The 41,896-nt window shown below is 72.1% G+C and carries 37 protein-coding genes; 15 read left to right on the top strand and 22 right to left on the bottom strand.

The window, feature by feature from the left end; genetic code table 11:
* Positions 1–106 (top strand): MBL fold metallo-hydrolase (locus tag VFC33_19210; GenBank protein HZR15374.1); only part of this gene is annotated, 106 nt, incomplete at its 5' end.
* An 18-nt stretch (positions 107–124) separates the two neighbouring features.
* Here the strand turns inward: VFC33_19210 and VFC33_19205 are convergent.
* Positions 125–1,555: a glucosaminidase domain-containing protein gene (locus VFC33_19205; GenBank protein HZR15373.1), complete on the bottom strand. Its 1,431-nt coding sequence runs from the start codon at positions 1,553–1,555 to the stop codon at positions 125–127.
* Between the two features lie 213 nt (positions 1,556–1,768).
* Here VFC33_19205 and VFC33_19200 point away from each other — a divergent pair, with 213 nt between their 5' ends.
* On the top strand, positions 1,769–2,101 hold the full coding sequence (locus tag VFC33_19200) for a hypothetical protein (GenBank protein HZR15372.1): 333 nt from the start codon (positions 1,769–1,771) through the stop codon (positions 2,099–2,101).
* A gap of 109 nt (positions 2,102–2,210) precedes the next feature.
* Entirely contained in the window at positions 2,211–3,026 is an 816-nt protein-coding gene (locus VFC33_19195) for a tape measure protein (GenBank protein ID HZR15371.1), read from the top strand.
* A 69-nt stretch (positions 3,027–3,095) separates the two neighbouring features.
* Here VFC33_19195 and VFC33_19190 read toward each other — a convergent pair whose 3' ends face one another.
* The 4 genes from VFC33_19190 to VFC33_19175 all read right to left on the bottom strand — a co-directional run bounded on the left by VFC33_19190 (position 3,096) and on the right by VFC33_19175 (position 8,622).
* Complete coding sequence (locus VFC33_19190; GenBank protein ID HZR15370.1) at positions 3,096–4,730, bottom strand: hypothetical protein; 1,635 nt, start codon at positions 4,728–4,730, stop codon at positions 3,096–3,098.
* A 56-nt stretch (positions 4,731–4,786) separates the two neighbouring features.
* Positions 4,787–6,031 (bottom strand): Ig-like domain-containing protein, encoded by a 1,245-nt coding sequence (locus VFC33_19185; protein HZR15369.1) that lies wholly within the window; start codon positions 6,029–6,031, stop codon positions 4,787–4,789.
* Positions 6,032–6,157: 126 nt separating this feature from the next.
* Positions 6,158–7,030 carry a C40 family peptidase gene (locus tag VFC33_19180; GenBank protein ID HZR15368.1) on the bottom strand — a complete coding sequence of 291 codons (873 nt, stop codon included), beginning with the start codon at positions 7,028–7,030 and terminating at the stop codon, positions 6,158–6,160.
* 62 nt (positions 7,031–7,092) lie between these two features.
* The gene (locus VFC33_19175) at positions 7,093–8,622 is read right to left on the bottom strand and encodes a sulfatase-like hydrolase/transferase (protein HZR15367.1); all 1,530 of its coding nucleotides are present in this window, start codon (positions 8,620–8,622) and stop codon (positions 7,093–7,095) included.
* 77 nt (positions 8,623–8,699) lie between these two features.
* Here VFC33_19175 and VFC33_19170 point away from each other — a divergent pair, with 77 nt between their 5' ends.
* On the top strand, positions 8,700–9,305 hold the full coding sequence (locus VFC33_19170) for a TetR/AcrR family transcriptional regulator (protein ID HZR15366.1): 606 nt from the start codon (positions 8,700–8,702) through the stop codon (positions 9,303–9,305).
* Positions 9,305–10,225 carry a haloalkane dehalogenase gene (locus tag VFC33_19165; protein ID HZR15365.1) on the top strand — a complete coding sequence of 307 codons (921 nt, stop codon included), beginning with the start codon at positions 9,305–9,307 and terminating at the stop codon, positions 10,223–10,225. The genes VFC33_19170 and VFC33_19165 overlap by 1 nt, the downstream gene beginning before the upstream one ends.
* Before the next feature lie 102 nt (positions 10,226–10,327).
* Here the strand turns inward: VFC33_19165 and VFC33_19160 are convergent, their stop codons facing one another.
* The gene (locus tag VFC33_19160; protein ID HZR15364.1) at positions 10,328–11,419 is read right to left on the bottom strand and encodes a ferritin-like domain-containing protein; all 1,092 of its coding nucleotides are present in this window, start codon (positions 11,417–11,419) and stop codon (positions 10,328–10,330) included.
* A gap of 85 nt (positions 11,420–11,504) precedes the next feature.
* Between VFC33_19160 and pyk the strand changes: the two genes are divergently transcribed.
* The gene (gene pyk / locus VFC33_19155; GenBank protein HZR15363.1) at positions 11,505–12,914 is read left to right on the top strand and encodes a pyruvate kinase; all 1,410 of its coding nucleotides are present in this window, start codon (positions 11,505–11,507) and stop codon (positions 12,912–12,914) included.
* A gap of 70 nt (positions 12,915–12,984) precedes the next feature.
* Here the strand turns inward: pyk and VFC33_19150 are convergent, their stop codons facing one another.
* The 7 genes from VFC33_19150 to VFC33_19120 all read right to left on the bottom strand — a co-directional run bounded on the left by VFC33_19150 (position 12,985) and on the right by VFC33_19120 (position 21,893).
* Positions 12,985–14,010, bottom strand: coding sequence for a M24 family metallopeptidase (locus VFC33_19150; GenBank protein HZR15362.1), 1,026 nt, complete (start codon positions 14,008–14,010; stop codon positions 12,985–12,987).
* Positions 14,007–15,209: a Xaa-Pro peptidase family protein gene (locus VFC33_19145; protein HZR15361.1), complete on the bottom strand. Its 1,203-nt coding sequence runs from the start codon at positions 15,207–15,209 to the stop codon at positions 14,007–14,009. The genes VFC33_19150 and VFC33_19145 overlap by 4 nt, the downstream gene beginning before the upstream one ends.
* Complete coding sequence (locus VFC33_19140; protein ID HZR15360.1) at positions 15,206–16,411, bottom strand: amidohydrolase family protein; 1,206 nt, start codon at positions 16,409–16,411, stop codon at positions 15,206–15,208. The genes VFC33_19145 and VFC33_19140 overlap by 4 nt, the downstream gene beginning before the upstream one ends.
* 142 nt (positions 16,412–16,553) lie before the next feature.
* Entirely contained in the window at positions 16,554–18,044 is a 1,491-nt protein-coding gene (gene lysS, locus VFC33_19135) for a lysine--tRNA ligase (GenBank protein ID HZR15359.1), read from the bottom strand.
* A gap of 69 nt (positions 18,045–18,113) precedes the next feature.
* A complete protein-coding gene (locus tag VFC33_19130; GenBank protein ID HZR15358.1) occupies positions 18,114–20,051 on the bottom strand; it encodes a primary-amine oxidase in 1,938 nt (645 codons plus the stop codon).
* Between the two features lie 40 nt (positions 20,052–20,091).
* The gene (locus VFC33_19125; GenBank protein ID HZR15357.1) at positions 20,092–20,331 is read right to left on the bottom strand and encodes a hypothetical protein; all 240 of its coding nucleotides are present in this window, start codon (positions 20,329–20,331) and stop codon (positions 20,092–20,094) included.
* A 14-nt stretch (positions 20,332–20,345) separates the two neighbouring features.
* On the bottom strand, positions 20,346–21,893 hold the full coding sequence (locus tag VFC33_19120) for a glycosyltransferase family 39 protein (GenBank protein HZR15356.1): 1,548 nt from the start codon (positions 21,891–21,893) through the stop codon (positions 20,346–20,348).
* Between the two features lie 152 nt (positions 21,894–22,045).
* Between VFC33_19120 and VFC33_19115 the strand changes: the two genes are divergently transcribed.
* A complete protein-coding gene (locus VFC33_19115) occupies positions 22,046–24,283 on the top strand; it encodes a hypothetical protein (GenBank protein ID HZR15355.1) in 2,238 nt (745 codons plus the stop codon).
* A gap of 30 nt (positions 24,284–24,313) precedes the next feature.
* On the top strand, positions 24,314–25,267 hold the full coding sequence (locus VFC33_19110; GenBank protein HZR15354.1) for a type IV toxin-antitoxin system AbiEi family antitoxin domain-containing protein: 954 nt from the start codon (positions 24,314–24,316) through the stop codon (positions 25,265–25,267).
* Positions 25,268–25,280: 13 nt separating this feature from the next.
* On the opposite strand, the gene VFC33_19105 is transcribed toward VFC33_19110, so the two are convergent.
* Entirely contained in the window at positions 25,281–26,162 is an 882-nt protein-coding gene (locus VFC33_19105) for a sterol desaturase family protein (GenBank protein ID HZR15353.1), read from the bottom strand.
* 168 nt (positions 26,163–26,330) lie between these two features.
* Here VFC33_19105 and VFC33_19100 point away from each other — a divergent pair, with 168 nt between their 5' ends.
* On the top strand, positions 26,331–26,960 hold the full coding sequence (locus tag VFC33_19100; protein ID HZR15352.1) for a hypothetical protein: 630 nt from the start codon (positions 26,331–26,333) through the stop codon (positions 26,958–26,960).
* 20 nt (positions 26,961–26,980) lie between these two features.
* Here VFC33_19100 and VFC33_19095 read toward each other — a convergent pair whose 3' ends face one another.
* From VFC33_19095 to VFC33_19085, 3 genes are all read right to left on the bottom strand, one after another.
* Positions 26,981–27,979 carry a GAF domain-containing protein gene (locus tag VFC33_19095; GenBank protein HZR15351.1) on the bottom strand — a complete coding sequence of 333 codons (999 nt, stop codon included), beginning with the start codon at positions 27,977–27,979 and terminating at the stop codon, positions 26,981–26,983.
* An 85-nt stretch (positions 27,980–28,064) separates the two neighbouring features.
* Positions 28,065–29,303 (bottom strand): glucosaminidase domain-containing protein, encoded by a 1,239-nt coding sequence (locus tag VFC33_19090; protein ID HZR15350.1) that lies wholly within the window; start codon positions 29,301–29,303, stop codon positions 28,065–28,067.
* Positions 29,304–29,380: 77 nt separating this feature from the next.
* Complete coding sequence (locus VFC33_19085) at positions 29,381–30,559, bottom strand: hypothetical protein (GenBank protein HZR15349.1); 1,179 nt, start codon at positions 30,557–30,559, stop codon at positions 29,381–29,383.
* A 92-nt stretch (positions 30,560–30,651) separates the two neighbouring features.
* Between VFC33_19085 and VFC33_19080 the strand changes: the two genes are divergently transcribed.
* Complete coding sequence (locus VFC33_19080) at positions 30,652–31,104, top strand: VOC family protein (protein HZR15348.1); 453 nt, start codon at positions 30,652–30,654, stop codon at positions 31,102–31,104.
* Positions 31,105–31,111: 7 nt separating this feature from the next.
* On the opposite strand, the gene VFC33_19075 is transcribed toward VFC33_19080, so the two are convergent.
* From VFC33_19075 to VFC33_19065, 3 genes are all read right to left on the bottom strand, one after another.
* Entirely contained in the window at positions 31,112–32,098 is a 987-nt protein-coding gene (locus tag VFC33_19075) for a hypothetical protein (GenBank protein HZR15347.1), read from the bottom strand.
* A 38-nt stretch (positions 32,099–32,136) separates the two neighbouring features.
* Positions 32,137–33,093 (bottom strand): sigma-70 family RNA polymerase sigma factor, encoded by a 957-nt coding sequence (locus VFC33_19070; GenBank protein HZR15346.1) that lies wholly within the window; start codon positions 33,091–33,093, stop codon positions 32,137–32,139.
* A 270-nt stretch (positions 33,094–33,363) separates the two neighbouring features.
* The gene (locus VFC33_19065) at positions 33,364–33,528 is read right to left on the bottom strand and encodes a hypothetical protein (protein HZR15345.1); all 165 of its coding nucleotides are present in this window, start codon (positions 33,526–33,528) and stop codon (positions 33,364–33,366) included.
* Between the two features lie 113 nt (positions 33,529–33,641).
* Here VFC33_19065 and VFC33_19060 point away from each other — a divergent pair, with 113 nt between their 5' ends.
* The 5 genes from VFC33_19060 (at position 33,642) to VFC33_19040 (ending at position 37,410) form a co-directional block, all read left to right on the top strand.
* Positions 33,642–34,436: an SDR family oxidoreductase gene (locus VFC33_19060; protein ID HZR15344.1), complete on the top strand. Its 795-nt coding sequence runs from the start codon at positions 33,642–33,644 to the stop codon at positions 34,434–34,436.
* Between the two features lie 144 nt (positions 34,437–34,580).
* Positions 34,581–35,168, top strand: coding sequence for an HhH-GPD-type base excision DNA repair protein (locus VFC33_19055; protein ID HZR15343.1), 588 nt, complete (start codon positions 34,581–34,583; stop codon positions 35,166–35,168).
* A gap of 2 nt (positions 35,169–35,170) precedes the next feature.
* Positions 35,171–35,908, top strand: coding sequence for a hypothetical protein (locus VFC33_19050; protein ID HZR15342.1), 738 nt, complete (start codon positions 35,171–35,173; stop codon positions 35,906–35,908).
* A 30-nt stretch (positions 35,909–35,938) separates the two neighbouring features.
* Complete coding sequence (locus VFC33_19045) at positions 35,939–36,592, top strand: GDSL-type esterase/lipase family protein (GenBank protein ID HZR15341.1); 654 nt, start codon at positions 35,939–35,941, stop codon at positions 36,590–36,592.
* A 41-nt stretch (positions 36,593–36,633) separates the two neighbouring features.
* Positions 36,634–37,410, top strand: coding sequence for an enoyl-CoA hydratase-related protein (locus tag VFC33_19040; GenBank protein HZR15340.1), 777 nt, complete (start codon positions 36,634–36,636; stop codon positions 37,408–37,410).
* Between the two features lie 4 nt (positions 37,411–37,414).
* Here the strand turns inward: VFC33_19040 and VFC33_19035 are convergent, their stop codons facing one another.
* Positions 37,415–40,087, bottom strand: a complete 2,673-nt coding sequence (locus VFC33_19035; protein ID HZR15339.1) for an EAL domain-containing protein — start codon at positions 40,085–40,087, stop codon at positions 37,415–37,417.
* 379 nt (positions 40,088–40,466) lie between these two features.
* The gene (locus VFC33_19030; protein ID HZR15338.1) at positions 40,467–41,648 is read right to left on the bottom strand and encodes a beta-ketoacyl synthase N-terminal-like domain-containing protein; all 1,182 of its coding nucleotides are present in this window, start codon (positions 41,646–41,648) and stop codon (positions 40,467–40,469) included.
* Positions 41,649–41,896: the final 248 nt, after the last annotated feature.

Genomic DNA, 41,896 nt, shown 5'->3' with positions numbered 1-41,896 from the left:
GCTCACGCTCCCGGACGAGACCGTCGTGCACACCGGCCACGGTGACGACACGACGATCGGCGCCGAGGCACCCCACCTCGACGAGTGGATCGCGCGCGGCAACTGACGCCGTGTGCGCGCGCCGTCACTCCGTGGCCGCGTACCCGTCGCTGCGGAGCGAGACGTAGCCGACGCCCTGGACCACGGTCAGCCCGCGCCAGCGGTCGGCCCTGACGTACCCGCTCGCCATCGCGATCCGCAGCGACCCGGTCGCGTGGACACCGCCCCAGCCGTCCAGGACCGCGAGGCCGGAACCGTCCGCCTGGACGAATAGCGACCGAGCGATGTCCCACCCGTGCCAGTACGGCAACGCGAACGGGCGCGCCGTCCCGGAGACGTGGAGGCCGCCCCACCCGTCGAGCACGTACACGCCGGTGGAGTGGATGCCGTCGGCGGACGACAGCGCGACCACACGGCCGATGTCCCATCCGGGCCAGTACGTCGACGGCGCGGGGAGCGAAGCTGCCGTCCCGGACGTGTGGAGCCCGCCCCACGCATCCAGCACGACGATCCCGCGACCGTCGCGGGTGATCGCGACCGAACGCGCGATGTCCCAGTTCGGCCAGTACGCGTTCGGGACGGGGATCGACACCGCGTCACCGAACTCGTGCACGGCGCCGAACCCGTCGAGCACCACGTACCCGCCGCCGTCGGGCGTCACGGCGATGTCGCGCGCGATCTCGAAGCTGAACGCCGGCGATCCGTAGTCCGGTGCACCGCCGAACGCGCTCACGTGACCGTCGCCGTTCAGCACGTAGTAGCCGCCGCGCGGGTTCGCCGCCACCGCACGGCCGGGCTGGCGCAGCGCGAGCGGGCAGCCGACCGCGAAGAACGGGCTGCCGACGCCGAGCGCGTCAGGCGGACAGGCGCTCGGCAGACCGGCGAAGAGCAGCATCCGGTTGTAGAGCCCGAGCACCTTCGTCGCGTACGTCGGGTCCATCGCCCAGTTGCCGTTGCCCATCTGGCTCCACGTGGGCGCGACGCCGCGCTTGAAGAACGTGTTGTAACCGGTGGGGCCGAGCGGGTCGACGAGCGGGAAGTGGAGCTGCTGCCACGTCACGGTCGGGTCCGCGTAGAGCCGCAAGTGCTGGATCTGCGCGCGCACGCCGAGCTGCGCCGTCGGCGCCTGGAACACGGTGCACCCGCCGCACGCGTTCATGCCGGCGAAGTTGTTGTACCAGGGCCGGACCATCCCGTAGTCCGGGAAGTCGAACCAGCCCGTCTCGACGATCGACTGCGCGAACGCGACGTCGCCGCGCACGTTCTCCGCGTTCCCCTCGTCGACGTAGTACTGCGCGAGGACGTCGATCGGCACCGTCGCGCGATACGCGGAGCTCGTGTTCGCGCGGAAGAACGCGGCGAGCTGCGCGGCGGTCAGTCTCGACGTTCCCATCACCGGCTGGCCGCTCGTGTCGACCGCTCCCGCGGGCGTGCTGCCCGCGACGACGGGGACGACGAGCGCGGCGGCGAGCGCGAGAGCAGCGACGAGCGACGGGAGGCAGCGGCGCAGACGCATGATCAGCCGGGGATATCGACCCGTTCGCGAGGTGCCTTGAGCGGGCCGCGACGAGCGCGCGGACGCTACTCAGCAGGCGACATCGGAACAATGGTGCATTCTTCCAGCGCGCACCGGGACCCGTCTGCGCCGCGGTGTGGCGGGCCATCGACGAAACGTGTCGGGCGCTCGGGTACGCTGACATGCGCACGCCAGGAAGTGGAGGGGCCGGCGATGAAGGTCGCGATCAAGCACGCCCGTTGGATGGTGGCGGTGGCCGCCGCGCTGTTCGTGCTCGCGCTGCCAACGGTCGCGTGGGCCGCGAGCGCGACGCAGACGACTTGCTACCCGAACTGCCAGCCGCCCGCGAGCGTGCTCGGCGAGACGACCACGCCGACGACGGCTGGCGCGACGACGGCCGTCGAGGGCGCGCAGGCCTCGAACGGCTCGTCGCTGCCGTTCACCGGTGCCGACATCGCCGGTCTCACGGCGATCGGCGTCGTCGCGATCGGCGTGGGCTACGCGATGCACCGCCGGGCCCGCACCCGCACCCGCATCCAGGGCTGACGGCCGCGCGGGCGCCGGCCGGCCTGGCCGACTCCTCGCCCGCACTTCACACGGTCCTCACAAGGGTGCCGTTGACTGAGCGTCGACACGCCCCCTTCAGGAGGACACGATGAAGAAGACCCTCGTCGCACTCGTCGTCGCAGCCGTCGTGCTCGGCGGCGTCGGGGTGGCCTGGTCGGCGACCTCGGGCGGCGGCACGTCGTCCGGGCCGGCCGCGACCCCCGACGCTGTGACCGCGGCCGCCGCGACCGCCACCGGCGCGCACCCCGCCCTGCGGCGCATGCTCGCCGCGCTCGCCGTCAAGACCGCGGCGGACACGATCCACGTCGACCGCAAGACCCTCGTGCAGGAGCTTCGCTCCGGGAAGTCGATCGCGGACGTCGCGAACGAGCACAACGTCTCGCCCGACACCGTGAGCAAGGCCATCGTCGACGCCGCGACCAACCGGCTCTCGAGCCTCCAGTCGAGCGGCAAGCTCACCGCCGACCAGGTCCAGAAGATCGAGCAGCGACTCCCCCAGGCCGTCGACAAGCTCGTCAACCACAAGGGCACGGCGAAGGGCACGGCGCGCGCACGGTTGCGCCAGCAGGTGCTGAAGGGCGCGCTGCAGACCGCGGCGGACACGATCCACATCGACCGCGCGACCCTCGTGCAGGAGCTGCGGTCCGGGAAGTCGATCGCGGACGTCGCGAACGAGCACAACGTCTCGCCCGACACGGTGAGCAAGGCCATCGTCGACGCCGCGACGAAGCAGCTCTCGAGCCTCCAGTCGAGCGGCAAGCTCACCGCGGACCAGGTCCAGAAGATCGAGCAGCGACTCCCCCAGGCCGTCGACAAGCTCGTCAACCGGACACGCGGTCAGCACGCGCCCGCGACGACGAACGGCACCGGCGGCGACGCGCAGCAGTCGAGCATCGCAGCCTGAACCGGACGCGCCACCCCTGGCGCGCGGAGACGAAGGAGCGGCCGGTACCCCCGCCGGCCGCTCCTTCTGTCAGTCGTCGTGAACGTGCCGATGGTGCGACGGGTGGTCGTTCCCGTGACACCAGGAACCCGACGGCACGTCGTCGCAGACGTCGTCCATCGTCCGCTCGCGCGGCAACGGCATCAGCTGCACGACCGTCTGGCGCGGGTAGTGCATCCCCGGCGTGTCGGCACAGGGCCCGAACACCTGCGTGTCGCAGATGACCTGCGCGGCGAGCGGGCTCGACAGGTCGGCGCCCTGGTTCGCGACGCCGCACGTCGCGTGGGTCGTCTGCAGGTTCGCCGGCGCGCTCGACACGACCCCCGAACGATCGCGGTTGTCGTGCCAGCAGTTGCCCGGGGTGTGGAGCCCGCTCACGTCCCCGAGGTCACCGTTGGTCACGTTGCCGAAACCGCCGTTGCTCGCGAAGTCGTTGTGGGCGACCTCGTTGCCCCAGTCGTCGAAGTAGCAGAGCCCCGGCGACTGCTGCGTCCCGCCCTGGCAGTGCGCGATCGGAGGCGGCGTCTCCGTGTCGGGATACGGGACGAGCAGCACGCCCCACGCGCCGTTGCGCTCGATGCGGTTGCCCGTGATCGTGTCGAAGCGGCCGCCGGCGACGACGATCCCCGTGCCGACGGGTCCGAGCTCCGCGGTCCCCGAGCCGGGGACGTTCGGGTTGTCGTTGTCGTGGATCCAGTTGTCGCGGAAGAACGTGCACGAGCGCGCGCCGGACGTTCCCGGGCACGAGCCGTCCTGCGGCGGCGGCGCGTCGTCGTTGTTCTGGCTGTTCGTCGAGATGCCGGTCTTGTTGTGGTCCCACTCCGAGTCCTCGAGCACGAGGTGACCGCCGGAGTTCGTCCCCGAGTACCCGAGCGCCGAGTTCTGTGCGTGCGCGTCGGTGACGACCGCGTTGCAGTCGGGACAGGCGCCGATGTAGTAGCTCGCGTCGGCCATGTTGCTCGCGTACGTGTGCGCGATGAGGCCCGGCCCGCGTGAGTTGCTCGCGAAGATCCCGTACTCGCCCGCGGGCGCGTTGGCGCCGCCGTAGTAGGTGCTCGTCGCGGACAGGTACGCGCCGCGGTACGAGCCGAGGTGCACCGAGCCGCTGCCGTCTCCGCCGTTGAACCACACCTGGTTGCCGCCGCCGCCCGCGCCGGTCAGGAAGTTGCACACGGTCATGTTCTCGACGGTCACGCCGTCGGCCTCGTAGACCTCGACGCCGTTGCGCCCGAGCGGCCGGCTGTCGGGTCCCGGCGGCCCCGGGTCCTGCGCGGCCGGTGAGGCGTCGCACGGCGCCGAGCCGGGCTTCGTACCGTCGACGATCACGCGGTTGCGATCGAGGCCGCGCAGGTGGATGTCGGGTGTGCGGATCATCACGCCCGCGCCCGACACGTCGGGCGCGACGAGATGGCCGGTGTAGTCGCCCCGCTCGTGGTAGTCGCCGGGCGCGACGAGGATCCAGTCTCCCGGCCGGGCGGCGTCGACCGCGGCCTGGATCGACGTGTACTGCCCTTGCCTGCGGTGCCACGTACCGACCTGGAGCGTGCGCGGTTTTGCGTCGTGCGCGTTCGCGTTCGCGTCGTGTGCCGACGCGACGCTCGCGGGAACGACCGCCGTCGCGAGCGCGCCGAGCGCAACGAGCACCGCGCGCATCCATCTCGTCATGCGTGCCTCCCCCCGGCCGCGCCCGGACCGGCGCAGCGTACGACGCGGGGCGGGGATCAGCGAATGACGGTCGACGGGTTGGGTCCGGGCGTGTGCGGGAGCGCGCTGCCCGCGACCCACTGCGCCCACGTCATGTTCCAGTCCTTCATCGCGGTGTCGGTCGTGTCGGGCGGGCGGCCCGTGCCCACGACGTTCACGATGTCGCCGCGCTGGCTGAAGTTGAAGAAGTTGGCGGCGGCGTCGGGCGCGAGGTTCACGCAACCGTGCGAGACGTTCGTGTGCCCCTGCTCGCTCACGGACCACGGCGCCGCGTGCACGTACTCGCCGTGATCGCTGATCGCCACGTCCTGGAACACGGTCTCGTAGTAGCCGTCGGGCGAGTTGCGCGGGATCCCGTTCGTCGCGGAGTCCATGACCACGCTCGGCTGCTTGTTGAGCACGATGTGGATCCCGCTCATGGTCGGGTACTTCTCGCGGCCGAGGCTCGCCGGGTAGGACGCGATCTGCTGGCCGTTGTCGTAGACCGTGAACGTGTGCGCGTTCGCGTCCGCGATGCTCACGTGCGCGTCACCGATGTGGAAGTGCACGCTGTGAAGGTCGCTGCCCCACACGCCGTTGCCGGCGTCGACGCCGCTCATGTCGGCGATGACGGCGACATCGGTGTTCGCGGGCCAGTACGTCGCCGGCCGGAAGTCGACCTCCTTGTCGCCGAACCAGTGCCACGCACCCGTGATGGGCTTCGACGCCTGCACGACGAGGTGCTGCTCGACGGCGGCCTTGTCCGCGACCGACTGGTGGAACTTGACGATCACCGGCATCCCGACGCCGACGGTGTCGTTGTCGCCCGGCGTCATGGTCCACGACAGGTTCGCGCTCGGCGTCAACGTGGTGAACGCCGACTGCACGTCACGCTGGCGACCGTGGTCGTCGACGACGCGCACGTCGATCTGGTAGCGCGTCGACGGCTCGAGCGACGGTGCTCCCGCGTACCACAGGGAGCCGTCGGCGACGGTCATGCCCGCGACGGTGACGCCCGCGGGATCACGCAGCTGCGCACCGAGGATGCGCGCGTGATCGACCTGCACCTGCACGCGCTGCGACAGCGCGACGCCCGTCGCGCCGTCGGGCGGCGTGAACGTCACGGCGGCAGGAGCGGACGACGTGACGCGCTTCGCCGTCGCACTCTGCGCGTGCTCGCTCGACGACGAGGGCGCGAGCCGCCACGTGGCCGCGCCGATGCCACCGAGCACCGCGAGCGTGAGGACGACGATGCCGCCTCTCCGTGCCTGTCGCTTCGTCATACGTGGGGGGAATCCGTATCGCGGCGCCGCGTCGTGAACCCTGCATGATCGCCGCGGAAGGTCGGCGTGGCAAGCCGCCTACCCACCGCGCGGACAGGGCAGTCCTGCCGCGTCGGCCGCGCGTAGCTACCCGGACGGGATCCGCACGCGACCCGTACGCATCGCGTCGCGGCCGTTCACCGACGCGATGCGCACGACGTCGCCGGTGTGCGGCGCGTGCACCATGAGGTGACCGCCGAGGTACAACCCGACGTGGCCGAGGTCGTCCCCGAAGAAGACGAGGTCGCCGGGGCGGAGGTCGTTCGAGCGGATGCGCTCGGTTTGTCCGTACTGGGTGGCGGCGAAGTGTGCCAGGTGCGCGCCTTGCGTGGCCCATGCGGCCATGGTCAGCCCCGAGCAGTCGTACGCGTCGGGACCGGCTGCCGCGAAGACGTACGGCTTGCCTGCCTGCGCGAGCGCGAACGCGACGACGTCGAGATCCGCGTCGGGCGCCGCGTCCCACGCCGCCCGCAACCGCGGAGCGTCGACGTGCTCGCGTCGTCTGACCTCGCCGACCACGGCGTCCTCGGCCGCGGTCGCGCGCTGCGTGGCATCGATCAACGCCGCACCGCGCAGTGCCACACCGGTCGCGGCCTGATCGCGAGCGGCCAGCGCGGCGTCTCGCGCGTCGAACAGCGCCCTCGACCCGACGCTGCCGTCACGGGGGTCGAGTCGGCGCGTCGGACCGCCCGCGGCGACGGTCGCGTCGACCGTGTCGTACGCCGCCTGCGCCGTGGCGAGGGTGGCCTGGGCGGCACCGAGTCCGAGGCGGTCGAGCGTCACCGCGGCTCGCGCGTCCTGCCAGGAGCGCGCCAGGGCGGCCAGGGCATCGCTGTGCGGTCCCGCCGCGGCCGCGCCGGCAGGCGCGGCAACGAGGCCGACGACGGCGGTGACGAGCAGCACGACGAGGAGGGCGGCCTGGGCGCGGGCGCGCGCGAGGACGGCGCAGGAATCGGACATGTGCCGCGGATCGTACGCTCATCGCGGCGAGACGACCACAGTTCGTGGTCGAAATGAGCCGATCAGCCCACGATGCCGACCTTCGGCTCGTGGTGGACCGGACGAGCCGTCAGCTCGGCGAGCCGGGCGAGGAGGTCCTCGCGCACCGCCTTGCACGCGGGGTCGGCCCACCGGTTCACGAGCTCGCCGGGGTCGTCCTCGAGGTCGTACAGCACGCCTCCGTCGGCGACGTCGAGGTTGTTCGTGAGCTTGTGCCGGCGCGTCGTGATCGTCCGCAACGACGTCTTGAAGACGATGTCGAAGTCGTCCTCGGTCAACACGGCGTCGCGCGCGGACGTGTCGTGCAGGGGGCGACCCTCCATGTGGTCGGGCACGGGCACGCCGACCGCTCGGAGCGCGGTCGCCGCGAGGTCGATCGTGCCGACCGGGTCGTCGCGCACCGCGCCCGGGTCGAAGCCGGGCCCCCGCGCGATCAACGGGACGCGCAGCAGGTCGTCGTAGTGCAACGGCCCCTTGAACATCATCTGGTGGTGCCCGAGGAACTCGCCGTGGTCGGTCGTCATGATCACGAGCGTGTCGTCGGCCATGCCGCGCTCGTCGAGCACCGCGAGGACACGGCCGATCTGGTGGTCGATCTGGGTGACCATGCCGTAGTAGCCCGCGGTCATCAGCGCGAGCTCCTCACGCGAGTAGTTCGCACCGCCGGGATTGGCGAAGTCGAACAGCGAGCCCGCGCCGCCGCCGGTCGTCCAGAAGCGGTGCAAGGGCGGCTTCGCGTCGAACTCGTCGGGGTGCGGCTCGGGGAGCACCTCGAGCACGTCCTCGGGCGCGTACTCGTCGCACCACGGCTCGGGCGCGTCCATCGGATGGTGCGGGTCGGTGAAGCTCACCCACGCGAAGAACGGACCGTCGACGTCGCGCAGCCACTCGATCGCGCGCTCGGCGATCCAGGTCGTCGGGTGATCCTCCTCGTCGAGGCGGTTCCGCCACGTCTGCGTCCGGTCCCAAGCCCGGCCCGCGGCCTCGGGCTGCATGGCGGCGAGACGCGCGCGCCCCTTGTCGGCCCCGTCGCGGAACAGGAAGCGCCCGTAGTGCAGACCCATGGGGGCGGGGCCGAAGCACCAGTTCCAGTTGCCCTGCAGCGGCGCCATCCGGAGGTTGTGCCCGAACAGGACGAGCTCGACGTGCTCGAAGCCGAAGTACGGCCCCGTCCACCCGTCGGGCATGGTCATCGAGCCCTCGACCGACTCGAGCCGCCCGGTCGGCACGAACGGGAACACGGACGCGAAGTGCGCCTTGCCGAACAGCGCGGTCCGCATGCCCGCGCTCGCGAGGTGCGTCGCGACCGACGCGTCGACGGCGCGCTCCGGCAGATCGATGCCGTTGCACGTCACCCCGTGCGTCGACGGGTAGGTCCCGGTGAGGATCGTGGCGCGCGCCGGCTGGCAGAACGGGTTCTGGGTGCGCGCGGCGTCGAAGCGGGTCCCGGCCGCGGCCAGCGCGTCGATGTTCGGCGTCCGGCAGACCGGGTTGCCGTACGCGCCGATCGAGTCGGCGCGCTGCTGATCCGTCGTGAGGAGCAGGACGTTCATGCGGGCCTCCCGCGCGTCGTCGTGTCGCCCAGGGAAACCTATTGCAGAGGGTCTGAAAAATCCATAGCCTCTCGTACGTGACGGTGGAGATCCCGGTCGACGGGCGTGCGGCGCGCTCGGCGCGGACCCGGGCCGCCGTCGTCGACGCGCTGCTCACGCTGCTCGAGGAGGGTGAGCTGCGACCCACCGTCGGCCGCATCGCGGAGCGCGCCGGCATCTCGGCCCGCTCCGTGTACGTGCACTTCGACGACCTCGACGACCTCTTCGCCGCCGCCGCGCACCGGCAGACCGAGCGGTTCGGCTCGCTCGTGGAGGACGTCCCGGCCGGCGCGCCGCTCGCGGACCGGGTCGACGCGTTCGTCCGGTCGCGCGCGCGTGTGCTCGAGGCGATCGCGCCCGTTCGCCGCGCCGCGTTGCTCCACGAACCGTTCCTGCCCGCGCTCGCGCGGTTGCTCGACGCAGCGCGCGGGCACGAGCGGCGCGAGGTCGAGCATGCGTTCGCGCCCGAGCTCGCCACGTTGAAGGCGGACACACGGCGTCGCGTGTGCGCCGCACTCGACGTGGCGACGGGCTGGCCCGCGTGGGAGACGTTGCGGACGCATCACGGCCTGTCGCCGGCCGTCGCGCGCCGCACGATGACCGAGACGGTCCACGCGATCGTGAACAGACGGAGGGACTCCTGATGGACGTGCTGCGCACACCCGACGACCGCTTCCGCAACCTGCCCGACTGGCCCTACGAGCCGCGCTACGTCGACGTCGCCCGCGACGCCGGTGCGCCCGGCGGCGAGACGCTGCGCGTGCACTACGTCGACGAGGGACCGCGAGACGCGCCGCCGGTGCTCCTGCTGCACGGTGAGCCGTCGTGGAGCTACCTGTACCGCACGATGATCCCCGTCATCACGGATGCCGGGTTGCGCGCGGTCGCGATCGACCAGGTCGGCTTCGGCCGCTCCGACAAGCCTGCGAAGCGGACCGACTACACCTACCAGCGCCACGTCGACTGGATGCGCGCGGCCGTCGACGCGATCGACCTGCGGGACGCGACGTTCGTCGGCCAGGACTGGGGCGGGCTGATCGGTCTCCGGATCGTCGCGGCCGAGCCGGACCGGTTCGCGCGCGTCGTCGCCGCGAACACGTTCCTGCCGACCGGCGACCGCCATCCCGGTGACGCGTTCCTCGCGTGGCAGCGCTACTCGCAGGAGACGCCGGACTTCCACGTCGGCGGGATCGTGAAGGGGGGCTGCACGTCGAAGCTGTCCGACGCGGTCGTCGCGGCGTACGACGCGCCGTTCCCGGACGACTCCTACAAGGAGGGAGCCCGCCAGTTCCCGATGCTGGTGCCGACGTCACCCGACGACCCGGCCGCCGAGCCGAACCGCGAGGCGTGGAAGGTCTTCGAGGCGTGGGAGAAGCCGTTCCTCACCGCGTTCAGCGACCAGGACGCGATCACGCGCGGCGGCGAGAAGGTGTTCCAGTCGGTCGTTCCGGGGGCCCGCGGGCGCGCGCACCCGACGATCACGGGCGGCGGGCACTTCCTCCAGGAGGACAAGGGCGAGGAGCTCGCCCGCGTCGTCGTCGACTTCGTCCGATCCACGAGCTGAGACGGCCACCCGGTCGCGCCGTTGGTACACAAGTCGCGCCTATGACCGCGACTTGTGTACCAACGCGGCGGTAGGTGAGGCGCGCGTTCTACCCGCGCGCGCTCACGCGGTCTCGAGCTGCATGCGCTCGTACTCCGCGCCGGTGTCCTCCCAGTCCTCGAATTGCAGGACGCCGAGCTCGCCGAAGCGCGCCCGCAGCCAACCGTCGCCGGCGTCGAGGAGCCCGAGCTTCTTCAGGTTCGGGACGATCTTCGAGAACAGCAGCTTGCGGAACTCCCGCTGCATCTCGGAGTGCAGCATGACATCGCAGCACTCGCGGACGGGCAGCCCGGCCCACTCCCACACCTCCTGCGTGAGGAAGCGGTCGCGCATCTTCACGGCGGCCTCGTAGCAGAACTCCTGGCGCTCGCGGATCTCGGCGCCGCTGAGCTCGCGATACGCCTCCTGGAGCGACAGCACGCCGAACGCGACGTGGCGGGCCTCGTCGGCCATGACGTAGCGCGTGATCTGCTTGAGCAGCGGGTCGGGCGACGTCTGGTACTGGAAGCCGAACGCGGCGAGCGCGAGCCCTTCGATCATGATCTGCATGCCGAGGTACGTCATGTCCCAGCGCGGGTCGGACACGACGTCGTCGAGCAGCGCGCGCAGGTGCAGGTTGATCGGGAACTCGTGCGCGAGCTTGGTCTTCAGGTAGCGCGCGTACACCTCGACGTGGCGCGCCTCGTCCATCACCTGGGTCGCCGCGTAGTACTTGGCGTCGATCCACGGCACCTGCTCGACGATCTTCGCCGTGCAGATGAGCGCGCCCTGCTCGCCGTGCATGAACTGCGACAGCGTCCAGGCCTGGGCGGCGGCACCGAGGTCGTACCACTCGTCCTCGGTGAGCTTCTCGAACGGTGTCCCCACGCGGTCGATCACCATCGTCGTGTTCATCGGGTTGTTCGGGTCGCGTGCGATCTTCCACGGGTCGACGTCGATGTCCCAGTCGATGTCCGTCGCGACGTTCCACATGGACGTCTTTGCCTTCTCGTACAGCTTCACGAGGGCGGGACGGCTCTGCTCGTAGTTCCACGTGAACAAGGTGTCGCCGACCGACCGCACCGCGTGGATCGCGTCGCGCTTGTCGGCATCGGAGATCGTCTCGGCGAGCTCGTCGAGCGTGCCCGACCGGAGGTCGTCGTCGTGCGCGTCCATGCCTGCTCCTCACGCCGCGGGTGAACCTCGATCGATTGTCCCACTCATCCACCGGTCGCGCCGGGCCACGGTGGACGATGGGTGCATGCGCCGCACCCGCATCGTGGCCACGCTCGGTCCCGCGACGCGCGATCCGGCGACCGTGCGCGGCGTGGTCGAGGCGGGTGCGGACGTCGTCCGTCTGAACGCGGCGCACGACCGGCCCGACGTCCACGTCGCGACGGCGGCGACCGCGCGTGAGCAGGCCGGCACGGTCGGCGTGACCGTCGGCGTGCTCGTCGACCTGCCGGGACCGAAGATGCGCACGGGTGCGGTCGTCGACGGCGAGGTCGAGCTCGAACCGGGAGCGATCTTCGTGCTCGGCCCGACGGAAGGCCCGGGCGACGCCGGCCGGGTCGCGACGACGATCCCCGAGCTCGCGTCGTTCGTCGGACCCGGCGACGACATCTACCTGGCCGACGGCGCGATCGCGCTCCACGTCACGCGCGTCGACGGCGACGACGTCGTGACCGACGTCGTGCGCGGCGGCGCCCTGCGGTCCCGCAAGGGCATGTTCGTGCCCGGTGCCGAGCGGCGCGTCCCGCCGTTCACGGCAGCCGACGAGGCCGCGCTCGACATGGCGGCCGCGATCGGCGCCGACTTCGTCGGCCTGTCGTTCGTCCGATCGGCGGACGACGTCGCCGCGATGCGCCGTCGTGTCAGTGCGCATCCGCGGCCCCCGCAGCTCGTCGCGAAGATCGAGACGCGCGCGGCGCTCGGCGACCTCACCGCGATCGTCGCCGCGGCCGACGCGGTGATGGTGGCGCGCGGTGACCTCGGGATCCAGGTCGACCTGGCGCGCGTCGCGTTGCTGCAGAAGGAGATCATCCAGGTGTGCAACCTGTCGGGGACGCCCGTCATCACCGCGACGCAGATGCTCGAGTCGATGACGGACGCGCCGCTGCCGACGCGTGCCGAGGTGACGGACGTCGCGAACGCGGTGCTCGACGGGACGGACGCGCTGATGCTGTCGGAGGAGACCGCGGTCGGCGCGTATCCCGTCCAGACGGTCACGACGATGGCACGCGTCGCGGTGGCGGCCGAGGCGTGGCCCCGTGCGCGCGCGACACCGGCCGGCGCGCTCGGCGGTGACGACGCGACGGGATGGGCGGTCGCGCACGCGGCGATCGCGGCGGCCGAGGACCTGGGCGTCGCCGCGATCCTCAGCCCGACCCGTACGGGAGCGACGCCACGCCGGCTGGCCGCGTTCCGGCCGCGGGTGCCGATCGTCGCGCTGTCACCCTCCGAGCACGTGCTCGCCGGTCTCGGCGTGACGTGGGGCGTGCAGGCGTGCCGGGGCAGCGAGAGCGGCGACACGGACGACGTCGTCGAGCGCGCGATCGACGACGCGCGCGCCGCCGGGCTCGTGCAGCAGGGGCGGCTCGTCGCGGTCGTCGCCGGCTCACCCGGGAGCGGTGCCGGCACGACCGACCTCGTCCGCGTGGTGCGCGCCTGACCCCCGGAACCTTCATGCGTCGTTCAGCGTCGTAGAGCGACAACGAGCGACGCATGAACGGGGTGACGGGTCAGGACGCCGCGTCGGCCAGGGGGCCGTACGGGAACGTCGTGAGCCGTTCGTAACCGGTCTCGGTGACGAGCAGCGTGTCCTCCACGTGGACGCCCGCGTGACGGATCGAGACCGCGACGACGATGCCGGGCGCGAGCGTGACGTCGTCGTCGAGCAGCTCGTCGCCCGTCCCGACGCCACGGATCTCGACGCCGTCGCCGCATTGGAGATCGCCCACGCGCGTGCCCGGACGTACGAGCGGGACGATCCGGTCGCGCTGGTTCGTCCACGCCCGCCACGCGTCCCGCGGCGCGTCGCCGGGCTCGCCGCACACCCACGTCCGCGCGAGCCGTCCCTCCCAGCCGTGCGCGAGCACGCCGACGGTCGCGTCGACGAGGTCGCCGGCGGCGACCGTGCGGGCCGTCGCGAACGCGCGCGCCGAGCCGTCGACCACCACGGAGAACACCGGGTCGAACGCGGGTGTCGTCACGCCCTGCTCGGACGACGCCTCGACGAACGCGCCGACGAGGTCGCGCTCGCGGACGCCGGGACGCAGCGAACCGAGCGCGCACGACAGCGCATGCTCGGCGACCGCGACCGCGTCGCGGATCGCGACGACGTCGTCCGCGGTCTTGAAGCGGCGCACCCGCGCGACGAGGTCGGAGCCGTCGACGAGCCGGGCGTCCGGCAGCGCGTCGCGCAGCAGCCCGTCGAACCCGGGGGTGAGCGAGTCGACAGCAATGCGGTGCGCGTCGGCGACGCCCGGGATCGCGGTCAGCGCGCGCACGATGTTCCCCGGGCTCCAGCTCATCGGGAACAGGCGGTCACGCGGAAGCGGGACCAGATCGTCCGTCCCGCTGAGGAGGTGCACCGCGCCCGTCGAGCGGACGACGACGCACCCGGGCCCGAACGGCCGCGTGCCCGCGAGCCACAGCCGCGTCGCGCCCGAGACGTACCGCGCGTTCGCCTCGCGTCCGAGCACGAGGACGTCCACGTCGTCGCGCGCCATCTCGTCGAGGCACCGCTGCAGGTGCTCGTTCGTCATGATGTCTCGAACGGCCAGTAGTGGTAGTGGGTCAGGGGCTCGCAGCCGTCGTCGGTGACGGCGAGGATCTCCTCGGCGCGAAATCCGCCGTGGCCGTCCTCCCACGCGATCGGCTCGAGCACCACGATCATCCCGGCCGCGAGCACCAACGTCTCGTCGAAGTCGAGGCCGAGGTCCGTCCCGACGAGCGGCATCTCGGCGCTGTCGGTGCCGATGCCGTGACCGAGGTACAGGTGCGCGGGCCACGGGCGGCGTCCGTACACCTCGCCGGCTGCGCGCACGAGATCTGCGGCGGACGCGCCGGGCCGCACGACGTCGCTGACGCGCGTGATCACCTCGCGCCAACGCGCGAACTGGTCGCGCTGCCGGGCGGTCGGCTCCTGCCCCACGATCCACGTCCGGCCGAAGTCCGACGCGTAGCCGTGGTAGTTGATGCCGGTGTCGACCCACACGACGTCGCCACGCTGCAGCACGACGTCGCGCGTGACCGTCGGGAAGACGAGGTCGCCGGTCGCGCTGTACGGACCGTCGTCGATCGAGTGCGGCATGAGCTGGAAGATCGGGTCCACCGTGTTCGCGGTCGCGCCGAGCTCGAAGATCCGGCGGAGGAACCGGCCGCTCAGCTCCGTCGCGTGAACGCCGGGCTGCACGAGCGGCTCGACGTCGCGCATGGCCGCCTCGTTGAGCAGCTCGGCGGTGCGGATGAGCGCGATCTCGTCGGCCGTCTTCACGATCTTCGCCGCGCTCGTCACGGCCGTGGCGTCGAGCACCTCGCGCCCGTCGAGCGCGCGCAGCAGCGGCATCGTGTACTCGTCGAGCGCGACGCGACCACGTGGCCAACGCACGACGAGCTCGGCCGCGCCCGCGTCGGTCTCGACGAGGAGGCCGTCGTGCACGTGGTCAACGGGCAGGTCGCCAGGCACACCGTCAGGGAACGACGTGTAGAGGTGCGGCGACGCGTCGCCGGCCTCGACGATCGCGACCATGCGACGGTGCGCGGCGAGCGACGAGTCGGCCGCCGGCGCGCGCGCACCCGTGGCGTACACGACGTTGGACTGGCCGAGGAGCACGAGCGAGTCGACGCCGTTTGCCTGCATCGCGCCGCGCAGCTTGGCGACGCGATCGTGGTGCAGGCGCGCGAAGTCGACGGGCGGCGCGTCGAAGTCGATCGCGGCGGTCCCGGTCTCGCGCGTGCTCACAGCGGCAGACGGTAGGCGTCGACGGCGTTCCGCCCGAGGATGCGCGCCTGCTCGTCGTCGGTGAGCTCGGCGATCGCCTCCTCGACCTCCTTCGCGACCCCGGGGTGGTACTCGGGGTGCGGATAGTCCGACGCCCACAGCACGCGGTCCGCCCCGAGCCACCGCGCGCACGCGGCGAGGTTCCACTCCTCGGCCTCGAAGCCCGCGTAGCACTGGCGCTTGAAGTACTCGCTCGGCAGGAGGCTGAGCCACCGCTTCTCGAGCGGGAACGCCTTCACCTGCTCGTCCATGCGCTCGAGCTGGGTCGGGATCCACCCGCCACCCGCCTCGAGGAAGAGGAAGCGCAAGCGCGGGAACCGCTCGCACACCCCGCCCATGAGCAGGCGACCCATCGTCACCACCATGTCGACGGTGTTGCCGACGGCCTGGCCGAGCCCCGATCCGCCGTGCAGCTCGTCCACCGACGAGTTCGTGACCATCATGTTCTCGCTGTCGGCGACGAGGCCGAACTTGCGGCACGCGCCGGGCGTGTCGACGTGCACGCCGGGGTGCAGCGCGACCGGGACGTCGAGCTCCTGCGCGGCCGCCCAGAACGGGTCGTACACCGGGTGGCTCAACGGCAACTCGTCGACGTACGCAGACGGGCGGATGAACGCGCCGCGCAACCCGAGGTCGTCCACCGCGCGCTGCAACTCGGCGACCGCGCGGTCGACGTCCTGCAGTGGGACGGCCGCCATCGCGAACAGGCGCGTCGGCGCGGCCGAGCAGTACTCGGCGACCCAGTCGTTGTACGCGCGGATGCAGTCCGCCACGAAGTCGATGTCGCGCAACGCGGGGATCGGGTCGAGCGGGCCGAAGAACATCGCCTGGCTGGGGTACAGCACCGCGACGTCGATGCCGTCGCGATCCATGTCGGCGAGGCGCGCGTGCGGGTCGTAGCCGCCGGGGACGCGCAGGCTCGCGAGCAGGTCGTAGAACTGCTGCGGCGTGATGCCCGCGCCCGCGGCCAGCCGATCCTGCAGCTCCCGGCCGCCGGCGCGCACGACGCCCCCCGTGTACGTGATCTCGTAGCAGCCGTCCTCGACGCCCTTGCGCGGGATCCAGTCGCCCCACCGCGACGCGTCCATCCGCTGCGTCCACAGGTCGTCGGGCTCCATCGTGTGGCCGTCGGCGTCGATCACGAGCGGCTTCGTCATCGCCATCGCCGGACCCCCTGACTGACGTGCGCGTCAGGGATCTTCGCACGCCCGGTGCGCGCCGCCAACCCCTCCCGGAGCGGCGCGTTGGTACACAACTCGCGGTCCTGAGCGCGACTTGTGTACCAACCGGGCGGGGGAGGGCGGCTCAGGTACGGGGCTCGGGACGCAGGGTCGGGAAGAGGATGACCTCGCGGATGGACGTCACGCCGGCGAGCAGCATGACGAGACGGTCGATCCCGATGCCGAGCCCGCCGGTGGGCGGCATGCCGTACTCGAGCGCGCGCACGTAGTCCTCGTCGACGCCGCCCGCCTCCTCGTCGCCCGCGGCGCGCCGCCGGGCCTGCTCCTCGAAGCGGCGTCGCTGGTCGACGGGGTCGTTCAGCTCGCTGAACGCGTTGGCGAGCTCGCGTCCGGCGACGACGGCCTCGAAGCGCTCGACGAGCAGGGGGTCGTCCCGGTGGACGCGCGCGAGCGGGGACACCTCGAGCGGATGGTCGGTGACGATGACCGGCTCGACGATCTCGGGCTCGACGCGCTCGTCGTAGATCTCGACGACGAGCCGACCCGATCCCCAGGCCGGGTCGTACCCGAGACCGAGCCGCTCGAGCGTGACGCGCAGCTCGTCGACGGGCTGCGACGGGTGGACGCGCACGCCCGCGTGCTTCTCGATCAGGTCCAGCATCGCGACGCGCGGCCACGGGGGCGCGAGGTCGACGTCGCGCCCCGCGAGCGGGACGACGGTCGTGCCGAGCGCGGCGCGCGCCGCCGACGCGACGAGCTCCTCGGTCAGCGTCATCATCTCGCGGTAGTCGACGAACGCCTCGTAGAGCTCGAGCATCGTGAACTCGGGGTTGTGGCTGGTGTCGACGCCCTCGTTGCGGAACACGCGCCCGATCTCGAACACCTTCTCGAGCCCGCCGACGATCAGCCGCTTGAGGTGCAGCTCGAGCGCGACGCGCAGGAACAGGTCGAGGTCGAGCGCGTTGTGGTGCGCGACGAACGGGCGCGCGTTCGCACCGCCGGCCTCCAGCTGCAGGACGGGCCCCTCGACCTCGACGTACCCGCGCTCGGTCAGGAACCGCCGGATCTCGGTGATCGCCGCGCTGCGGATCGCGAAGACACGCCGCGCGTCCTCGTTGACGACGAGGTCGACGTAGCGCTGGCGGAAGCGCGTGTCGACGTCCGTGAGCCCGTGCCACTTGTCGGGCAACGGGCGCACGGCCTTGGCGAGCAGCACGAACGACTCGACCTTGACCGACAGCTCGCCCTTCTTCGTCGTCATCACCGTGCCGTGGACGCCGACCCAGTCGCCGAGGTCGAGGCGGTCGAACGCCTCGTGTGCCTCCTCGCCGATCACGGCGCGCGACACGAACAGCTGCACCGACCCGTCGCGGTCGCGGATCGTCGCGAACGTCAGCTTCCCCTGCCGACGCAGCAGCATGATCCGGCCGGCGACGCGGACCTCGACGCCGGTCTCCTCACCGGGCCCGAGCCCGCCGAACTCGTCGCGCAGCTGTGCGAGCGTGCGGTCACGGTCGAAGCGCACCGGGTACGGATCGACGCCGCGCGCGCGCAGGTCGTCGACGTCGGCCTGACGGCGCGCGCGCTCGTCGTCGGGTGTTGACGGGTCGGGCATCGCGCTCACGTTAGAAGATGCGGCACTGACGTACGCCTTCCGTATGTCAGTGCCGCATCTTTCGCAGGGTCAGTGGGCGCAGTGCTCCTGCGGCGCGACGTCCAGGCTCGGGTTGCGGTCGAAGAAGCCGACCGGCACGAGCGTGAAGCCCGCGTACTCCACGGGCATCACCGGCCAGTCCTCGGGGCGCGGCACGTGGGTGACGCCGAACGTGTACCAGACGACGACGTCGGTGTCCTCGAGGGGTCGGTCGCGCGCCGTCCATTCCGGGAGGCCCGCGCCGCCTGCGTGCTGGTTGGGGTACTCGCCGGCGGCGCGCATCTCGTCGCGCGCGTACGGCGTCACCCACAGGTTCTTGGTCGCGAACGTCGCGCGACGCGAGATGCTCGAGTCGGGTGACGCGAGCAAGGTCGGCGTGGAACCCGGGATGAGCTTGTAGCCGACGGGCTGGCCGAGCCGGTTCGTGCGGTGCGGGTTGACGATCTTCCACGTGCGGCTGCGCCCGGGGTCGACGACCCGCTGCGCGTCCGACTCACGCGCGAGCAGCGTCGGCTTCGTGACGAACGAGTTCGCGAGCGGGTTGTCCGAACCCGTCGGCAGCGGCTCGACGTCGACCTCGTACACCGAGTTGGTCGTGCCGTCGACGTCGAAGTCGAGACGGAAGTTGAACAGGTGCTGGTGGTTCGGCGCGGCGAGACCGGGCGCGACCATCTCCGCGCAGCGCAACCCGTCGCCGTTCGCGCCCGGGTCGACGGCCATCGTCTGCATGATCCCGGTGAGCTTCGCCTCGTGCTGGATCATGCCGTCCTCGTACAGGTACCAGTAGAACCCGTACTCGTAGTTGCCGACCGTGTGGATCGAGCTGACGACCAGCCGGCGGCGGCGGCGCACCTCGACGTTGCCGGTGTGCATGTCGACGTGCTTCCACAGGATCCCGTAGTCCTCCTCGTGGAGACAGATCGCCTTCTCCACGACGTACGGGTCACCGGTCTCGGTCGCCATCACGGCGTCGAAGTACCGGATGACACCGAGGCAGTCGCACCCGAGCGCGAGCGAGTTCACCATCCGGCCGAGGCCCCACTCCCCCGCGTCGAACGCGTTCTTCCACGCGTGCATCGGGCTCGGGTGGCCGTACGGCACGACCATCTCGCTCAGCGCGGCGCGGTGCAGGATCGGCCGGACACGGCCGCCGTCCTCGTAGCCGACGGTGTGCAGGACGAGACCGTGCATCGGGTGCATCGACACGCGGAAGCTCCACCGCTGCCACCGCACCTCGTGGCCCTCCACCGTGAAGCTCGGCCCCTCGGGCTGCGTGATCTCGAGCGGCTTGCGATCCGTGCGCAACGGGGCGCCGAGACTCTCGGCGTCGTAGTTCGAGCACTCGTGCGGGATCGGCGTGATCCCGAAGTCCTCGACCTGCACCACCTCGTGCCCATGGAAGTCGTAGTAGACGAGCACGCCCTCGATCGGGTGCGCGTAGCCGTTGTCGGCGTCGCCGTGGCGCACGTAGGACACGACGCGGGTCAGCCGGCGGCCGTCCTCGACGTCGACGCCGAACCGCCCGGCGGGCCACGGGTCGAGCTGGACGTGGTCGAAGTCGGTGATGCCGCGGCGGCGCATCGCCTCCTGCCAGCGCGCGTCCTCCTTGACCGCGAGGATCGCCTCGAGACAGTCCTCGAACAGCAGCGCGGGCTGCACGTCGGGGACGTCGACGAACGAGACGACGTCACGCGCGGTCAACGACACGACGGCCTCCGAGACGACACCGGTGGCGCGGTCGATGACGATCGCGTCCGCGCACCGGTCGACCTCCGTGCCCGACGACTCGAAGGCTGCGAGCGCGTCCTTGTCGGGCTCGTGCAGCGCGACGTACGAGAACCTCGCCGTGTCGGGCAGCGAACGCTTCTCGCGCAGGAGCTCCACCGCCGACGAGATCTCCTCGGCGCTCAACGGCTCCAGCGGATGCGTCACGACCGTCTCCGACGCGGGAACCTCGACCGAAGCCATCCCAACCTCCGTTGTCCGTGCGGACCCGTCCCCGGGTGAATCAGCCGCGCTCGTCGCGCTCGTCGGTCGCGCCGCGCGCGCCGCTGAACGTCTCGAAGATCAGCATGACCGAGTAGACGAAGCCGATCGCGCCGACGACCTTCGCCGCCGGTGACGACAGCCCGTGCAGCGCGTGGATGCCCAGGACGTCGACGACGAACCCGATGATGCGACCGGCGAACAGCGCGGCGACGAGGATCGCGAGCGCGAGAGCGAGCCGCCGCTCGCGGAACCAGGGCACGCGCTGCGAGGGGATCAACTCGCGGCCGCCAGCGTCAGCGCCTGCTCGCGCAGGCTGCTCGGCGTGGCGTGCAGGCGGTACACGCCGATCTTGTCGATCGACCGCACGTACGTGTAGTTGTCCGCCACGAGCGCGGCGAGGCTCGGGTAGTTGACGATCGGGTAGTACTGCGAGCCGCGCACCTTCGCGGGCGACGTGTCGAGCAGGTACTCGGGCGGATGCGTCGCGAAGTCCTGGTAGAACTCGGCCCACGCGCCCGGCGTCGCGAGGTCCGGGGAGACCTCCTGGGGCGGCCGCCCGCCCCAGTGCCCCGTGAGGAACCCCGTCGTGATGAACCGCGTCGCCGGCTCGCGACCCGACGCCCAGTAGATCTCGGGCAGGTGACCCCACACGAGGACACGGTCCTGCGGGCGGGTGTGGCTCTCGAGGAACCGGCTGACCTGCGCGTACGCGGGCTCGTTGTCGATGCGGTCGGCCCAGAACGCGGCGATCGAGAAGCCGGTAGCGATCATCGCCGCGAACACGATCGTGCCGACCGCGAACGCGACGTGGCGCCGCGCGAGGAAGCCGGTGGCGAGGAGCGCGAGCGGCGGGAGCAGCTGCAGGTAGTAGTGGCCGAAGAACCGGAAGCCGATCGCGACGGAGACGGCGCCCGACAGGAGCCACAACCACAGGTCGGCGTTCTCGCGGCGCGAGCGCAGTGTGAACGGCACCGCCCAGAGCAGCGGCAGGTTGGCACCCACGTACGCGCCGGTCTTCCCGAGGAAGCGCGCGACGACGAACATCGACGCGTTCTTGACCTCGATGTAGCTCCCGTTGCCGAGCACGGCCCAGAACAGCAGCTCGCCCGGTCCGACGAGCAACGCCACGATGGCGATCGGCACGACGAACCCGAGCAGCGCGTCGCGTACCCCACGTTTGCCCTTCGTCTTCGCGACGACGTACAGCACCGGCAGCAGCGTCGCGGCCGCCGTCTGCTTCGCGAGCGTGGCGACCGCGAGTGCCGCGCCCGACGCGGCTGGTTGCTTGCGGCGCGCCAGGACGAAGCCTGCCGTCATCGCGGGGAGCATGAAGATCTCGAAGTTCGCGGCCTGCCCGTCCTGCGGGACGAACAGCAGCGTGCCGAACGCGCACAGGAGCCCGGCGATCCATGCGGCGCGGTCCCCGTACCGGCGGCGCGCCTCGATCGCGACGAGCCAGGCCGTGAGCGCGGCCGCGATCACCGCGAGAACGCGTACCGTCCAGAGTCCGTTGGTGTGGAAGACGCGGAACGTGACGGCATACAGGTACGGGACGAGCGGTGGCTTGCGGTCGACGGCGTCGTGATAGAGACGGCCGCCGTGGTTGAGGACCTGCGCCTGCGTCGCGAGGTACGTCTCGTCGGAATTGAAGACGTCGACGACGTACCCCGCGGCGTGCAGCGCGGCGAGCAGCAGGAGCAGGCACGCGAGCAGGCGCCACGGCCGGAACGGGCGCGACAGGCCGCGATCCGCCGCGCCGGCGCCTTCGCGCGCCTCGACGCTGGTCGCTGGCCCGGCGCGGAGCACCGTCCCGGAATCCACGCGGCTCCCTCACCCGGTCGTCGCCTCGGACATTGTGACGCGCAGGTCGCGACCCGCTCGGGATCACGCCTGGCGGCTCCACCACCGAGCCTGCCACCCGAATACTTGCCCATGCCGTCACCCTGCGTCACGGTCGGGATCGGCGGCCGCGCATGAACCGCCGCCGCGTGCTCGTCACGAGCGCGCTCGTGACGTTCGTGCTGGTCGTGGTGGCCGCGGCACCCGCCGGCGCAGGCCGCGCGACCACGACCGCGCCCGTCCGGCGTGTGCTCGTCGTCTCGTTGCCGACGGTCTCGTGGGCAGACGTGCGCGACGCGAACCTGCCCAACCTGCGCCGGCTCCTCGCCGGATCGGGCATCGCCGACCTGTCGACGCGCTCGGTCGCCTCGCAGACGACGCCGGGCGACGGCTACGGCACGATCGGCGCGGGGACGCGCGTCGTCGGCGTCCCGACCGCCGACGGCCTCGCCCTCGGACCGGGCGAGCGGTTCGGGACGGACACCGCGGCGAACGCGTTCGAGCGTCGCACGGGACGCCCTCCTCACGGCGCGGTCCTCGCGCTCGGCGCACCGGAGATCGCGGCTCGGAACGCCCGTCTGCTGTTCGACGCGCACCCGGGCGCGCTCGCCGACGCGTTGCACGGCGCGGGATGGCACACCGCGGTCATCGCGAACGCCGACCAACCCGGACCGCGGCCGCCGTCCGTCACGCTCCACCGCGAGGCCGCCCTCGGGCTCGCGGACAGCACCGGACAAGTGGACGGTGGGGTCGTCGACGAGTCACTGCTGACACGCAGCCCGTCGGCACCGTTCGGCGTGCGCACGAACCAGGCCGCGGTGCTCCGCGCGTTCGACGCGGTGTGGAAGGACCGCTCGGTCGTGCTCGTCGAGGCATCCGACCTCGCCCGCGCCGATGCCGCCCGCCCGACGCTCGGGAACTTCGCGCGCGCCGTGACGCGCGAAGACGCGCTGGAGCGCGCCGACCAGCTCGTCGGCCGGCTGCTGCAACGCGTCGATCCGCGTCGCGACGCGGTGCTCGTCGTCGGGCCGTACCACCCGGCCGGGCATCTCGCGTTGACGGTCGCCGCGTTGCGCGCGCCCGGCGTCGAGCCCGGCCTGCTGCGCTCGTCCACGACACGACGCGCGGGCTTCGTCCAGATCGTCGACGTCGCGCCGACGGTGCTGCAGCTCGCGGGCGTCGCGCGACCGGACACGATGGAGGGGCGACCGATGGTCGACGCGTCGGCCGGCGGGTCGTTCGCCCAGCACATCTCGTTCCTGGCGGACGCGAACGGCGCAGCACGCTTCCGTGACGCGACGCTCGGGACGGCCGCCGCGGTGTTCGTCGCCCTGTCGATGTTCCTCGCCGCGCTGACGGTGCTCGCGCTCGCGACACGCGCGACACGTGTCGGCGCGTACCTCGAGATCACGGCCCTCGCGCTCGTCGGGTTCCTCGCGGCGACATACCTCGCGCCGGTGCTCGGCTTCAGCGCCCGCGGCAGCGTGGCCTACTGGGCGTTCCTCGTCGGCACGGCGGCACTGTTCGGCTCGCTGTGCATCGTGCTCGGCCGCCGGGGGGCGCTCGTCCCGCTGCTGCTCGCGCTCGGCGCCCTCGTCGTCCTGCACGTCGGCGACGCGCTGAGCGGCGCGCACCTCGAGCTGAACTCGGTCTTCGGCTACACGCCGACCGTCGGCATCCGTGTCGCCGGGCTCGGCAACATGGCGTACTCGCAGCTCACCGCGGCGGCGCTGCTGCTCGCTGGTCTCGTCGCGTGGCGGTGGCGCGGGCGCGGCGGGTTCGCGGTCGCGTGCGGCCTGCTCGTCGCCGTGCTCGTCGTCGTCGCAGCCCCGTTCTGGGGCCAGAACTTCGGCGGCTCGCTCGCGGCCGCGCCCGTGTTCGCGCTGGCGCTGCTGTTGCTGAGCGGGCGGACACCGAACCTGCGCACGGTGCTCGGTCTCGGCGCGCTGGCCGTCGTCATCGGCGTCGCGATCGGTTTCGTCGATCTCGCGCGGCCCGCCGCGAGCCGGACGCACGTCGGGCGCTTCTTCGAGCAGGTCGCCAACGAGGGATGGCACGGATTCTGGCTGGTGATCCACCGCAAGGCCGACGAGAGCCTGGGCACGTTCGGACACTCGGTCTGGACGCTGATGACGATCGGGATCCTGCTGTTCCTCGCGTTCCTCGCGTGGGCGACGCCGCGTCCGCTCGCCGCGATCGAGCAGCGCGTCCCGACGTTGCGCGCCGCGCTCGTCGCGTTGCTCGTCCTCCTCGTGCTCGGCGTCGCGCTGAAGGACTCCGGCATCGCCGTCCCCGGGATGATGCTCGGCGTCGCGAACGCCGCGTTCGTGTACCTCGCGGCGCGGTTCGCGCTGAGACCGCACGCGACGTGACCGTCACACCCCCGTGGTCATCTCTGGGGGATGAACGGTACTGAGCACCTGCGATCTCCCAGAGGTCGCCCGGACGCGGCGGTCGCCCGCCTCGCCGAGGCCCAACACGGTGTCGTCACGCGCGGGCAGGCACTCCTCGTCGGCATGTCGGCCGAGATGGTCCGGCACCGCGTGGACACCGGACGCTGGCGCCGGGTCCTGCCGGGCGTGTACGTGATCGGCGGCGTCCCGAGGTCGGGGCGCCAGGAATGCCTGGCCGCGTGCCTGTGGGCCGGCCACGGGGCGGTCGTCTCCCATCGATCGGCCGGTGTCCTGTGGGGGCTCGACGGCGTGTCGGCGGACCGGATCGACATCACGGTCCCCAAGACCGTCGACCATCGGTCGAACAGGTTGACGGTGCACAGGACGTCCTTCTGGTGCGACGACGACCTCGACGAGGTCGGCGGTGTGCCGGTCACGTCAGCGACCCGTACGCTCATCGACCTCGCCGGCGTGCTCCGGCGCGACGCACTCGAGCTCGCGCTCGAGGACGCATTCCGGCGCGAGCTCTCGACGCCCCGGGCCGTCGAGGACGCGGTCGAGCACCCGGCGCGCGGACGGCGCGGGCTCGCGCAGCTCCGCGTGCTGCTCGCGGAGCGCCGGCCCGGCCCGCGGAGCGAGAGCGGGTGGGAGGTCCGCGTCGCGCGTCTGCTCGTGAGGCACGGTCTCCCCGTGCCGGCGCGTCAGCACGAGGTCGTGCACGACGGTCACCGCTTCCGCCTCGACCTCGCGTACGTCGACGAGCACGTGGGCATCGAGTTCGACAGCCTGCGTTGGCACTCGGGCCGGGCACGCATCGAGCACGACTCGCACCGGCGGAACGCGCTTCGCGCCGCGGGGTGGCACCTCGTCCACGTCACCGCGGTCATGGTTCGGGAGCGGCCCGAGCTCGTCGTCCGCGTCGTGCGCGACGCCCTTCGACGACCTTTGGGGCAGGAGCGATGACGCGTCCCGCTGATCACCCAGAAGTCGTCGACGAGCTGCGGAACGGCCACGCGAGCTGGCGGAGGTAGCCGGACGGAAGCTCGTCGTCGACGCCGTAGCGCTCGGGCCACTCGCGGTGCGGGAGGTGGAGCGTGCCGAAGAGCTTGTCGACGAACGGGAACTCGCCCGCGAAGTTCGTGTCGTAGGCGGCCTCGACGTTGCCGTGGTGCCAGTGGTGGAACTCGGGCGTCGCGAGCACGTAGCGCAGCGGGCCGAACGTCAGCCGGACGTTCGCGTGGATGAACAGCGCCTGCAGCGTGGTGAAGACGAGGAACGCGCCGAACGTCGCGCGCGAGAAGCCGAGCACGTACAACGGGATCACGACGCACGACCGCGTGAACGCCTGGTCCACGGGGTGCAGGCGCGCCGCCGCGAGCCAGTCCATCTCGCGGATCGAGTGGTGCACCTTGTGGAAGCGCCACAGCCACGGGACGCGGTGCGTCGTGCGATGGGCCCAGTACCCCGCGAACGACGTGACGAGCAACGCTTCCCCGAACTGTGCGGCCCACGGCTGCGAGGCGACCGCGGTACGCACGCCGTCGGGCACGACCGCGTGCAGCGAGCCGCCGACGGCGACGACCGCGACGACGAGCCCGACGGTCGTCAGGACGTTGTTGACGACGAAGTGCACGACGTCCGTCCGCCACCCGGCGCGGAACACGTGCTGCGGGTGCAGCGAGAACAGCCGCTCGATCGGCACGAAGATCGCGGCCGCCACGACGAGGCCGAACAGGATGCCGTCGCGGACGGCGAGCGCCACGAGGAACAGGGCGAGCGTCCCGAGCCCGACGAGGATCCCGGAGCGCGTGGGAGCGTCGTGCTCGTCGGCGTGGGGTGCGTAGGTCGAGGTCTCCATGCGTCGAGTGTCGACCCGAGCCGGCGCGATGGGAAGCGCTCGGCCGATCGCTTCACGGTTCCCTCACACGACCTGACGAGTCCTTCACGGTCGGCGAACGCGCCCGCAACGGTCGGGGCTCATCGTCCCGGGCGTCTCGAACCAACCCCCCGGAGGAGAGGAGACGCCATGAGCATCAAGTCAACCCTCGTCACGTCGGCCGCCGCGCTCGCGATCGCCGGCGGCGTCGCGCTGGCGGTCCCCGCGGCCGCGTCGGGCGGTGCGCCGACGGTCGCGCCGAGCTCGTCGAACGCGCCCGCCGCGTCCGCCACGCCGGCGGTCCTGGCGAGCGCGTCGACCGGGACGAGCACCGCGAGCACCGCACAGACGTGCGACGTCAACCGCGACGACCGCTGGCCGCTCTACGCGACGGGCCGCCCGAAGGGCCTCGACGCGGGCGACGCCGGCGGCGTGTACCTGTGGCACGACGACGACGGCTGGCACCTGCGCGTGACGCACAGCAACGACCACGTGCAGGTCTACAGCGGCACGATCGCCACCGCGGGCGAGATCCGCTTCCAGCGGGTGCTCGACGAGCGCGGCGACCGCGCCTGGGTCGGACCCGACCACCACGAGCTGCACTTCGTGTTCACGAACTTCGGTCACCTCGACGGTGTCGACTTCCAGACGAGGTGCGCGCCGAGGCTCGGGTTCGCGCTGCAGGGTGACGGTCACACGCTTCCCGCGTCGCGCGTGAACATCGGCTACTTCTCGACGCACCCGGCGAATGTGCCGTTCCAGATCGCTCGGATCGGCTGAGCGACGCCGTCGGCTGATCGTCAGGCGGTGACGCCGAGGAGGCGTTGCGCGTTGGCGTCGAGCGCGGCGAGCAGCGCGAGGCGGTCCTGCGGGGCGACGGCGTCGTCCCGCAGGGCCGCCACGACGTCGCGGATGGCGCTCGACGCGGACCGCACCTCGTCGGCGAGCAGATCGGTGGGCTTGTCGACCATGAGCACTGCGGCCTCGAAGCGCCGCGCACGCGCGATCACGTCGGCGGCACGCCCGGCGAACTGGCGCACGAGGGCGAGGTCGTCGTCGCCGAAGCGCTCGGTCGGCGGCGCACCGAGCGTCAAGACGCCGAGCAGCACGTCGGCGTGCACGAGCGGCGCGCACACGACGGACGACACGGCGTCGCCGCGTGCCTTGGCCCCCGGGTCGACCTCCAGCGGCACCGGACCCGACAGCAGCATCGGCTCACGCGCCAGCGCGACCTGCGCGACGAGCGAGTCTGCGACACGCGGACCACCGTCGACGGGCCGCGCCACGACCTCGTGCAGCTCGCCGTCCTCCGTCAGGAGCTGCACCGACCCGGTCGCCGCCACGACGATCCGCAGCGCCTCGTCGAGGACGACACGGAGCGCGTCGTCGAGCCGGAGGCAGCCGGCGAGGTTGCGCTCCACATCGGCGAGCGCGGCCGAGCTGAGGATGCGTTCGGCCAGCTCGAGGTTGATCGCGCGCGCCTCGTGCCCGAGCGTCGTCAGACGGCGCAGGTGACGCTCCTTCTCGAGCGCGTACGCGATGAACGCGACGGCGAACACGATCATCGCGAGGCGCGCGGACGTCGGGTCGACGATCGACGAGTTGCGCTTGAGGTCGACCCAGAGGTCGTCGACGAGCGTCGTCATCACGAGACCGAGGAACACGACGACGGAGACGAGCGCGATCTGCAGCCGTCGCCGCTGGATCGCTGCGTCCGTGACGTGCCCGTCGGCCCGCAGACCGGCGACACGCTCCTCGCGGCGGATCTGCTCGCGCAGGTCCTCGAGCGTGGTTCCCATCGAATCCCCCAGGTCTCGCTCCAACGCGTTATCGGCGGGAACAGGCCTCGGGCTTGAACGCGAACCGCGCGACGTCCGGCGCAGGTCAGCTCGGATCGTGGTCGGTGACCCAGCCGAGGATCGTCTCGTACACGCCGAGGATCGCGTCGCCGTAGCCGTCGGCGGTCGCCCAGGTGTGCGTCAGACCGGCCCAGGTCGGCGCCTGACCCTTGCGGAAGTTCTGGTCCATGTTCGGATCGACGGGCGGGTGCGCGAAACGCGCGACGGTGATCGTCGGATCCGCGTACACGTGGAGGTACTGCATCTGGACGCGCACGCCGGTGAGCGCGTCGGGATAGACGTGCCCGTGCGCGCAGCTGTCGCACGCACCGATCCCCGCGAAGTTGTTGTCCGTCCACGCGACGAGGCCGCCGTCGGGGAAGCCGAAGTACCCGGTCTCGACGATCGACTGCGCGAACGCGATGTCACCGCGCACGCCCTCGGCCGCTCCCTCCGACACGTACAGCCCGGCGAGCTGGTCCATCGGGATCGTCGTACGCGCGCGGTGACGGGTGGAGCGGAACCACGCCGCGAGCTGCGCGCCGGTGAGGACGGAATGCCCGAGGATCGGCGTCGCGGTGCCGTTGCGGATCGACAGCCAGCGGTCGAGCCGCGTGTGCGCGACGGCCGCCGCGGCCTGTGCCCGCGTCACCGCGGTCACCGCGGACGGCACCTGGTCCTGCAGCTCGTGCACACGGTCGCGGCGCCGCCGGCGTTCCGCCTCGGCCGCGTCCGCGGCCTGCTTCGCGGCGATGCGGTCCGCGCGCGCCTGCGCGACGACTCGCCGCCGTTCGTCGTCGACACGCGACAGCAGCTGCTGCGCGCGCCCCGCCTCGAGCGGGTCACTCGCGTTCACGAGCAGGTCGAGCTCGGACATGGAGCTGGAGTCGATGTACGCCGCGACCGCGACCTTGTCGACCTCGGCGCGGCTCGCGTCGTAGCGCGCCTGCGCCTGCGCGGCCGCGACGTTGAGCGCGGCCGTCGCGGCCTCCGCCTGGCCGAGCGCCTCGACGGCGAGCGTCAGGTCGTGCTCGAGACCGTTCCGACGCGCGACCGCGGTGGCGAGCGTCGCGTCCGCGCCGTCGGCGATGGCACCGAGCGTCGCGATGCGTGCCGCCGGCGTGTTGTCGCCAGTGGCCGACGACGCGGGGTTGGGCGCGGCGGTGGCCGGCGAGCCGGGGATCGCGGCGACCGCGACCGTCGACGCGAGCACCGCCGCGGCCACCACGGCCAGGACCCGGCGCGCGCGCAGCCCGCCGGCCGCTCGCCGGCGCGTGGTCGTCACGCGACCGTTGATCGGCACGCGGGGCGCCCGGGTTGACGCCCGTGCGCTCCCGCCCCCCGTTCGGTCGGGCCCGACCGTCACGCCACGGACACCTCGGCCTCGCCGGCCGGGACCTCCGCCGGGCCGGATCGGGGCGGCTCGGGCAGGGACTGCGGCAGCGGCCGGGCGTCACGCAGCGTCCACGCCATCGTCAGCGCGCGGGCGAGCACGAGCGCGCCGAGGAACCAGGCCCACGTCACCGTCCAGCGGTAGTGGTGACCGAGCCGGCCGAACACGACCCCGAACACCGCGGCGTCGAGGACGACGAACGCCGCGTAGTCACGCCACGGCACCGCGAGCAGGACGAAGAACGGGACGAACCACAGGTCGTACTGCGGCGAGTACACCTTGTTCGCCACGAGGAACACCGCGGTCGCGATGCCGGCACCGACGACGGCGTCGAGCCGCCCGCGCCACACGAGGACACTGACCGCCGCGACACCGGCGACGACCGCGATCACCGCGCCGCCGTTCGTGAGCGAGCGCGCGACGCCCGCCGGGAGGAGCGCGCCGATGCCGGGAGGGCTGAGCACGTAGTGCCAGAGGCTGCCCCAGGTCGCGTCGCGACGCGACTGGAAGCGCAGCGGGTAGAGCCAGCCGCTCGGTGATGCCGCGAGCACGGGGACGTTGACGAGCGCGACGGTGGCGAGCGCGCCCGTCAGCAGTCGGAGCGCGCCACGCGCGTCGCGATCGCGCAGACGCGCGGCGACGAACACCGGCACGAAGAGTCCCGGGTACAGCTTCGCGGCGGCACCGATGCCGAGCATCACGCCGGACGTCGCGTCGAGACCCTCGCCGAACGCCACGATGCCCGCGATCGCGGGGACGACTGCGAGCAGGTCCCAGTTCGCGGCGCCGTAGAGCAGCAGTGGTGGCGCGAGCGCCCAGTACCAGGCGCGCCGTCCTGCGCGGCGTGCCAGCAGGTAGGTGCCGATCAGCGCGAGGACGGCGAGGCCGAGGCCCGTGACCGTGAAGAACGAGCGGGCGCCTGACGACACGAACGTCGCCGCGTAGAACGCGGCACCGACGAGCACGGGGTACTCGAGGTTGCGGTCGAGGTACGGGGGCGCGTCGGGTCGGATCGCGCGCGACCGGTACAGGCTCGGCAGGTCGCTGATGCACGGGCGGGAGCACGCGAGGCGGGCGCCGACGCCGGTCCCGACCGTGACCGCGGTGGCGACGACGAGCACCGCCACGATTCGACGAGACGCGGGCACGACGGCGAATCGTACGCGGCCGCTCGTCGCCGTCCCGGTCGCGCGCGGAGCGTTCGACGGGCGCCGGCACGGACGGTCCGTAGAATCCGCGCATGGCGGGCGTCGCGTTCAACCACGTCGGGCACTGCGTCACCGACCTGCCGCGCAGCAGGAGGTTCTACGAGGAGGTGCTCGGCTTCGAGGTCGAGCGCGAGATCACGCCGCCCGACGACGCGTCGGCGAAGCTGCTCGGGCTCACGCCGCCGCTCGGCATGACGGCGTGCTACCTGCGCCGGGACGGGCTCGTCCTCGAGCTCCTCCACTACGCGGACAAAGCGACGGTCGCGCGCCCGGCGCGCGTGATGAACGAGCCGGGACTGACACACCTGTCGGTGAGCGTCGACGACATCGCGGACACGTGTCGCCGCGTGCGCGAGCACGGCGGCGAGGTGCTCGAGGGCACGGACATCGGCGTCGGCATCTTCGTCCGCGACCCGGACGGTCAGCTCATCGAGCTGCTGCCGATGAGCTACCGCGAGAGCCTGGACGCGTCGAGCCCCGGTTGAGCGCGGGTCACCCGACGTCGCCCTCGGCGCGGGGCAGCGACACGTCGACGACGAGCGCGCCCTGCTCCTCGTGACGCTCGACCTTGCCGGCGAGGTCGCGGACGGCGGCCTCGACGACGTCGAGCGCGGGGGTGGCGCCGTGGGTGTCCGACCAGCCCGCGCACGTCACGCGGACGGCGACGCCGTCGTCGCGCGCGGTGACCCGGACCGAGAGCTCGTCGGCCCGCTTCGCGACCGCGGCGAGGAGCTCCTGGACGACGCGGAGGACCGCGAGCGTCTGCGACGCGTCGAGCGCGGGGTCCGCGGTCCACTCCTCGAGCTCCGCGTACGTGCCGACGTCCTCGCGCAGCAGCTCGAGCTCGGCCGCGAGCGCGGCCTCGAGCCGAGGCACCGGATCGGCGAGCTCGTCGCCGCCCGGCGCGTCGCCGCGCGCCCAACCGACGCGGTGCTGACGGACGAGCTCCAGGCGCCAGAGCGCGTCGGGCAGCGCGCGACGGCCCGCATCGCGCGCCAGCTCGAACTCGAGCGCGTCGACGCGTTCCGCGAGCTCGGCGGCGCGCGCCTCGGCCGCGGCGGTCGTGACCGTCAGCTCGTCGGCCTGCGCGGCTCGGCGCGCGACCGCGACCTCGTCGCTGCGGTCGCGCACGATTGCGGCCCAGGACCGGCCGAGCGGGAGCTCGCGGTACGCCACGGGCGTCGACGACCCGTCCGCGCGGGCGAGGTCGCGGCGCCCTGCACTGCGGTCGCCGTGCAGCACACGCTCGTCGAACCGGCCGGGCTCGCCGAGGTCGGCCGCGGTCCAGCCGAGGATCGCGTGGGCGCGGTCGTCGAGGGCGACCACGGCGCGCCGCGCGTCGAGCCGGATGACGCCGTCGCCGGGTTCGACGGCGTCCGCGAGGCGTGGGCGGGCGCGCGCGACACGCGCCGCGGCGGCGAACACCACGATCGCGACGACGACCAGCCCGATCGCAACACCCAGCGCAACCGCGTCCACTCCCGCGGAAGGCTACGCGTGCGGAGCCGGACGCGGGGTCACCCCGCGAGCAGCTCCCGCGCGCCGCGGTCGGCCGACGGGTGGCGCAGGCGTGCGAGCGCCTTCGACTCGATCTGACGGATCCGCTCACGCGTCAGGCTGAACAGCGCGCCGACCTCTTCCGGCGTGCGCGGCTCGCCGCGGTCGAGACCGAACCGCAGACGCAGGATCTCGCGCTCGCGCTCGTCGAGGATCGACAGCAGCTTCTCGACCTCGTTCGCGAGGAGCGAGCTGGCCGCCGCGTCGAACGGCGACTCCGCGGACCGGTCCTCGATCAGGTCGCCCAGCTCGGTCTCGCCATCCTCACCGACCAGCTCCGACAGCGACACCGGCTCGGCCGCGTGACGGAGCAGCTCGGTGACCTTCGCCTCGGGCGTGTCGAGCGCTTCGGCGAGCTCGTGCAGCGTGGGTGTCCGGCCGAGCTCGGCCTCGAGCTTGGTGCGCGTCTTCTGCAGCCGCGCGAGCTCGTCACCGGCGTGGACCGGCAGACGGATGGTGCGCGCCGTGTTGGCGACGCCGCGCTGGATCGCCTGGCGGATCCACCACGTGGCGTAGGTCGAGAACTTGAAGCCCTTGCGCCAGTCGAACTTCTCGACCGCGTGCATCAGGCCCAGGTTGCCCTCCTGCACGAGGTCGAGCAGTGGGAGCCCCGACGCCTGGTAGCGCTTCGCGATCGAGACGACGAGGCGGAGGTTCGCGTTGACGAAGGCCTGGCGCGCGGCCTCGCCCCGGCGCACCGCGCGCTCGAGCTCGACGCGCTCTGACCGGCTCAGGGCCTTGTCGGCGCGGGCCAGCGCCTCGCGCGCGGCCCGCCCGTTCTCGATCTCCTGCGCGAGACGGGCTTCGTCAGCCTTCGTGAGCAGCTCGTGGCGGCCGATGTCGTCGAGGTAGAGCCGGACGAGGTCCTCGTCCTGCGGCTCCGCCTTGCGTTCGGCTCGCTTGATCGTCCGGGCCAATGAACCTCCAAGTTGATCGCCCCGCCGCGACGGGGGGTTCGCGGCGGGTGCGGTGTCCCGAGCTCCGTCGCCCGTCCGTACGAGGCGACGGCTCAGGGAGACCCACGCGAGGGGGAACGTCGGGTCGTGCCGCTTTGTTCCATGTTCGCCCGCACCGCGGCGGAAGTCACAACCGGGGACGGGGCCGGTCCGCTCGGCGTGACGGTCGCTCGCCGCACGTGGCGGATTCCCTGGCACAACGCGGCGGCGGCGGTGCCTGTTCCCCAGCCGTCAGCCGCCGTACCCGTGGGCGTGCGCCGCCTGGCCCTGGCGCGCGGCCTGGTCCTTCGCGCGCTGACGACTGGCTCGGTCGCCGGACTCGTAGCGGTACCGCTTCCCGTGGTCACCCCACTGGTAGAAGGGCCCGACCCGGTCCTTGCCCCGGTGTACCGGCATCCCCTCACCCCCTCTCGACCACGCGGGCCGTCGCCGGCCGCAGGGAACTCCTGCCCGCGGCGGCGGACCCCGCAAACCGGCCGGCCGGGCCGTCCCGGTACGCTCCCCCGCCCGTGGACGACGTGCTCGAACCGTTCCGGCTCACGGGCCGCGTGGCGATCGTGACCGGCGCCGGCCGGGGGATCGGCGCCGCGGTCGCGCGGACGTACGCGCGCGCCGGTGCCGACGTGGCGCTGACCGCGCGGACGGTGGAGCAGCTCGACGAGGTCGCCGACGACGTCCGGGCCGCCGGCCGCCGCGCGGTGGTCGTGCCCGGCGACGTGAACGACACCGATCTGCTCCGCGAGCTCGTGGAACGCGCGAGCAGCGAGCTCGGCCGTGTCGACGTCGTCGTCAACAACGCCGGCGGCACCGCGCCGCGCCCGTTGCTCGACACGTCGGAGGGCTACCTCGAGCGTGCGTTCCACTTCAACGTGACGACCGCGTTCGCGCTCACGAAGCACGCGGTGCCGCGCATGCTCGAGTCCGGCGGGGGCGCGGTCGTCAACATCTCGTCCGCGATCGGACGCCTGCGCGACCGTGGCTTCGTCGCGTACGGGACGGCCAAGGCCGCGCTGTCGCACATGACGCGGCTCATGGCCGCGGACCTCGCGCCGCGCATCCGCGTCAACGGTGTCGCCGTCGGATCCGTCGCGACGTCCGCGCTCGGGACGGTCCTGACGAACGAGACGCTGCACGACGAGATGGTGCGCCGTACACCACTGCGCCGCCTCGGCCGTCCCGAGGACATCGCGCTCTGCGCGCTCTATCTCGCGTCGCCGGCGTCGAGCTTCGTCACCGGCAAGCTGTTCGAGGTCGACGGCGGGCTCGAGGAGCCGAACCTCGCACTCGATCTGCCGGACGTGTGAGCGTGTGCCTCAAGGCGAGCGGCCGCGAGGCGGGTATCCCACCGAGCAGCGAGCCGTGGCCAAGCGGCCTGGCGCCAACAGCGCCGAGAGCGGCCACATCGAGAGCGTGCGCCTGTAGGGCGCACGCTCTTAGGCTGCCGCCCCGTGCCGCGGCCGAAGCGTGACATCCCGATCACGAGTGACGACGACGCGAACCGTCTGCTCGTCGACAACCCGTTCGCGCTCCTGCTCGGCATGCTCCTCGACCAGCAGGTGCCGATGGAGTGGGCGTTCCGCGGCCCGGCGCTGCTGCGTGACCGGCTCGGCGGCACGTTGGACGCCCGCGCCCTGGCCGCGCTGTCGCCGGAAGAGGTCGAGGCGCGGTTCAAGGAGAAGCCCGCGCTCCACCGGTTCCCGGGCTCGATGGCGAAGCGCGCGCACGCGCTCGCGCAGCACGTCGTCGACCACTACGACGGCGACGCGTCGAAGATCTGGAAGGGCGCGCCGGACGCGACGACCGTGCTCGAACGGCTGCGTGCGCTGCCCGGATACGGCGACGAGAAGGCGAAGATCCTCCTCGCGATCCTCGGCAAGCGGCTCGGTGTCGCGCCGAAAGGTTGGGAGCAGGCCGCGCGCCCGTTCGGCGACACCACACCGCGGTCGGTCGCCGACGTCGACTCGCCGTCGTCGCTCGCCCGCGTCCGCGAGTGGAAGCGTGCGCAGAAGGCGCGCGGGAAGTCGAAGGCCGACTGATCGTGCCGCCGAAGGTCGACTTCGCGTACTTCTCGTTCACCGAGATCACCGAGCCCCGCGAGCACGCGGCCTACAACGAGTGGCACCTCTTCGACCACATGCCCGAGAACCTCGCGCTGCCGGGGATCGTGTGGGGGCAGCGGTGGGTCGCGACGCGCGACATCGCGCGCGTCGGCGACGACGACGCGCTCGACGCGGTGCACTACGTGACTGCGTACCTCATGACCGAGCCGGCCGACCGGACGCTCGGCGAGTTCCTCGGGCTCGGCCACGCGCTCCGAGCGCTCGGGCGGTTCCACCGGCATCGCCGCGCGCTGCTCGGCGGTCCGTTCCGGCTCGTGAAGACGTACGTCGCCCCGCGCGCGCTCGTCGCGCCCGACGCCGTGCCGTACCGACCGCACCGCGGTGTGCTCGTCGCGTTGCTCGACGTCGACGACCCGCGTCGGGGTGACGAGGTGGCGCGCCACACCGACGACGTCCTCTGTCCCGCGCTCGTGGCGACTCCCGGCGTCGCGGGCGTGTGGTGGTTCGAGGCGATGCCGGACGCTGCGACCACGCTGGCCGCGAACCCGCCCCGCCGCACGATCCACGTCGCGTGGATCGACGGCGACCCGGCCGCGGTCGCGGGCGCGGCGAGCGGCCTCTACACCGACGCGACCGCGCGCACGGGATCGTCGCTGCGCTTCGCGCGCGTGCTGCGCACGGTCGATCCGTACGGCGCGTTCGACTGGTTCGACTGACGACGGCGCGCGCGAGGGAATGCTCCCCGCGTGAGCCGGCGGAGCACCCACACGACGATCGGGTTCGCAACCGGCGCGGCCGCCGCCGCGTGTCTCCTCGGCGCGGTCGCGCTCGCTGGGTGCGGCGGATCGGGGTACGAGGCCGTCAAGGCCAACATCGTCGTGATCGGCGACTCGATCACCGTGCAGTCGACGCGCGAGGTGAAGGCCGCGCTCGCGGCAGCCGGCTGGCATCCCACGGTTCAGGGCATCTCGGGCTCGACGATCGCGGGTGGGACGCACGGCGGGTGGCCGGGAGCGGCCCGCCGCCTCGTGCAGCGCCTGTTCCCCGAGGTCGTCGTGGTCGAGCTGGGGACGAACGACACCGCGCCGAACGTCTGCTGCGCGAAGGTGCCGGCGTCGATCGACGCCATGAAGGACGCGCTGGCGCACGTGCCGCACGTGCTGTGGCTGAACGTCCAGGAGGGGCGGCTGGACTCCGCCAACGCGGCGCGCGTGAACCGCGACCTGGAAGCGGCCGCGAAGCAGTGGTCGAACCTCCACATCGTCGACTTCAGCGGCCGGTTCGCCGGCCGTCCCGAGTGGCACGTCGGTCCCGGCCCGCACCTGACACCCGCAGGACAGGTGGCGTTCGCGCAGCTCGTCGCGCAGGCCGCGGCGCCGTGGGCGCCGACGCGCCCGTAGCGCGCCACACTGGCGCCGTTCCCGACCAGCGGAGGACCGGCGTGGGCGACACCGTGCGGTACGAGCGCGACGGGCACGTGGCAACGATCACGTACGACCGACCCGACGCGCTCAACGCGATCAACGCGCAGATGCGGCGTGACCTGAACGCGGCATGGGAGCGGTTCCGGGACGACGAGGACGCGTGGGTCGCGATCGTCACCGGCGCCGGCCGCGCGTTCTGCGCGGGCGCCGACCTCCACGACGGCGCCGGTGCCGCGGGCGCGTGGCCGGGGTCGTTCTGGGAGATCCCGACGATCAACTCGTTCGAGAGCGGTCTCGAGCTGTGGAAGCCGACGATCGCGGCGGTCGACGGCTACTGCCTCGGCTACGGCCTCACCGCGGTCACCGCGTGCGACTTCGTCCTCGCGAGCGAACGGGCCGAGTTCGGGTTCCCGGAGGTCAAGCTCGGTGTGCCGACGATCGTCGGCGCGATCCGTCTCCCAGGCCGCGTCCCGATGCAGCACGCGCTCGAGCTGCTGCTGACCGGCGACCGGATCGGCGCGTCGCGCGCGAAGGAGATCGGCCTCGTGCTGGACGTCGTCCCGGCGGCCGAGCTGATGCCCGCGGCGCGCCGGCTCGCCGACCGGCTCGTGCGCGCCGCGCCGCTGGCGGTCCGAGCGACGAAGGAGATGGCCTACCGGGGACGGACGCTGCCGTGGCTCGACGCCGTCCGCTTGGGCGAGACGATGCGGCGCGTCGCCGGCGCGACCGAAGACGCGCGCGAAGGGATGAGCGCGGCACGCGAGGGACGCGAGCCGCAATGGCGCGCGCGGTGACCGATCAGCCGTGCCGGCGGTTCGAGCGGCCGGACGACTCCGGCGTCTCCGCCTCGACGTCGCGCGGCCGCCACAGCGGTGCGGGGACCGCGATCTCGAACGAGACCTGGTTCGCCGGCACCGGCCGGGCGATGAGGAACCCCTGGCACATCGTGCAGCCGAGGCGGCGGATCTCCGCGAGCTGGTCGGTCGTCTCGACGCCCTCGGCGACGACGGTCAGGTTGAGCGACCGCGCGAGCTCGACGACCGCGTGCACGATCGCCTCGCTCTCCGGGTCGCTGCCGAGACCGTCGACGAACGAGCGGTCGATCTTCAGCATGTCGACCGGGAACCGCTTCAGGTACGCGAGCGACGAGTAACCGGTCCCGAAGTCGTCGATGACGAGGTGCACGCCGAGGGCGCGCACCGCGGCGAGCGTGCGTGCCGCGCCGGCCGCGTCGTCCATGAGCACCGACTCGGTGATCTCGAGCCACAGCGACTCGGGGTCGAGACCGGACTTGCGCAGCGCCTCGGCGATCGTCGCGACGAGCTCGGGGTCGCCGAGCTGGCGCCCCGACAGGTTCACGCTCACGTGCATCGCGTGCGCACCCGGGACCGTCGCCTTCCAGCGGGCCATCTGCGCGCAGGCCTGCTCCAGCACCCACGTGCCGAGCGGCAGCACGAGGCCGGTCTCCTCGGCGATCGGGATGAACTCGCCCGGCGTGATCGGGCCCCGCGTCGGGTGGTTCCAGCGGACGAGCGCCTCGACGCCGACGACCTTGTTCGACAGCATCGACGCGATCGGCTGATAGTAGACGTCGAGCTGGCCTTCCTCGATCGCGATGCGCAGGTCGCGCTCGATGTCGAGCCGTCGCTGGGCCTGGGCACGCAGCGCCTGGTCGAACCGCTCGACGCGCGCGCGCCCCTTCTGCTTCGCGTGGTACATCGCGACGTCGGCGTCGCGCAGCACCTCTTCCGCGTCCGCGACACCGCCCTGCACGAACGACACGCCGACGCTCGCGGTGATGACGACCTGCCGGCCCGACGAGAGCGAGATCGGCTGCTCGACGAGCTCCGCGAGCTCCTGGGCGCGCCGCTCCGCGGCCTCCGGGCTCGGCAGGTCGAGGCACAGCACGACGAACTCGTCGCCGGCGAGACGCGCGACCGTGTCGATGTTGCGGGTCGCGGCGTGGAGCCGCTTTCCGATCGCGACGAGCACCTCGTCACCGTCGAGGTGCCCCATCGAGTCGTTGACGGTCTTGAACCGGTCCAGGTCGACGAAGAGCACCGAGACCGTCGAGCCCGACCGCCGGGCGTGCGCGAGCCCCTGCTCGAGCGCCTCCACGAACGTCGCCCGGTTGCGCAGCCCCGTCAGCGCGTCGTGCTTGGCCTGGTAGCTCAGCTGGTTCTCCGCGCTGCGCCGCTCGGTGACGTCCGAGAACGAGCACACGACGCCGTAGGGGCGGGTCTCGCCCTCGGCGACGAGCGGCCGCGAGTGGATCGACAGCCAGCGGCGGTCGCGTCCGTCGCGCGCGACGCCCATCAGGACGCCCGTGCCCGGCTCGCCCGATCGCAGCGTCACCGCGGCGGGGTGGTCGCCCTTGTCGAAGGGCCGGCCGTCGGTGTGCGTCGCGAGCCGTTCGCCGGAGAACACGGAGAAGAAGTCGGCGCCGATCGTGACCTCGCCGAGGATCCGCTCGGCGGCCGGGTTCGCAGCCGCCACGCGACCCGCGTCGTCGGTGACGATGATCCCCTCTTCGAGCGCCTCGACCACCGCGGTGTAGCGCTGGTCCGCAGCGCGGCGCTCGGCCTCCGCGCGACGCGACTCGGTGATGTCCGCGCACACGACCACGGAACCGGTGACGGCGTGCACGTCCCGCACCTGCGCGACGGACACGCGCACGTCGACCGGCGAGCCGTCCGCGCGCCGGTGCACGCTCTCGTGGGGCTCCATCGGCTCGCGCCCGAACCCGTCGGGCGCGCCGACGAGCTCGTCGAGCCGGCGGCCGATCGCCTCCTCGGCGGTGAAGCCGTACGTCTTCTCGGCGGCCGGGTTCCAACTCTCGACGACGCCCTCGCCGTCGACGCCGATGATCGCGTCGGACACGTGTTGGACGAGGTTGGCCTGGTATCGCAGGCTCGCCTCCGCGCGCCGGCGCTCGGTCAGGTCACGTAGGATGACCTGGAAGGCGGGCTCGCCCTCCCACCTCGTTCGCACGCTGACGGATTCGACGTCGAGCACGCCGCCATCGAGACGGACCAGCGTCAGCTCCGCCGGTTGCGAATAGTCGTCGTCTTCGCGCATCTCGGCGATGCGGGCGAGCACTCCCGGCAGTGAGTCGGGGTGAACGTACTTGACCATGGGGTCGCCCACGACCGCGTCGATGGATGGTGCCCCGACCATACGCAGCGCCGATGTGTTGCCCCAGCGGACGATCCCGTTCTGGTGGACCATGATGCCGTCAGGGCTGAGCTCCACCAGGAGTCGGTAGCGGTCGATGTGCTCCTTGAGCGCCTGCTCCGTCTTACGGGGATCGGTCACATTCGCAACGACGCCGACACACCCGACGACGGACTCGCCCGCCATGACCGCTTCCGCGCTGACCGCAATGACTTGCGACTTCCCGCCCGCGTCGACGACCTCGCGCTCGAGCGCGTAGTCGGTCCACGGGGCGCCCGCGCACACGACCGCGATCACGGGGTCAACCAGCCAACGTCCGACGTCCGCACCGGGCGCGAGCGTTGATGCCCGATCGCCAGACGGCGTAGACCCTACGACGTCTTCGACTGATCCGTGCCAGGTCAGGTGGCCGTCAGCGGTTGTGAACAGAAAGCTCGCCATCCTGCCGACACGCATGGCGAGGCCGTGGCAGGCACCGAGGTCGACCGCTCCGCGTTCGACCGAGGTGCGCCCAAGGCGCCCCCGGTCTTCATCGCCGTACCCACTGCCATGCGCGACCACCTACGTCCTATCGACCGGTCGCATGGCCGGGTTGAACGTTTCGGCACGTGACGGGCGCTACGACGTAGGAGCTGGCTCTTTGCCGCAGGGCCTGATCGGCCGGGTCGGCCCGCTCCTACGGCTCAGTGAGCACTACCACCGCGTTGTGACCGCCCATGCCGATCGACGACTTCACGGTGATCCCTGGCTGTCGCAGGGTCGGACCGTCCAACAGGCGCGGGTGACCGGGTGCGACCCGGGGCGACGCCGGGATGATTCCCGTCTCGTACGCCATGCACGTCGCCGCGAGCTCGATCGCCGACGACGCAGCCTGACAGTGCCCGGTCAGTGGCTTTGTCGAGTAGATCCCTACCGCCTCGGTGAACACAGTGTCGAGGATGTGTGCCTCAGCGGCGTCACATTGCGCCGTTCCCGTGCCGTGTGCGTTCACATAGACGACGTCGAGCGGCGACACGCCCGCATCGGTGAGTGCTCCGTCGAATGCGCGACGAACCTGAGTCAGATCAGGCTGGATCGCGATCGGGTGGAACCCGTCGTTCGTCATCGCGCCGCCCGCGAGCCGCAGGTACGGCGCTCCGCCGCTCGACATGACGAAGGCGATCGACGCCTCGCCACCGATGAACCCGCGACTGCCTTCCTGGAATGGCCGGCAGACGTCGAGCGCGGGCGCGTCGACCACTGCGGCGCCGAGCTCGACGAACGCGCGCATGTTCTCCGGACGGGCCGAGATGTCCGTAGCCACGACAACGACGTCGCTCGCGACCCCGGCGTCGAGCCACAGCTTCGCTGTCAGCGCTGCGGCGTTGCCGGATGCGCACATAGCCGTGACCGCCATGGTCGGGCCGTGAAAATCGTGTTGCTGCATGACTGCGACGAGTGGGGTCGATGGCATCAAGCTCAGGTATTGGCGCCGGCGGACGTGCCCGCCGTTGACCGTCCAGAAGTCGTGCCAGCCGTCGACCTCGCCGAGCACGACCGCATGAATCAAGCCGACGTTGGGTCCCGGACGCCAACCTCGGTCGAGCGCGTCCTGTACGGCTTCATCGACCGCGCCCGTCAACGCGCCAGCGAACCGGCTCATGCCGTCCGGACCTTCATCGGACACGAGCGCGGCATAGGCGACGTCGTGACCGAGCACCCGCTCGTATCCGGAACGCGGTACCACCGCGGACTCCCCCGAGACGAGCCCGTCCCAAAGACGTTTGCGACCCCACCCGTAGCCGCTGACCGCCCCGACTCCGCAGATCCCAACACGCGTGCGGGTGCCACCGCCCGTCGCGTCGATCGTCGTCGGCATCGTGCCTGCCTTCACTTCGCACGCGCGCGCGAGCGCGCGCCGCCGACGGTCCAAGCCCACCGTGACGGTCCCCTTCCGAGGCGGTCGGCATCGCCTCGTCCCCGTGGGCAGTGTAAGGACGACCGCGGTCCACGCGCCAGGGACGTTTTTCCCCCTCCGTCGTGACGCACCTGACACTTGTGAGACGACGAGCGCGAACGTGCGCGCGACGAGCGTTCGGTTGCGTGTCAGTACGGCCAGGACCACTC

Source organism: Acidimicrobiia bacterium (genome assembly GCA_035651955.1).
Lineage (GTDB): Bacteria > Actinomycetota > Acidimicrobiia > IMCC26256 > JAMXLJ01 > JAMXLJ01.
This window is presented reverse-complemented; position numbering and strand designations above follow the sequence as displayed.

Bases quoted from the DNA above. Each gene is read 5' to 3' on its own strand.
- VFC33_19205 (HZR15373.1), bottom strand. From the start codon at position 1,555: ATGCGTCTGCGCCGCTGCCTCCCGTCGCTCGTCGCTGCTCTCGCGCTC.
- VFC33_19200 (HZR15372.1), top strand. From the start codon at position 1,769: ATGAAGGTCGCGATCAAGCACGCCCGTTGGATGGTGGCGGTGGCCGCC.
- VFC33_19195 (HZR15371.1), top strand. From the start codon at position 2,211: ATGAAGAAGACCCTCGTCGCACTCGTCGTCGCAGCCGTCGTGCTCGGC.
- VFC33_19190 (HZR15370.1), bottom strand. From the start codon at position 4,730: ATGACGAGATGGATGCGCGCGGTGCTCGTTGCGCTCGGCGCGCTCGCG.
- VFC33_19185 (HZR15369.1), bottom strand. From the start codon at position 6,031: ATGACGAAGCGACAGGCACGGAGAGGCGGCATCGTCGTCCTCACGCTC.
- VFC33_19180 (HZR15368.1), bottom strand. From the start codon at position 7,030: ATGTCCGATTCCTGCGCCGTCCTCGCGCGCGCCCGCGCCCAGGCCGCC.
- VFC33_19175 (HZR15367.1), bottom strand. From the start codon at position 8,622: ATGAACGTCCTGCTCCTCACGACGGATCAGCAGCGCGCCGACTCGATC.
- VFC33_19165 (HZR15365.1), top strand. From the start codon at position 9,305: ATGGACGTGCTGCGCACACCCGACGACCGCTTCCGCAACCTGCCCGAC.
- VFC33_19160 (HZR15364.1), bottom strand. From the start codon at position 11,419: ATGGACGCGCACGACGACGACCTCCGGTCGGGCACGCTCGACGAGCTC.
- pyk (HZR15363.1), top strand. From the start codon at position 11,505: ATGCGCCGCACCCGCATCGTGGCCACGCTCGGTCCCGCGACGCGCGAT.
- VFC33_19150 (HZR15362.1), bottom strand. From the start codon at position 14,010: ATGACGAACGAGCACCTGCAGCGGTGCCTCGACGAGATGGCGCGCGAC.
- VFC33_19140 (HZR15360.1), bottom strand. From the start codon at position 16,411: ATGGCGATGACGAAGCCGCTCGTGATCGACGCCGACGGCCACACGATG.
- lysS (HZR15359.1), bottom strand. From the start codon at position 18,044: ATGCCCGACCCGTCAACACCCGACGACGAGCGCGCGCGCCGTCAGGCC.
- VFC33_19130 (HZR15358.1), bottom strand. From the start codon at position 20,051: ATGGCTTCGGTCGAGGTTCCCGCGTCGGAGACGGTCGTGACGCATCCG.
- VFC33_19115 (HZR15355.1), top strand. From the start codon at position 22,046: ATGAACCGCCGCCGCGTGCTCGTCACGAGCGCGCTCGTGACGTTCGTG.
- VFC33_19110 (HZR15354.1), top strand. From the start codon at position 24,314: ATGAACGGTACTGAGCACCTGCGATCTCCCAGAGGTCGCCCGGACGCG.
- VFC33_19105 (HZR15353.1), bottom strand. From the start codon at position 26,162: ATGGAGACCTCGACCTACGCACCCCACGCCGACGAGCACGACGCTCCC.
- VFC33_19100 (HZR15352.1), top strand. From the start codon at position 26,331: ATGAGCATCAAGTCAACCCTCGTCACGTCGGCCGCCGCGCTCGCGATC.
- VFC33_19095 (HZR15351.1), bottom strand. From the start codon at position 27,979: ATGGGAACCACGCTCGAGGACCTGCGCGAGCAGATCCGCCGCGAGGAG.
- VFC33_19080 (HZR15348.1), top strand. From the start codon at position 30,652: ATGGCGGGCGTCGCGTTCAACCACGTCGGGCACTGCGTCACCGACCTG.
- VFC33_19065 (HZR15345.1), bottom strand. From the start codon at position 33,528: ATGCCGGTACACCGGGGCAAGGACCGGGTCGGGCCCTTCTACCAGTGG.
- VFC33_19030 (HZR15338.1), bottom strand. From the start codon at position 41,648: ATGCCGACGACGATCGACGCGACGGGCGGTGGCACCCGCACGCGTGTT.